Source organism: Streptomyces sp. NPDC058683, from assembly GCF_042716195.1.
Lineage (GTDB): Bacteria > Actinomycetota > Actinomycetes > Streptomycetales > Streptomycetaceae > Streptomyces.
Map to the genome: position 1 here is coordinate 1 of NZ_JBHXSK010000015.1, position 55,309 is coordinate 55,309.

53 protein-coding genes and 7 tRNA genes (1 of these 60 cut by a window edge) are annotated in these 55,309 nt (G+C 71.3%); 21 read left to right on the plus strand and 39 right to left on the minus strand.

Features of this window, described 5'->3' with window-relative positions; translation table 11 throughout:
• Positions 1-97 precede the first annotated feature (97 nt).
• The 10 genes from ACFWXC_RS17855 to ACFWXC_RS17900 form a co-directional block, all read right to left on the minus strand.
• Positions 98-514 carry an ester cyclase gene (locus tag ACFWXC_RS17855; RefSeq protein WP_384479687.1) on the minus strand — a complete coding sequence of 139 codons (417 nt, stop codon included), beginning with the start codon at positions 512-514 and terminating at the stop codon, positions 98-100.
• 229 nt (positions 515-743) lie between these two features.
• Positions 744-818: transfer RNA gene (locus ACFWXC_RS17860), tRNA-Val, on the minus strand.
• Positions 819-857: 39 nt separating this feature from the next.
• Positions 858-1,304 carry an SRPBCC family protein gene (locus tag ACFWXC_RS17865; protein ID WP_384479689.1) on the minus strand — a complete coding sequence of 149 codons (447 nt, stop codon included), beginning with the start codon at positions 1,302-1,304 and terminating at the stop codon, positions 858-860.
• Positions 1,305-1,425: 121 nt separating this feature from the next.
• On the minus strand, positions 1,426-4,164 hold the full coding sequence (locus tag ACFWXC_RS17870) for a Tat pathway signal sequence domain protein (RefSeq protein ID WP_384479691.1): 2,739 nt from the start codon (positions 4,162-4,164) through the stop codon (positions 1,426-1,428).
• A 109-nt stretch (positions 4,165-4,273) separates the two neighbouring features.
• Positions 4,274-4,861, minus strand: a complete 588-nt coding sequence (locus tag ACFWXC_RS17875) for a hypothetical protein (protein ID WP_384479693.1) — start codon at positions 4,859-4,861, stop codon at positions 4,274-4,276.
• 4 nt (positions 4,862-4,865) lie between these two features.
• Positions 4,866-5,750, minus strand: a complete 885-nt coding sequence (locus tag ACFWXC_RS17880; protein WP_384479695.1) for a carbohydrate ABC transporter permease — start codon at positions 5,748-5,750, stop codon at positions 4,866-4,868.
• On the minus strand, positions 5,720-6,682 hold the full coding sequence (locus ACFWXC_RS17885; RefSeq protein ID WP_384480020.1) for a carbohydrate ABC transporter permease: 963 nt from the start codon (positions 6,680-6,682) through the stop codon (positions 5,720-5,722). The genes ACFWXC_RS17880 and ACFWXC_RS17885 overlap by 31 nt, the downstream gene beginning before the upstream one ends.
• Before the next feature lie 11 nt (positions 6,683-6,693).
• Positions 6,694-7,980 carry an ABC transporter substrate-binding protein gene (locus ACFWXC_RS17890; RefSeq protein ID WP_384479697.1) on the minus strand — a complete coding sequence of 429 codons (1,287 nt, stop codon included), beginning with the start codon at positions 7,978-7,980 and terminating at the stop codon, positions 6,694-6,696.
• A gap of 1,264 nt (positions 7,981-9,244) precedes the next feature.
• A tRNA-Val gene (locus ACFWXC_RS17895) sits at positions 9,245-9,316 on the minus strand.
• Between the two features lie 76 nt (positions 9,317-9,392).
• Positions 9,393-9,857, minus strand: a complete 465-nt coding sequence (locus ACFWXC_RS17900; RefSeq protein WP_384479699.1) for a TIGR02611 family protein — start codon at positions 9,855-9,857, stop codon at positions 9,393-9,395.
• Between the two features lie 191 nt (positions 9,858-10,048).
• Between ACFWXC_RS17900 and ACFWXC_RS17905 the strand changes: the two genes are divergently transcribed.
• Together ACFWXC_RS17905 and ACFWXC_RS17910 are read left to right on the plus strand one after the other, a co-directional pair.
• Complete coding sequence (locus ACFWXC_RS17905; RefSeq protein ID WP_004002642.1) at positions 10,049-10,462, plus strand: SsgA family sporulation/cell division regulator; 414 nt, start codon at positions 10,049-10,051, stop codon at positions 10,460-10,462.
• A 270-nt stretch (positions 10,463-10,732) separates the two neighbouring features.
• Entirely contained in the window at positions 10,733-11,293 is a 561-nt protein-coding gene (locus ACFWXC_RS17910; RefSeq protein WP_384479701.1) for a CGNR zinc finger domain-containing protein, read from the plus strand.
• 130 nt (positions 11,294-11,423) lie between these two features.
• On the opposite strand, the gene ACFWXC_RS17915 is transcribed toward ACFWXC_RS17910, so the two are convergent.
• Together ACFWXC_RS17915 and ACFWXC_RS17920 are read right to left on the minus strand one after the other, a co-directional pair.
• A complete protein-coding gene (locus ACFWXC_RS17915; protein WP_352219917.1) occupies positions 11,424-11,576 on the minus strand; it encodes a hypothetical protein in 153 nt (50 codons plus the stop codon).
• Between the two features lie 258 nt (positions 11,577-11,834).
• On the minus strand, positions 11,835-12,281 hold the full coding sequence (locus ACFWXC_RS17920) for a hypothetical protein (protein WP_384479703.1): 447 nt from the start codon (positions 12,279-12,281) through the stop codon (positions 11,835-11,837).
• A gap of 237 nt (positions 12,282-12,518) precedes the next feature.
• On the opposite strand from ACFWXC_RS17920, the gene ACFWXC_RS17925 reads away from it, so the two are divergent.
• The gene (locus ACFWXC_RS17925) at positions 12,519-13,040 is read left to right on the plus strand and encodes a DsbA family protein (RefSeq protein ID WP_384479705.1); all 522 of its coding nucleotides are present in this window, start codon (positions 12,519-12,521) and stop codon (positions 13,038-13,040) included.
• Between the two features lie 64 nt (positions 13,041-13,104).
• Here ACFWXC_RS17925 and ACFWXC_RS17930 read toward each other — a convergent pair whose 3' ends face one another.
• Genes ACFWXC_RS17930 through ACFWXC_RS17940 form a run of 3 tightly spaced genes read right to left on the minus strand, consistent with a single transcriptional unit; the run spans position 13,105 to position 15,844 of the window.
• Complete coding sequence (locus tag ACFWXC_RS17930; RefSeq protein ID WP_384479707.1) at positions 13,105-13,929, minus strand: GNAT family N-acetyltransferase; 825 nt, start codon at positions 13,927-13,929, stop codon at positions 13,105-13,107.
• A gap of 53 nt (positions 13,930-13,982) precedes the next feature.
• Entirely contained in the window at positions 13,983-14,804 is an 822-nt protein-coding gene (locus ACFWXC_RS17935; RefSeq protein WP_384479708.1) for an aminotransferase class IV, read from the minus strand.
• The gene (locus tag ACFWXC_RS17940) at positions 14,801-15,844 is read right to left on the minus strand and encodes a chorismate-binding protein (protein ID WP_384479710.1); all 1,044 of its coding nucleotides are present in this window, start codon (positions 15,842-15,844) and stop codon (positions 14,801-14,803) included. The genes ACFWXC_RS17935 and ACFWXC_RS17940 overlap by 4 nt, the downstream gene beginning before the upstream one ends.
• Before the next feature lie 178 nt (positions 15,845-16,022).
• On the opposite strand from ACFWXC_RS17940, the gene ACFWXC_RS17945 reads away from it, so the two are divergent.
• The 5 genes from ACFWXC_RS17945 (at position 16,023) to ACFWXC_RS17965 (ending at position 16,511) form a co-directional block, all read left to right on the plus strand.
• Positions 16,023-16,095: transfer RNA gene (locus ACFWXC_RS17945), tRNA-Gly, on the plus strand.
• A gap of 38 nt (positions 16,096-16,133) precedes the next feature.
• Positions 16,134-16,207, plus strand: a tRNA-Cys gene (locus ACFWXC_RS17950).
• 1 nt (position 16,208) lies between these two features.
• Positions 16,209-16,280, plus strand: a tRNA-Val gene (locus tag ACFWXC_RS17955).
• 53 nt (positions 16,281-16,333) lie between these two features.
• Positions 16,334-16,405, plus strand: a tRNA-Val gene (locus ACFWXC_RS17960).
• A gap of 34 nt (positions 16,406-16,439) precedes the next feature.
• Positions 16,440-16,511: transfer RNA gene (locus ACFWXC_RS17965), tRNA-Val, on the plus strand.
• A 93-nt stretch (positions 16,512-16,604) separates the two neighbouring features.
• Here ACFWXC_RS17965 and ACFWXC_RS17970 read toward each other — a convergent pair.
• The 4 genes from ACFWXC_RS17970 to ACFWXC_RS17985 all read right to left on the minus strand — a co-directional run bounded on the left by ACFWXC_RS17970 (position 16,605) and on the right by ACFWXC_RS17985 (position 19,029).
• Positions 16,605-16,904 (minus strand): zf-TFIIB domain-containing protein, encoded by a 300-nt coding sequence (locus tag ACFWXC_RS17970; RefSeq protein ID WP_384479712.1) that lies wholly within the window; start codon positions 16,902-16,904, stop codon positions 16,605-16,607.
• Positions 16,905-17,046: 142 nt separating this feature from the next.
• Positions 17,047-17,970 (minus strand): phosphotransferase family protein, encoded by a 924-nt coding sequence (locus ACFWXC_RS17975; protein WP_384479713.1) that lies wholly within the window; start codon positions 17,968-17,970, stop codon positions 17,047-17,049.
• A 398-nt stretch (positions 17,971-18,368) separates the two neighbouring features.
• On the minus strand, positions 18,369-18,545 hold the full coding sequence (locus ACFWXC_RS17980) for a hypothetical protein (protein ID WP_046726640.1): 177 nt from the start codon (positions 18,543-18,545) through the stop codon (positions 18,369-18,371).
• Positions 18,546-18,741: 196 nt separating this feature from the next.
• On the minus strand, positions 18,742-19,029 hold the full coding sequence (locus tag ACFWXC_RS17985) for a hypothetical protein (RefSeq protein ID WP_384479715.1): 288 nt from the start codon (positions 19,027-19,029) through the stop codon (positions 18,742-18,744).
• Positions 19,030-19,225: 196 nt separating this feature from the next.
• Between ACFWXC_RS17985 and ACFWXC_RS17990 the strand changes: the two genes are divergently transcribed.
• Positions 19,226-20,551 carry a protein kinase gene (locus tag ACFWXC_RS17990; protein WP_384480022.1) on the plus strand — a complete coding sequence of 442 codons (1,326 nt, stop codon included), beginning with the start codon at positions 19,226-19,228 and terminating at the stop codon, positions 20,549-20,551.
• Between the two features lie 17 nt (positions 20,552-20,568).
• Here ACFWXC_RS17990 and ACFWXC_RS17995 read toward each other — a convergent pair whose 3' ends face one another.
• The 9 genes from ACFWXC_RS17995 to ACFWXC_RS18035 all read right to left on the minus strand — a co-directional run bounded on the left by ACFWXC_RS17995 (position 20,569) and on the right by ACFWXC_RS18035 (position 32,996).
• A complete protein-coding gene (locus ACFWXC_RS17995; protein ID WP_181807761.1) occupies positions 20,569-21,387 on the minus strand; it encodes an RNA methyltransferase in 819 nt (272 codons plus the stop codon).
• A gap of 64 nt (positions 21,388-21,451) precedes the next feature.
• Positions 21,452-22,699, minus strand: coding sequence for a uroporphyrinogen-III C-methyltransferase (gene cobA, locus ACFWXC_RS18000; protein ID WP_384479717.1), 1,248 nt, complete (start codon positions 22,697-22,699; stop codon positions 21,452-21,454).
• Between the two features lie 428 nt (positions 22,700-23,127).
• Positions 23,128-26,823 carry a nicotinate-nucleotide--dimethylbenzimidazole phosphoribosyltransferase gene (cobT, locus tag ACFWXC_RS18005; protein ID WP_384479719.1) on the minus strand — a complete coding sequence of 1,232 codons (3,696 nt, stop codon included), beginning with the start codon at positions 26,821-26,823 and terminating at the stop codon, positions 23,128-23,130.
• Between the two features lie 344 nt (positions 26,824-27,167).
• Complete coding sequence (cbiE, locus tag ACFWXC_RS18010) at positions 27,168-28,394, minus strand: precorrin-6y C5,15-methyltransferase (decarboxylating) subunit CbiE (protein WP_384479720.1); 1,227 nt, start codon at positions 28,392-28,394, stop codon at positions 27,168-27,170.
• 114 nt (positions 28,395-28,508) lie between these two features.
• On the minus strand, positions 28,509-29,138 hold the full coding sequence (locus tag ACFWXC_RS18015; protein WP_384479722.1) for a GNAT family N-acetyltransferase: 630 nt from the start codon (positions 29,136-29,138) through the stop codon (positions 28,509-28,511).
• Between the two features lie 223 nt (positions 29,139-29,361).
• Positions 29,362-30,195, minus strand: coding sequence for a MetQ/NlpA family ABC transporter substrate-binding protein (locus ACFWXC_RS18020; protein WP_384479724.1), 834 nt, complete (start codon positions 30,193-30,195; stop codon positions 29,362-29,364).
• 77 nt (positions 30,196-30,272) lie between these two features.
• On the minus strand, positions 30,273-30,998 hold the full coding sequence (locus tag ACFWXC_RS18025) for a methionine ABC transporter permease (protein ID WP_384479726.1): 726 nt from the start codon (positions 30,996-30,998) through the stop codon (positions 30,273-30,275).
• Positions 30,995-32,029, minus strand: coding sequence for a methionine ABC transporter ATP-binding protein (locus ACFWXC_RS18030; protein WP_384479728.1), 1,035 nt, complete (start codon positions 32,027-32,029; stop codon positions 30,995-30,997). Before ACFWXC_RS18030 ends, ACFWXC_RS18025 begins: the two co-directional genes overlap by 4 nt.
• A gap of 319 nt (positions 32,030-32,348) precedes the next feature.
• Positions 32,349-32,996 carry an HAD family hydrolase gene (locus ACFWXC_RS18035; RefSeq protein WP_384479730.1) on the minus strand — a complete coding sequence of 216 codons (648 nt, stop codon included), beginning with the start codon at positions 32,994-32,996 and terminating at the stop codon, positions 32,349-32,351.
• A gap of 69 nt (positions 32,997-33,065) precedes the next feature.
• Between ACFWXC_RS18035 and ACFWXC_RS18040 the strand changes: the two genes are divergently transcribed.
• On the plus strand, positions 33,066-33,425 hold the full coding sequence (locus ACFWXC_RS18040; protein WP_384479731.1) for a hypothetical protein: 360 nt from the start codon (positions 33,066-33,068) through the stop codon (positions 33,423-33,425).
• Positions 33,406-33,846, plus strand: coding sequence for a hypothetical protein (locus ACFWXC_RS18045; RefSeq protein WP_384479733.1), 441 nt, complete (start codon positions 33,406-33,408; stop codon positions 33,844-33,846). The genes ACFWXC_RS18040 and ACFWXC_RS18045 overlap by 20 nt, the downstream gene beginning before the upstream one ends.
• A 66-nt stretch (positions 33,847-33,912) precedes the next feature.
• On the opposite strand, the gene ACFWXC_RS18050 is transcribed toward ACFWXC_RS18045, so the two are convergent.
• The 3 genes from ACFWXC_RS18050 to ACFWXC_RS18060 form a co-directional block, all read right to left on the minus strand.
• A complete protein-coding gene (locus ACFWXC_RS18050) occupies positions 33,913-34,410 on the minus strand; it encodes a GNAT family N-acetyltransferase (protein WP_384479735.1) in 498 nt (165 codons plus the stop codon).
• Between the two features lie 44 nt (positions 34,411-34,454).
• Entirely contained in the window at positions 34,455-34,961 is a 507-nt protein-coding gene (locus ACFWXC_RS18055) for an RNA polymerase sigma factor (RefSeq protein ID WP_384479737.1), read from the minus strand.
• A gap of 74 nt (positions 34,962-35,035) precedes the next feature.
• Positions 35,036-36,220, minus strand: a complete 1,185-nt coding sequence (locus ACFWXC_RS18060) for a glycerophosphodiester phosphodiesterase (protein WP_384479739.1) — start codon at positions 36,218-36,220, stop codon at positions 35,036-35,038.
• A gap of 320 nt (positions 36,221-36,540) precedes the next feature.
• On the opposite strand from ACFWXC_RS18060, the gene ACFWXC_RS18065 reads away from it, so the two are divergent.
• Together ACFWXC_RS18065 and ACFWXC_RS18070 are read left to right on the plus strand one after the other, a co-directional pair.
• On the plus strand, positions 36,541-37,212 hold the full coding sequence (locus tag ACFWXC_RS18065) for a lysophospholipid acyltransferase family protein (protein ID WP_351700587.1): 672 nt from the start codon (positions 36,541-36,543) through the stop codon (positions 37,210-37,212).
• A gap of 162 nt (positions 37,213-37,374) precedes the next feature.
• Positions 37,375-39,003, plus strand: a complete 1,629-nt coding sequence (locus tag ACFWXC_RS18070; protein ID WP_384479741.1) for a multicopper oxidase family protein — start codon at positions 37,375-37,377, stop codon at positions 39,001-39,003.
• A 4-nt stretch (positions 39,004-39,007) separates the two neighbouring features.
• Here ACFWXC_RS18070 and ACFWXC_RS18075 read toward each other — a convergent pair whose 3' ends face one another.
• The 5 genes from ACFWXC_RS18075 to ACFWXC_RS18095 form a co-directional block, all read right to left on the minus strand.
• A complete protein-coding gene (locus tag ACFWXC_RS18075; RefSeq protein WP_384479743.1) occupies positions 39,008-40,540 on the minus strand; it encodes an MFS transporter in 1,533 nt (510 codons plus the stop codon).
• Positions 40,537-41,088: a helix-turn-helix domain-containing protein gene (locus ACFWXC_RS18080; protein WP_351700578.1), complete on the minus strand. Its 552-nt coding sequence runs from the start codon at positions 41,086-41,088 to the stop codon at positions 40,537-40,539. The genes ACFWXC_RS18075 and ACFWXC_RS18080 overlap by 4 nt, the downstream gene beginning before the upstream one ends.
• Before the next feature lie 85 nt (positions 41,089-41,173).
• A complete protein-coding gene (locus ACFWXC_RS18085) occupies positions 41,174-42,148 on the minus strand; it encodes an aldo/keto reductase (protein ID WP_384479745.1) in 975 nt (324 codons plus the stop codon).
• Positions 42,149-42,316: 168 nt separating this feature from the next.
• On the minus strand, positions 42,317-43,750 hold the full coding sequence (gene argH / locus ACFWXC_RS18090) for an argininosuccinate lyase (protein WP_384479746.1): 1,434 nt from the start codon (positions 43,748-43,750) through the stop codon (positions 42,317-42,319).
• 98 nt (positions 43,751-43,848) lie between these two features.
• Positions 43,849-45,045: an argininosuccinate synthase gene (locus ACFWXC_RS18095; RefSeq protein WP_384479748.1), complete on the minus strand. Its 1,197-nt coding sequence runs from the start codon at positions 45,043-45,045 to the stop codon at positions 43,849-43,851.
• A 213-nt stretch (positions 45,046-45,258) separates the two neighbouring features.
• On the opposite strand from ACFWXC_RS18095, the gene ACFWXC_RS18100 reads away from it, so the two are divergent.
• The 3 genes from ACFWXC_RS18100 (at position 45,259) to ACFWXC_RS18110 (ending at position 47,563) form a co-directional block, all read left to right on the plus strand.
• Positions 45,259-46,125, plus strand: coding sequence for a hypothetical protein (locus ACFWXC_RS18100; RefSeq protein WP_384479749.1), 867 nt, complete (start codon positions 45,259-45,261; stop codon positions 46,123-46,125).
• 142 nt (positions 46,126-46,267) lie between these two features.
• Positions 46,268-46,855: a pyridoxamine 5'-phosphate oxidase family protein gene (locus ACFWXC_RS18105; protein ID WP_384479751.1), complete on the plus strand. Its 588-nt coding sequence runs from the start codon at positions 46,268-46,270 to the stop codon at positions 46,853-46,855.
• Between the two features lie 3 nt (positions 46,856-46,858).
• A complete protein-coding gene (locus tag ACFWXC_RS18110; protein WP_384479753.1) occupies positions 46,859-47,563 on the plus strand; it encodes a L,D-transpeptidase in 705 nt (234 codons plus the stop codon).
• 104 nt (positions 47,564-47,667) lie between these two features.
• On the opposite strand, the gene ACFWXC_RS18115 is transcribed toward ACFWXC_RS18110, so the two are convergent.
• Positions 47,668-49,173, minus strand: coding sequence for a sensor histidine kinase (locus tag ACFWXC_RS18115; RefSeq protein WP_384479754.1), 1,506 nt, complete (start codon positions 49,171-49,173; stop codon positions 47,668-47,670).
• Entirely contained in the window at positions 49,170-49,910 is a 741-nt protein-coding gene (locus ACFWXC_RS18120; protein ID WP_384480024.1) for a response regulator transcription factor, read from the minus strand. Before ACFWXC_RS18120 ends, ACFWXC_RS18115 begins: the two co-directional genes overlap by 4 nt.
• A gap of 152 nt (positions 49,911-50,062) precedes the next feature.
• On the opposite strand from ACFWXC_RS18120, the gene ACFWXC_RS18125 reads away from it, so the two are divergent.
• Genes ACFWXC_RS18125 through ACFWXC_RS18145 form a run of 5 tightly spaced genes read left to right on the plus strand, consistent with a single transcriptional unit; the run spans position 50,063 to position 54,969 of the window.
• Positions 50,063-51,421 carry a ferric reductase-like transmembrane domain-containing protein gene (locus ACFWXC_RS18125; RefSeq protein ID WP_384479756.1) on the plus strand — a complete coding sequence of 453 codons (1,359 nt, stop codon included), beginning with the start codon at positions 50,063-50,065 and terminating at the stop codon, positions 51,419-51,421.
• 10 nt (positions 51,422-51,431) lie between these two features.
• Positions 51,432-51,902 (plus strand): FMN-binding protein, encoded by a 471-nt coding sequence (locus ACFWXC_RS18130; RefSeq protein ID WP_384479758.1) that lies wholly within the window; start codon positions 51,432-51,434, stop codon positions 51,900-51,902.
• Positions 51,903-51,961: 59 nt separating this feature from the next.
• The gene (locus ACFWXC_RS18135; RefSeq protein WP_384479760.1) at positions 51,962-53,344 is read left to right on the plus strand and encodes a ferric reductase-like transmembrane domain-containing protein; all 1,383 of its coding nucleotides are present in this window, start codon (positions 51,962-51,964) and stop codon (positions 53,342-53,344) included.
• A 46-nt stretch (positions 53,345-53,390) separates the two neighbouring features.
• Positions 53,391-54,176: an FMN-binding protein gene (locus tag ACFWXC_RS18140; protein WP_384479762.1), complete on the plus strand. Its 786-nt coding sequence runs from the start codon at positions 53,391-53,393 to the stop codon at positions 54,174-54,176.
• Positions 54,169-54,969, plus strand: coding sequence for an FAD:protein FMN transferase (locus ACFWXC_RS18145; RefSeq protein ID WP_384479764.1), 801 nt, complete (start codon positions 54,169-54,171; stop codon positions 54,967-54,969). Before ACFWXC_RS18140 ends, ACFWXC_RS18145 begins: the two co-directional genes overlap by 8 nt.
• 184 nt (positions 54,970-55,153) lie before the next feature.
• Here the strand turns inward: ACFWXC_RS18145 and ACFWXC_RS18150 are convergent, their stop codons facing one another.
• Positions 55,154-55,309, minus strand: the end of a protein-coding gene (locus tag ACFWXC_RS18150) for an arginine repressor (RefSeq protein ID WP_351735806.1). The gene runs 390 nt beyond the window's last position; only the last 156 of its 546 coding nucleotides appear in the window; the start codon falls outside the window, past its right edge; the stop codon is at positions 55,154-55,156.

A 55,309-nucleotide genomic window follows, 5' to 3' on the forward strand; every position in this document is an offset into this window, starting at 1 on the left:
GGCCGGCACCGCCCGCCGCCCCCCTCCGGGGGGGGGCCCCCCACCCCCGGCCCCCCCGCCACTTCACGGCCTCACTTCACGGCTTCACTTCACGGCCTCATAGCGCGGCGAGGCCGAGTTGCCGCAGCATGCCGAGTTCGTCGCTGCTGCCCCAGCGTTCGACGAGCTTGCCGTCGCTGTCGAAGCGGCTGATCTGCATGCCTCGGTAGCTCACCTTCCTGCCGGTCGCCGGTCGCCCCATGAGCGGTCCCAGATGCGTCCCGGAGATGACGTACGCGAAGGCCAACTCGTCGTCGGTGGCCAGCAGATGCTCCACCTGGACGTTCAAGTCGGGGAACGCCTCTCGCAACTCGCCGAACATGCCCTTGTACCCCTCGGGCCCCGGCCCCTGTCCCGGGGCGGGATCATGGTCGACCGAGTGGGAGGCGACGATCTCGTCGAGGGCGTCGAGGTTGCCGGAGACGACGGCCTCTCCGAAGGCGGTCTGCGCGGCGATGTTCGCTTGCTGAGCCATGGGTCCTCCCGGGCGTGTCTCGGACACCGGCCTGTTCGTCGGCTGAGCGGTCCGCATCCCTCCCGTCCCCCGACCGTACCTCCGCCGCCCGACCCCGGCATGCCCACACGACAGGCCCCGACGACGCCGGGCCCGTCCACGGGCACCGAGCACCGGGGGTCGAGCCGGCGCCATTCAGCCGGATCACACGCAAAAAGGCCGGTCCGCACAGGCGGACCGGCCTTCCCGGTGGTGGGCGATACTGGGTTCGAACCAGTGACCTCTTCGGTGTGAACGAAGCGCTCTCCCACTGAGCTAATCGCCCGGGAACGCAGTGAACGATACAGGGACCGGCGGGTTTCGTTCAAACCGCTTGCAGGTGCCCGAGCAGTCCGCGCCGCCCCGCCCGCATCATCAGCCGGTGGTTGGCACGGAAGAACGGCCGCCCGGGGACCGCAAGTCGGCGCAGCAGCGGCTTGCTGACGTCGACGACCTGGTCGTAGCGGGCCAGGGTTCCGGTGCCGTCGGCGGTGACCGTCCAGCGGGACCAGCCCTCGATGTCACCGCTCATCGCGATCTCCAGCACCCCGGCGGCCGGGTCGCGCCGGGTCTCGCGTGCGGTGAACGTCATGTCGTACGGCAGGACCGAGCGGATGGTGATGATGCCGGTGGTGTCGTTCAGTCGGCTGACCGCACGCACCTGCGGCCACCAGCGCGGGTACTCCTCGACCCGCTCGAGGGCCTGGTAGACGGCGGCGCACTCGGCGGGCAACGGCCACAGGCTGCGGAAGCGGTAGTGGGTCCAGTCCATGGGCGGAGTCTGCCCACCGGATCGATCTGAGTACGCGTACTCATGCCGTACGGAGTGACCGGGACCACACTCATGGGTGCGAGCGCCGCCGCCCGTGCGACGGCGCTCCCCCTCTCACCTGCTACGACGGCATCCTGTCGCCCAGCAGGGCGAGGTTCTCGATGGCCGCGAGCCCGTACAGCGCGGTGTCGTTGGAGGACACCCAGCTCGCCTCGCTGCCCGCCACCAGCGCGACCGGGCCGGAGAGCGGCTCGGTCTTCCACGGCGAGGACTCCGTATAGCCGTCGGAGCTGTAGAACTTCGTCCACGCGCGCTTGGCGAGCGTCTCGTCGCCGGTCTGCACGGCGGCGTAGGCGTCTAGCCGGGAGTGGCCCTGGAAGAGCAGCAGGGTGCCGAAGTTGGCGCCGTAGCGTGCCGCCTGTTCGGCCTTGGTGGCGTTGAAGTAGCGGCAGTAGTCGAAGTACACCTCGTTGAACTCCGGCATGTCGGTCAGGTAGATGAGTTCGGCGCAGAGTTCGTTGAGGCCGAAGACCGCCGAGAGGTGGGACACGGAGACCACCGGGGTGGCGGCGGTGGCGAACTTGCCGGTGTCGAGGTCGTACAGGCCGCTGCCCTGGACGAATCCGTTGGGCTGGGCGGCGATGCCCTCCATGGTCGACAGGACCCGCGCCTTGGCCTTCTCCCACTTGGGGCCCTTGCGTTCCCACTCGGTGAGCCAGGCCGAGACCAGACCGCTCCAGTCGGTGCCGAACCCGACGGAGAGGGCGTGCCGGTCGGGGGTGTAGGGGTCGGTACGGATCTTGCGGATCGGATCGAGGACGAGGAAGGTCTCGTCGGAGTCGACGTTGGCCGCCATGAGGTCGCCGACGCGTTCGTCGGCGGTGAGGAAGTAGTAGAAGCGCCGGTAGGTGGTGTTGGAGATGCGCTGCTGTTTGGCGCTGTCCGCGAAGTGCTGGATGCCGTGCCGGGTGCCGAGACCGGCCCACTGGCCGAGGTGGTAGACGTCGACCTCGCCGGTGTGCCGGGTGAGCGCCTCCGCGAACCGGAAGATGTCCGCGCGGCCGCTTCTGAGGTACGCATACCAGAGCCACAGGTCGGGCGAGAGCTCGGAGTTGTCCCAGGCGTACCCGCCGACGTCGTACCGCCACTGGTGGCGCACGGTGTCGTAGCTGTGCATGAAGTCGCCGTAGTCCCAGAAGCCGTACCAACGGCGTTGCTCCACCTGGTCCTTGTAGTAGGTGAAGAGGAAGTCGAGGTGATCCTCGATCTTCGCCTTGGCGGCGGTGGAGCGGTCGGGTTCGGAGTAGAGGCCGGGGCCGAAGACCTTGGCCTGGATGAGCTGCCTGGGCGGGGCGGTGAGCTGGGGCAGTACCCGGACGGCGTCGACCTGGTCGGCCAGCGTCTGCGGCGTCGGCGTCGACTCGTTGGCCCAGAAGAGGAGTTCGGAGGTGCGGGCGATGCCGTAGGGGGTGCCGAACTCCGGCTCGTAGTCCTCGTAGGTGATCTCAAGACCTTGGAGCTGCTCGGCGTACGTGTCCTGCCCCATGCCGTCGTGGTAGAAGCGCAGGTCCATCGGCTGGGCCTCGGGCGACCAGAGCCAGAGGGTGACCTCGGCCTCGTCGGTGTGGGCGTCCCGGATGTCCAGCTGGGCGGGGAACTTCTCCCAGAAGTCCCTGAGACCGAAGGAGAATCCGCCGCTCGCGCCACCGACGTAACCGAAACCGGAGGCCCGTCTGCCGCCGCCGGCCGCGATCCAGCCGTACCCCTTCTTCGTGCGCTTGCGCAGGGTGAAGCCGTCGGCGGAGAGCTGGGCGAGGGTGTAGTCGCCCCAGTGCGGGATGTACTGCAACCGGGTCGTCACCCGCTGGTCCCAGGTGGACGGGTCGGCCAGCTTCTCCCCCGCGTACTGGGCCGCCTGGACGGCCGCGCCCGGGTCGCGGCGCAGCCCGGTGACGCCCTGGACGGCCTCCCGCAGCAGGCCCGTTCCCTCACCGCCGATGCGGATGTGCCGGTCGTACGCCTCGTCGCGCATCGGCACGCTGAAGCGCACGCCCAGCCCGCGGATGAAGTCACCGCTCGCCCTGCCCGGCTCCTGGGTGCCGTCGTACGTGATCGTGTGGACCATCCGGAAGGAGTCGGCGCCCGCGTAGAAGTAGAGGCGGATCGAGAACGGCAGCCAGCTCCGGCCGCCCTTGCGGTGCTTGCCGTCGATCCGGACGACCGCGCGGACCGGCCCGTCCTGTTCGACGGTCACCGCGTCGATGGCGCCGTCGAAGCGCTCGGTCCTGACCGCGCCCTGGTCCTCGTCCTCGATCTCGGGCTGGCGGATGAGGACGAGCCGCCCGTTCCTGGCGATCTCCGTCGAGCCGCGGGTGACCGACTTGACGAGCGTCGAGCCGTTCTTGCCGATCTTCACGGAGATCACGCCGGTGGACACGTCGATGGTCCCGCCGCCCGTGGAGACGGTGACCTTCTGGTCGGGCGCCACCGCGTCGCCCGCCGCGAGCGTGAGCGTGCCGCTGCCGGAACTCACCGCGTGGGCGGTCCACTTGAGGGAGCCGTCCGGCCAGTAGGCGATCGGCCAGGACTGGACGGGTACGTCCTTGCCGTCCTCGTCCGTCAGCGCGAAGGTCTGGTCCTCCTGGAACGCGCCCATCGGCCAGGGCACCCCGACGGTCGAGCCGGGCGCGGCGCCGAGGCCGCCGTCCTCCAGCCAGTCCAGGGTCACCGGGTCCGCGTCGGCGGCCTCGGCTCCGGGCGCGGCCTGCGCGTCCTTGGCGCCCAGCGCCCAGCTGAACTGGGCTGCGGCACCGGCGACGGCGGCCGCCTTGAGAAGGGACCTGCGGGGGATGGGAGACATGGTCCGCCTTTCCTTTCCGTACGCGTGCGGGGTGGTCAGAGGCAGGTTGGTCAGGGGCATGACAGAGAGAGGTGCGACGCCGGAGGCGCCGCCCCTGGTGCGAGGCCGGTCAGCGGCGGCGCCGGTGGCGCTCCTCCACGGCGACGGCCGCCGCCGCGACGGCGCCCAGCACGGGCACCGCCAGCGGCGCGATGAGCAGGGCGGAACAGACCACCAGGACCGCTCCCCCGACGAGCAGGAAGGATCCGCCGGGGTCGAGGACGGTACGCCGGCCGGCCGCCGCGAGCAGGGTGCGCCAGCGGTCGCCGGGCGCCCAGACGGCCGCCGCGCGCAGCCCCGCGACGGCGAGGCCGATCACCGCGAACAGGCCGACGGCCCCGACGAACGGGCCGCCCGGCAGCCCGGCCCGCACGGCCTGGACGTCCACCCAGGCGACGGCGACCGCACCCCACCCGGCGAGCCCGACCAGCCGGCCGCCGCGCAGGGCGATCCGGAAGTCCTCGACGAACTCCCGCCAGCCGCCGCCCACCTGGCCGGTACGGCGGCGCAGGTGCCGGGCTCCGGCGGCGAAGGCGGCCGGGTAGGTGACGACCCCCAGGGACGCGACGGCGATCCACACGCCGGTGAGCAGACACTCGGCGAAGACGCCGAAACGGTCGGAGAAGGCGGTGGACTTCACCCGTACGTCGTCGGTCACGGCCTCAGCCCTTCAGTCCGGAGGTCGCCATTCCGTCGATCAGATAGCGCTGGAAGGCGAGGAAGAACAGCAGCACGGGCAGCAGCGCGACCAGGGACATGGCGATCATCCCGCCGTAGTTGGCGGCCACGCCGTCGGAGTCGCGGAACATCATCAGGCCCAGGGAGACCGTGTACTTGCCGGGCTCGTTGAGGTAGATCAGCGGGCCCATGAAGTCGTTCCAGGCGTTGATGAAGGTGAAGATCGCGCTGGTGATCAGGGCGGGCCGGCACAGCGGCAGCACGATCGACCAGTAGATGCGGAAGTGCCCGCAGCCGTCGAGCCGGGCCGCCTCGTCCAGTTCCCGGGGCAGGTTCCGCATGAACTGCACCATCAGGAAGACGAAGAAGGCCTCGGTGGCGAGGTACTTCCCGATCAGCAGGGGGGTGTAGGTGTTGATCCAGCCCAGTTTCTGGAACATCACGTACTGCGGGATCAGCAGTACGTGGTACGGCAGCAGCAGGGTGCCGATCATCAGGGAGAAGAGCAGATTGCGGCCGGCGAAGCGGATCCGGGCGAAGGCGTAGGCGGTGAGCGAGCAGGAGATCAGCACGCCGGCGACGGCGCCGAGCGCGTAGAAGAGCGAGTTCTGGAAGAAGGTCCAGATCGAGATGTCCGCGATGCCGTCGGCGAGGCCCTTGAAGTTGGACAGGATCGGGTGGGACGGCAACAGCTGGAGGCTGTTGATGATGTCCTTGCTGGGTTTGAACGAGGCGCCGATCACCCAGACCACCGGGTAGAGGATGACCGCGAGGATCAGCAGGGCCCCGAGGTGCCAGGCGAGCGAGCCGGTGTGCTTCCGGGAGAGAGCGGGAGAACTCATCGGGCGGCCTCCTCGTAGTGCACCCATTTCTTCTGGGACCAGAAGAGGACGGCCGTCACCAGGGCGACGGCGAGCAGCAGCATCCAGGCCATGGCGGCGGCGAAGCCCATCCGGGCGTTCTGGAAGCCCTGCTGGTAGAGGTAACAGGTGTAGACGAGCGTGGCGTCGGCCGGACCGCAGTACGTGTTGGAGACGACGTAGGCCGAGCCGAATATCTGGAAGGAGTGGATGGTCTCCAGGAGCACGTTGAAGAACAGCACCGGCGAGATCATCGGCAGGGTGACGTTCCAGAACTTCCGGAACGGCCCGGCGCCGTCCATCTCGGCCGCCTCGTACAGCTCCTTCGGCACCTGCTTCAGGCCCGCAAGGAAGATGACCATGGGGGCGCCGAACTGCCACACGGTCAGCGCGACCAGGCAGTACAGCACCCAGTCGGCGTTGCCGACCCAGCCGCCGACGTGCCAGCCGAAGAAGGACTGGGTACGGTCCACGATCGCGTCGTCGGAGAACAGCGACCGCCAGACGAAGCCGACGGAGACGCTCGCGCCGATCAGCGAGGGGGCGTAGAAAGCGGCCCGGTAGAAGGCCTGGCCCCGCCGGCTCTGGGCGAGGAGCAGGGCCACCCCGAGGGCGAGCAGCAGCTTCAGCGGGGTGCCGATGACCACGTACTTCGCGGTCACCTCCACCGACTTCTGCCAGCGGGGATCGTCGAACATCTTGGTGAAGTTGTCGAACCCGACCCACTTCGGGGTGTTGAAGAGGTTGTAGTCGGTGAACGCGAAGTACAGCGAGGCGACCATCGGGCCCGCGGTCAGCAGCAGGAAGCCGGCGATCCACGGGGACATGAAGAGGTATCCGGCGAGGTTCTCGCGCCGGCGGCCCGGCCGCCGCCCCGTTGCGGCGGAGGCGGCCGAACGCGTCCCGCGCGCCGCGGGCAGGGAGTCCTTGACGAGCGTCACGGCACGTCCCATCAGGCCTGGAAGGCGGCCTCGGACTCGGTGAAGAACTGCTTCACCGCGTCCGCGACCTTCGTCTTGCCCTGTCCGAGGTCGCCGCCGATCCGCAGGAAGGCGGCCTCGATGGTGTCGGCACCGGAAGGGTGCGGGGTGATCGTGCCGAGGACGCCCGCCTTGGCGGTGTCGTCCTCGTACTGCGCGATCTCCTTGTTCACCGCGTCGGTCGGCTTGAACGCCGCGTACTGCTCGGTGCTCGCGAGGATGCCCCGGTCGTAGCCCATGATCTTGCCGACCTCGGGGTCGTGGACCATGAAGGCGATGAACTGCGCGACCTCCTTGGGGTGAGCGGTACGGGCGGAGGCGCTCAGCATCAGGGAGGCGAGGTACTGCCCGGTGTGCTTGCCGTCCATGGTCGGGATCGGGGCGAGGCCGTAGGTGCTGTCGCCCTCCGACGAGTAGCGCACGGTGAAGTTGTCCCAGGTGAACTCGGAGGCGCCGTGACCGGCCGAGAGGGACGACTTGGGGGCGTCCTGGGCGACGACCTTCGGGTCCGTGACGATGCCGGCCTTGACGCGGCTGTAGCCGTCGGTCCACCACTCCGTCAGGTCGGTCTTGTCGAAGCCGAGTCCGTCGGCCGTGTAGAACGCCTTGCCGTTCTGGCGGAGGTAGAGGTCGTAGAGGTACATGATGGCGAAGTAGCCGGTGTCCCCCGCGACCCCGGTCTTGTCATGGATGGTTTTCAGGGCCTTGAAGTAGTCGTCCCAGGTCCAGCCCGCGTGCGGTTCGACGCCGGCCTTCTCGAAGACCTTCCTGTCGATGACGAGCGCCATGGTGTTGGAACCGACGGGGATTCCGAGTTGCTTGCCGTCGACCTCGCCGACCTTCGTGACGTCGGCCCGGAAGTGATCCAGGCTCAGATTGCCTGCCTGAACCTGAGACTTGAGGTCGAGGAGAATTCCTCGCTTGTCGTACTTCCGAAGAAAGGTGACGGCATTCTGGAAAACGTCCGGGGGATTTCCGCCGGCGGCCTGGGTCTGGAACTTCTCCCAGAACGATTGATATGTCTGGAAGTCCGTCTTGACCTTGATCTTCGGGTACTTCTTCTCGAAGAGCTTGATGGTCTGGTTGATCTTCGTGGCGCGTTCCTCGGCACCCCACCACGAGTAACGGATCGTCACCGTCCCGTCCCCGGAACCGCTTCCGCCGCCACACCCGGTCGTCGCGGCGAGCCCGAGCGCGGCCGCCGAGGCCCCAGCCGCCTTCAGGACGGTCCGCCTCTCCACTTTCCTGCTCGTTCCCACAGTCGGGCCCCTCCCCGCAGCGTCGCCGACGCTTGCATGAATCGTTTCAAGTAAGCGCTTGCTGGCACAAGGTACGGAGGGGCCGGTGAGGCGTCAATGATTCGGACAGGAATTTCTTGTGACCGGGGGTGGCGGTGAGGCGCGGCGGGGCGCGGGCGCGGCGACCGGAGGGTGGGTGACGTCGCAGGTAAGGGGCGTGCGGTCGGGGTGCCGAACGTGAAGTGGCCTGCGGTGGCCGGGGGTTACGGGTTGACTTCCATGCGCGGTCCGGGGTGAGGGCGGGGTTGGAGACCGGGCCGGAGACCAGGCCGGCGGCCGAGCCGGGACGAGGATGCGCTGCAGGGTCCGCGAGGGGGTGGGTGGGCGCCGTGGATCTCCTTCCGCGCGGAGGCTCGGAGCGGTCGGCATGGAGAAGGGGAGGCGGTGAAGGGCGCACGGATCGTGCGGGTGCGAGTCGAGGGTGGGACGCGGTGCGGGCTCGCGGGACTGTGCGGGTCCGGGTCGGGCGACAGGGCCGACTCCTCCGACGACTCCGGCCCCGGTGCGACTTGTCATGCCCCGACCCGGCGGGCTTGCCCTGAAGATCACCGTCCGCCGTTGACGGTGCCCACCTGGTGCCATCAGCCTCCGACCGGTCCGGCGAGGGACCGTGCACCGACCGTGTTCGTCCGCGTCACACGGACGGACGGGAACCTCTCCGCATCGCCCGGAGAATGACGGAGCGCGACGGCGTCGACACCGACCGACACACCTCACCTGCGTCGACCGGCACCGTCAGGCGCGGGGGCGACCGTCAGACGCGGGGGCGACCGTCAGACGCGGGGGGGGGCGCCGTCAGGCGCGGGGGGGCGCCGTCAGGCGCGGGGGGGGGCGCCGCCAGACGCGGGGAGGCACCGTCAGACGCGGGGGCGCGCCGCAAGGCAGACAGGTGCCGCGGAGGGCGGTCAGGGCGTCGCACAGCTCTTCGCACCGCCACGCGGGAGCACCGCCGGGCGGGAGCACCGCCGGGCGGGAGCACGCCGCGCTGGAGCACCGCCGGGCGGGAGCACGCCGCGCTGGAGCACTACCGCCCAGCAGCCCGACCGCGCGATGGACAGGACACGCACGGAGAACGCCCGCCCGGAGCCGCACCGCCCGCACACCAGCCGGCCGCAGGCATGCCGCACGGGGTGGGCGGCGCCGCCAGAGCCGCACCCACACCTCTCCCCGGCCCTGAAACCACCGCGGCCCACCTGCTCTCTCGCCGGGGGGCCGCGGTTCCGGGTGGGCGATACTGGGTTCGAACCAGTGACCTCTTCGGTGTGAACGAAGCGCTCTCCCACTGAGCTAATCGCCCGGACGCAGGAAGAACATTACCCCATGTCAGGGGGTGCCCCCGACCAGTCGCCGGGGGCCCTCGGCCGTCGGCCGGATCACTCCTCGATCTTCCAGGGCATCACTATGCCGAACTTGGAGAGGTAGATCCCGACCAGGCCGGCCACGATCACCAGGCCGATCACCGTCAGCGTGATGTTGCGGCGGCGCACCTTGGGGTCGAGGGCCTTCTGGGCCGCCTCCGTGACCTTGCGTTTCGTCCAGCGGAGCACCAGCTGGGCCCAGACGAACTCGGTCGCCCAGATCGCCATGCCACCGAAGATGATCACCCAGCCCGGTCCCGGCAACGGCAGCAGGACGATACCCACGCCCACCACCGCGAGGCCGACCGCGAAGACCCCGACCTGCCAGCTCAGGTGCAGCATCCGGCGTGCCTTGATGAACTCGGGCGCCCGCGATCCGAGCCCCCGCTCGTCGCGCGCCCCGTCCGGCTCCGTTCCGTCCACCTCGCTCCCGTCCGAGGCCACGGCGACCTCGCCCGGTTCGTTACTCCCCGTATTCATACGACCAAACACTACCTGACCGATTCCGGTCACCGGAATGGTCGTAGATCGCGCCGAGGTTCTCGGCCGGAAGAGTTACGTAAACACACGCAAAACACTCAGAGGGGTTTACAACGGCACCGTAGGTGGCATGTCGATTTCGCCGACGTGCGAATCCCCGAGCGCACACTGAGCGAAAGGCCCTGGCGCTTATGAACACCACGGTCAGCTGCGAGCTGCACCTGCGCCTCGTTGTGTCGAGCGAGTCCTCCCTGCCTGTCCCCGCAGGCCTGCGGTACGACACGGCCGACCCCTACGCCGTGCACGCCACCTTCCACACCGGAGCCGAGGAGACCGTCGAGTGGGTGTTCGCCCGCGACCTCCTCGCCGAGGGGCTGCACCGCCCCACCGGCACCGGCGACGTCCGCGTCTGGCCGTCCCGCAGTCACGGTCAGGGCGTCGTGTGCATCGCCCTGAGCTCTCCGGAGGGCGAAGCCCTGCTCGAAGCCCCGGCGCGGGCCCTGGAATCCTTCCTGAAGCGAACTGACGCCGCCGTGCCGCCCGGCACGGAACACCGGCACTTCGATCTCGATCAGGAGCTCTCGCACATTCTGGCGGAGAGCTAGGGCAACGCCCCTGCAAGCCGCCCGGCGCCGTCCACTCGGGGAGACGGCTCGGGCCTAGACAACCGCATACGGCAGCACCGGCGCCGCCACCGTGATCGGTCACGGGGGCGGCGCCGGTGTGTCCGTGCGCCCTGGGAACCCCCGCCGGGCGGTGCGCGTTCTACAGGGCAGCGACGAGTGGGGCAGAGCACGATGCGCCGGAGCCGTATGTCGCTACGATCGGCCACCATCGGCGGGCGCCCGCCCGACCCTCAGGCCAGGGAGCGAAACGTGCTGATCACCCACGACACCCGGTGTTCCCTCGACGCCGTGGTGGATCTGGTGAACACCGCGCCGGAGGACGACTCGGCGCCGGACGGGCTGTCCGATGTCGCGGCGCTCCAGGTTTTCGTACGGAACCACGACATGAGCGATGTGGGCGTGCTCTCGGAGTTCGACCTGTCGGCGGTGCGCAAGGTCCGCGGCCGGTTCGCGGGGATCTTCGCCGCCCCGGACGCCCGGATCGCCGCCGGGATGATCAACGAACTGGTCGCGGCCGCGGGCACCACGCCCCAGCTCACGGACCACGACGGCTACAACTGGCATGTGCACTATTTCGCGCCCGGCGCCTCGGTGGCCGACCACCTCGCCGCCGACTGCGGGATGGCGCTCGCGTTCTTCGTCGTCGCCGGAGAGCAGGAGCGGCTGCGGCGCTGCGAGGCCCCGGACTGCCGGCGCGCCTTCGTCGACCTCTCCCGCAACCGCTCGCGCCGCTACTGCGACAGCCGGACCTGCGGAAACCGGCTGCATGTCGCCGCCTACCGGGCACGCCGCAAGGAGGCGGCGGGCTGATCCCCGAAAGGCGGATCTCACCGAGCCGCCGGCCCGGTCCGCCGTCGGGGTTCATCGGCAGGTTCGTCGTCGGGGTTCGTCGATGCCGACGCCTGTCCCGGCGGGTGGCGCCGGGACGGGCGGGTACGGCTCACAGCCACAGCAGGTCGTGCAGCGCAGCCATGAGGAGCAGACACCCGATCACCGCAAGGAAGATCATCAGCGGTGGCTGGGAAAGGGCGAAGAGGCACCCGCGCGGCTCGTCCTTCGGCGGCACGGCCTCGCTCTGTTTCGTGTCCAGCATCTCGCGGCGATGATGACCTAGCGGGCACCCTCTGCGCGATCAACACGCCCGGAATGGGCGGGAGTTCGCCGAATTCCGTGATGTCCGGTTCGCTTCCGCTCGCCCGGTGAACGCTTCCGCGCACGCCGTAGGCGCACTGTGTCGTTTCAATGCCTCATGTGACTGTCATATGCATCCGCCGCGACCCGTCTGAACAGCGCCGGGCCCGCGCGACGGGGGCGCCGCCGTCTCCCGCACGCCCCCGCCGCCGCGGGTGGGTCATATCCCGTGCTTCTTCAGGATGGCCTCGATGTCGCTGAAGTCCTCACCCGACCCGGTACCTCGGGGCGACCCCGCGGGCTTGGCCGCCGGGCGGGTGGCGGGACCCAGCGAGGGTGCCGAGGCGGCAGGAGCGACGGCGTCCCGCTTCGTGTCCCGGGCGGCCGCCTTGCGCTCGGCGCGGGTGCCACCGCGTCGGCGCTCCACAGCACGCGATGACGCGAACAGGGCCCAGGCCGCGCCGAGCACCCCGAAGCCCGCCCAGGCGGTGGGGCTGAACGCCGTGTCGGCGAGCCAGCCGACCACTCCCGTCATGACCAGGCCGACGGGCACGAGTGAGTAGGCGGCTATACGGGCCGCCGACAGGTACCGCTTGCGGTAGGCGGTCACCACGGCGATGCCCAGGCCGGCCGCGGACGCGGCGGAACAGACTGTCTCGGCGATCATCCGGTCCTCCTGGCGGGCTCGGTCGGGCGGGGCGACGGACACACGCTGCGTCGTGCCCCCTCCATCGTGCACCGCCCGGCCCGTGCGATCCATGCCCGGGCCTGACAATCAGGGGCATCTCGGGGTCCCCTCCGGGTCGTCTCCACCCCAGGTACGAACGGTGATCACAGCCGGCCACCGGCCGCCGCCCAGCGTCACGATTGGGTCGACGGAGCCCGGCCTGGAAGACTGGTCGCCATGAACGACTCCCCCGCGCCCACCGACGCCCCGGTCCTCGACGTCTGGTGCGATCTCCAGTGTCCCGACTGCCGCAGCGCCCTGGACGACCTCCGCGCCCTGCGCGCCCGGTACGGCGACCGGCTGGAGCTGCGGCTGCGGCACTTCCCGCTGGAGAAGAACAAGCACGCCTTCGCCGCCGCGCAGGCCGCCGAGGAGGCGCTGGAGCAGGGCAAGGGCTGGGAGTACGTCGAGGCGGTCCTCGGCCGGGTCGAGGAGCTGGACCGCAAGGGCGAGCCGTTCCTGGTCGAGGTGGCCCGTGAACTGGGCCTGGACGCGGAGGAGTTCGACACCGCGCTGGTCGACGGCCGGCACATCCTGATCGTCGACGCCGACCAGGCCGAGGGGCAGGCCATCGGCGTGACGGGCACCCCGACCTACGTCATCGGGGGCGAACGCCTCGACGGCGGCAAGAGCCAGGAGGGCCTGCGCGAGCGGGTGACGGAGATCGCGGACCGGCTGCTGGCCGAGCGGGAGCAGTGATCCACAGCCGGACCCCACAGCCCGGCCCCGCAGCCCGACCGCACAGCCGGTTCCGGAGCGGCTTTCAGAGCAGGTTCTTGTACAGGTGGTAGGTGATCGTCTCGTAGCCGAGTGACTCGTAGAGCCGCTCGGCGGGGGTATTGCCCGCGAAGACGTTCAACAGGATGGCCGGCCGGCCGGCCGCGACGCCCTGCGCCTCCGCCAGGAGCATCAGCGTGCGGCCGTGTCCCCTGCCCCGGTGGCGCGCGTCGGTCTCGACCTTGTAGACGAAAGCCCTGTCCTCCCGGGTGCCCGTCCAGAGTGTGCCGACCGCGGTTCCTTCGTGGTCCAGGACGCTCAAGACCATTCCGGGGGTGGCCAGGCCGTCGGGCAGAAAGCCGACGGTGTCCCGCAGAGCCTTGGCCTTGGCCTCGGCCTCGGGCACTCCGCGCTCGAACCAGCTCTGCGCGTAGCTCTCCTGGAGCTCTTCCCGCCAAGGGCCGAACTCCGCCGGGGTCATGGACCGCCCCCGGCTCCCGGCGGGCAGACCGGGCGGGGTGTCGCCGAGCGGCTTCTCCATGTGGCGGTTGCGTACGAGGTAGCCGAGAGCGGTCGCCGCCTTGAGTGCCGCTTCCGCCTCCCCCGGCACCGATGTCTCGATCCGCGTACACCCCCACCCGCGCAGCACTTCCTCCGCGGCGAGCGCGGCGACCGTGCCCCGGCCTCGGCGGCGGTCCGGCTCCTCGATGCGCAGGTCCAGAATCCGGCCCACCGAGTCGCCGAACTGGGGACTCACGCCGAGATGTATCGCGCCGACGGGACGGCTGTTCACACACACCTGGTACCGGCGTGAACGCGTCCCGTCGGCTTCGTGCTGAAGCGGCTCGGTCGGCCGCAGGGTCGTGGTCATCAGAGGTGTTCTACCCGCCACGGACGCCCACGTCAGCCCATTAAAAGCGGCTCTTACGGATCCAGGTCCTGCCCGGACCGCTCGTCGAAGATCCGCATCGCCTTGGCGGTGACCGGGCCGGGGGCGCCGGGGAGTTCGCGGTCGTCGACCCGATGCACGGCCTGGACATCACGCAGGGTGGAGGTCAGGAAGACCTCGTCGGCCCGCTCCAGGACGTCCAGGGGCAGGTCGGTCTCCTTGGCGCCGGTCCACTCGACGGTCAGGGCGCGGGTGATGCCGGCCAGACAGCCGGACGCGACCGGCGGGGTGTGGATCTCGCCGTCGAGGACGACGAAGACGTTGGAGCCGGTGCCCTCGCAGAGCTGCCCGACGGTGTTGGCGAACAGGGCCTCGGTGGCGCCGTGTTGGTGGGCACGGGCCAGGGCCACGACGTTCTCGGCGTACGAGGTGGTCTTCAGGCCGGTGAGCGCGCCGCGCTCGTTGCGGGTCCAGGGGACCGTGACGACGGCGGTGGAGTCGGCGCGGCGGCCGGTCTCCCCGAGGGCGACCACGAGGGTGGGGCCGCGGTCACCGCGGTCGGAGCCGAGCGGCCCGTGGCCGCCGGTGTAGGTGATGCGCAGCCGGCCCAGCGGCATCGGGTTGGCCGCCAGCACCGCCTCGCACGCCCGGCGCACCTCGTCGTGGTCGGGGTCGGGCAGACCGAGACCCCGGGCCGAGCGGGTCAGCCGGTCGAGATGCCGGGTGAGCGCGAAGGGCCTGCCCTCGGTCGCCTTCACCGTCTCGAAGATGCCGTCCCCCACGGTCAGCCCGTGGTCGAACACGGAGACACGCGCGGACTCGACGTCCTGCAGCCCGCCGTCCAGCCAGATCTTCACCCGAGGTCCCCTTCGTTCATGTCGTACCTACCCGACGCTACCGCGAGGAGCCGGGCGGCCTTCAGCTCGGTCTCCCGCCATTCACCCTCCGGGTCGGATCCCCAGGTGATCCCCGCCCCGGTACCGAACCGCAGCGCGCCCGCTCCCCGGTCGATCCAGAAGGTGCGGATGCCCACCGCCAGCTCGCCGACGCCCCGGTCCGCGTCGACCCAGCCGATGCCGCCGCAGTACGGGCCGCGCGGCGCGGTCTCCAGCTCCTCGATGATCCGCAGGGCGCTCGACTTCGGCGCGCCGGTGACGGAGCCGGGCGGGAAGGCCGCGGCGAGCAGCTCGGCCCAGCCCGCCCCCACGCGCAGCTCGCCCCGGACCGTGGAGACCAGGTGGACGAGCCCGGGATGCTTCTCGACGGCGCACAGGTCGGGGACGGTCACCGTGCCGGTGGCGCAGACCCGCCCGATGTCGTTGCGGACCAGGTCCACGATCATCACGTTCTCGGCGTAGTCCTTCTCCAGGAGGTCCGCCTCGGTGCGGCCGGTGCCCTTGATGGGTCCGCTCTCGACGGTCCGCCCCGTCCGGCGCAGGAACAGCTCGGGCGAGGCGGTGGCTATCTCGACACCGTGTTCCGGGAGCCGAATCGTTCCGGCGTACGGCGCCGGGTTGCCGCGGGCCAGCAGTGCGGTCAAGGCGTCCACGTCGGAGTCCGGGGCGGCCGGCGCGGACAGCACACGGCACAGATTGGCCTGGTAGACCTCGCCGGCCGCGATATACGTACGGATCCGCCGCACGGCGGTCGTGTACGCGGCGCGGTCGAGGGACGACGTCCAGTCACCGGCGGCCGGGCCCCGCCACTGCCCCGGCACCGGCGCGGGCACCGGTTCCTCCCGTACGTCGCCGAACCGGGCACAGGTCAGCCGGCCCTCGAAGTCCGCGCAGACGGCCCAGAATCCGGTGGAGTCGAGGGCCGCGGGATCGCTGGTGACATCGAGGAGACCGGTGGCGAGACGTGCGCCGAACCGGGCGAGAGGAGGGTGATGGAGCACGTCGTCGAGTCTATGGCGGGTGTCCTGGGGGTGACCCGGGCGTGTCGTCAAGGGGGCCCTGACCACGTCGTCTGCCGGGTCAGGCGCAGCACGCTGCGCAAACGCGTTTTTGTGCTGGCCCGGGAATCCGCTAGAGTTCAACACGTCGCCGGGCCGCGAGAGCGGACCGAAACGACAGGCGGACGTAGCTCAGTTGGTAGAGCGCAACCTTGCCAAGGTTGAGGTCGCGAGTTCGAGCCTCGTCGTCCGCTCGAAGGAACTAGGGGTCTTCCCGATCCCCTACACTCCTGGTGGAGTGGCCGAGAGGCGAGGCAACGGCCTGCAAAGCCGTCTACACGGGTTCAAATCCCGTCTCCACCTCCAAGGACGATTAGCTCAGCGGGAGAGCGCTTCCCTGACACGGAAGAGGTCACTGGTTCAATCCCAGTATCGTCCACTGGATCTTCGCAGTTTTCGGCGTTCTCGCCGAAGGATCGAGGATCTGATCCCGCGCGATTAGCTCAGCGGGAGAGCGCTTCCCTGACACGGAAGAGGTCACTGGTTCAATCCCAGTATCGCGCACGCAGTGCCCGTGATCTTCGGATCGCGGTCCCGAGGACGATTAGCTCAGCGGGAGAGCGCTTCCCTGACACGGAAGAGGTCACTGGTTCAATCCCAGTATCGTCCACACGCAAAGAGCCCCGGCCGTCGTGACGGCCGGGGCTTCTTCGTGCGCCAGAGTCTGCGCGGGCGCCCGGCGGAGGTGCCGGGCGCACCGGGCTCAGCTGGAGAAGAGCATGTGGGCCCAGCTCTTCTGGCCATGGTGACCGCCGTGGTGCCCACCATGGCCGCCGTAGTGACCCCCGTGGTGCTGCTGCGGGGCGCCCCAGGCCGGCGCGGGCGGCGCCGGGTAGGCCTGCGGGGCCGGCGGGGCCGGCTTCGACCACTGGGCCTCCATCTGGGTCAGCGCCTCCAGCTCGCCGTAGTCGAGGAAGATGCCCCGGCAGCCGCTGCACTGCTCGATCTGGACGCCGTTGCGGTTGTAGGTGTGCATCGGCGCATGGCACTTCGGACACTGCATGGTCGGCTCAACTCCTCGCCGGTAAAAACTGCTTCACGTTCTCCCAGGACAGACTCCGTCCGACCCCGGTCGGTTGCACCCTACTTCGGGAAATCGACGGCCAACCGGGCGGGGACCGGGGTCGTTCGGGAGCGGCGCGGGATCATTCCGGGGCCATACGGGCACAAGCGTCGATCAAGGACTGCTCCACCTCGTCCAGGCCACGGTCCGCCGCGAGCGCCTTCGCGAGATAGCGGGCGGCGGTCTGGACGGTGAGGGCGCGGGCCGGCACGTCCAGGGCCGGCCAGGGGTCGCCGTCCTCCGGTACGGCCGGGCCGCCGGCTGCGCGGTAGGCGGTCAGGAAGCGGGTCCAGTCCTCGGGCGGGAGGAGGCCGCAGGCGTACCAGGAGGCGGGGCGGGCGAGGTCCCAGGCCGGGTCGCCGACGCCGAGGTCGTCGACGTCGATGAGCCGCCACGGGCCGTCCGGCGCCGGGTGCCGGACCAGCTGGCCGAGGTGCAGATCGCCGTGGCAGAGGGTGCGGGCGCCGGACATCGGGGCCTCGGCGCGGGCCCAGGCGGGCAGCGCGGACCAGGCGCGGAGGACGGGCGGGGCGGCGGGGTGCACCGGCGAGGCGGCCAGCGCCCGGCGGAGGCGGGCGATCGCATCGGCGGCCTTGGCCGGGCCGCGCATCGGGGGTGTGGCGGGGAGCGGCGGGGTGCGATGAAGACGGGCGAGGAGGGTGGCGGCGGCTTCCCAGGGGGCGGCGTCCGGGGCGTCGGGGTCCACGGGACGGCCGTACGGCCAGAGGGTGACCGGGCGGGTGCCGAGCACAGTCGCCGGGGTGGCCGCGAGCGGAGCGAGGAAGACGTCGGGGAGGTGGGCGGCGGTCGCCAGGCGGAGCGCGAGGGCGGTGGGGTCGGTGCCGGGGGCGTGGGCCTTGGCGACGGTTTCCGCGTGCCGGAGGACCGTGGTGTCGGGGCGGTGGGCGAGGGTGGTGGTGGCGCCGCAGTGGCAGGGGGCCGCGCCGGGGTGTGCGGCGGCTCTGACCTTGGCGGTCAGCTGGGGTATTACGTCTGCGGTCGTCAAGGGTCCCCCGGGGTGTGCGGATGTATGCGGCACCGAGCGTACGTGGGTGCACTTGGCCGGGGTTCACGGTCGGGCGGCGTGGGTGCTGGGGTACCGGAGTTTCACTCGCCCGCGCTTGCGGGGTGCCGCCGCGCCCACCCGTGCCGCCCTGCGGCACGATTGCCCGCAGCTGTGTAAGACGCGGCTGGGACGCGCCCCCTGAAGGGGCGCGGGGAACTGCGCGGTCAGCCCCCGCCGGGCCGCAGATGTACTTCGGCCGTGCGCACCGCAAAAAAAGCAATGCCGGCGCAGCTCCCCAGCTGCGCCGGCATTTTGCCGTCCGCCGCACCCCCGTCCCCACGGGGTTTCATGGGTGGATGTCCCCGCCCGGACCGCTCTTCCGGGCCTGGGGTCGCCGCTCAGCGCCCCAGCATCACTCCCACGGACGACGCCTGTGTGGCCACCGTCTCCCAGCCGTCGAAGACGAGCAGGAGCAGGGCCGCCAGGGGAAGGGCCATCAGCGTCGCCACCAGCGGGTGGCGGCGGCCCTGCCGGCGGGGGCGGGTGGTATGTGTCCGCTGTGCCGTAAGAGCCATGGTCCCTCTCCTGACCGTTCAGTTGTCGTTGGCAGCGGCGGGTGTCTGACCTCGGGGGACGAGTGCTGCACCCGCCGCTTGACCTCAAATCTAGGCGCGGGCCGCCTCGGGGACGTCATGCCCTCGTACCGAATCGCTGGCCTCCGAGAGGATGAGCCGTGACCTGCGGTCTACTCCCCTGGGTGGAGACCGGGTCCTACACCTCGTCCTGGGCCTCGGGGTCTTCCCGGAGGGGGTGCCCGGTCCTTCCCGGTTTCTCCGAGCTGTCCTCGCGGGGCACCGGCTGCTCGACGAGGGCCAGGACCCGGGTCGCCATGAAACGGGCGGTACGGACAACACTGCCGTTTCGCGTGACTTCGCTCACTTCCACCACCCCTCGTCGTACCGCCGTCTCCACCCGGCGGCCCGCCCTGCTGGCCACCACCTCGTATGTACGGGTCGTGTCGCCCGCGTCGACGACTATCTCCACTCGGTCACCCTTCACAGCCTCAATCCCCCTTCTGTGACGGCTTGTTGGCGCAGACGGATGCTCAAAGGAGCCGATACCGGCGCCTTCCTGACCACTCCTCAAGTCTCGCACCCGGCACTGACAATCCGTCGGGCCGAGAGGGCGCGGCCTCTGCGCGCGGGCGGCCGTGGAAACGTAAGCTGTGCCACGTCACACGGACCGGGCAGCGGGGATGAACATGGCGATGATGCGCCTGAGGCGCGAGGACCCGCGCGTCGTCGGCTCGTTCAGGCTTCACCGGAGGCTCGGCGCCGGCGGGATGGGCGTGGTCTATCTCGGCTCCGACAAGAAGGGGCAGCGGGTCGCGCTGAAGGTGATCCGGCCCGATCTGGCGGAGGACCAGGAGTTCCGGTCGCGTTTCGCCCGTGAGGTCTCGGCGGCCCGGCGGATCCGGGGCGGTTGCACGGCACGGCTGGTCGCCGCGGACCTGGAGGCCGAGCGGCCGTGGTTCGCCACCCAGTACGTGCCCGGTCCCTCGCTGCACGACAAGGTCGCCGACGACGGCCCGCTGGGCGCGGCGGACGCGGCCGCGGTCGGCGCGGCGCTGTCCGAGGGCCTGGTCGCCGTGCACGAGGCCGGGGTCGTCCACCGGGACCTGAAGCCGTCCAACATCCTGCTGTCCCCGAAGGGGCCGCGGATCATCGACTTCGGCATCGCCTGGGCCACCGGGGCCTCCACGCTCACCCACGTCGGTACGGCGGTGGGCTCCCCCGGGTTCCTCGCGCCCGAGCAGGTGCGCGGCGCGGCCGTCACCCCGGCCACCGACGTGTTCTCGCTCGGCGCGACCCTGGCGTACGCGTCGACCGGCGACTCGCCCTTCGGGCACGGCAGTTCCGAGGTGATGCTCTACCGCGTGGTCCACGAGGAGCCGCAGCTGTACGGGGTGCCGGACGCGCTGGCCCCGCTGGTGCGGGCCTGTCTGGCGAAGGACCCGGAGGACCGGCCGAGCACGCTCCAGCTGTCGCTCCGGCTGAAGGAGATCGCCGCGCGCGAGGCGCAGGGGCTGCCCGACGTACGGCCGCCGGCGCCGCGTGCCGCGGAGGCGGACCGGCCCACCGGCCGGCTCACCGAGACCTACCCGGAGCCGCAGCGCGCCCAGCGGCGGCCGCCGCCGCAGTCCTCGGCGGGCACGCCGGTGCGGGGCAACGCGCCCTCGCGCGGCGGCAGCGGTCCACGGCCGAACGGCGGTGTGCCGTCCCGGCCGAGCGGCGTGCGCCCCATGCCCGCTCCGCGCGGCAACGGCAGCCGGCCCGGGAACACCAACGGGAACCGCCCCGGCCCGCGCAGCGGTACGGGACGACCGGCGCCGCGCCCCACGGGCACCGGACGGCGCCCGGCCAACCCCCGGCTGCTGCGCCAGCGGCTCTTCGTGTTCGTCGTGGTGACCCTGCTGGTGGCGCTGGGGATCGCGCTGGCCCAGGGCTGTTCCGGCCCGGCGCACGGGATGGGCGTGCCCGGTGGGGCCGTACCCGCGAAGGCGGCCGCCCTCAGGGAGTAGCAGGTCCTACGCAGGTCCTACGCCTCGGGGCGGCCGGTGGTCACCGCGTAGAAGGCGACCGCGGCCGCCGCGCCGACGTTGAGGGAGTCGACGCCGTGGGACATCGGGATGCGGACCCATTCGTCGGCGGCGACCAGGGCCTGGGTGGAGAGGCCGTCGCCCTCCGCTCCGAGCATCAGGGCGACCCTGTCCATCCGGTGCGGGGCGGCCTCGTCGAGGCTGCGGGCCTTCTCGTCCGGGGTGAGGGCGAGGAGCGTGAACCCGGCCTCGCGGACCGAGTCCAGTCCCTTGGGCCAGGTGTCGAGGCGGGCGTACGGCACGGAGAAGACCGCGCCCATCGAGACCTTCACGCTGCGGCGGTAGAGGGGGTCGGCGCAGTCGGGGGACAACAGCACCGCGTCCATGCCGAGGGCCGCCGCCGAGCGGAAGATCGCGCCGATGTTGGTGTGGTCGTTGACCGACTCCATGACGACGACCCGGCGGGTGGTGCGCAGCAGTTCGGTCGCCGTCGGCAGCGGCTTGCGCTGCATGGAGGCGAGCGCGCCGCGGTGCACGTGGTAGCCGGTGACCTTCTCGGCGAGCTCCGGGCTGACCGCGTAGACGGGGGCCGGGAGTTCGTCTATGACATCGCGCATGACGTCGACCCATTTGGCGGACAGCAGCATCGAACGCATCTCGTAGCCCGCGTCCTTCGCCCTGCGGATGACCTTCTCGCCCTCGGCGATGAACAGGCCCTCGGCCGGTTCGCGCTTGCGGCGCAACTCGACGTCGGTCAGGCCCGTGTAGTCGCGCAGGCGCGGGTCGTCGGGGTCCTCAACGGTGATGAGATCGGCCACAGGGTGATACTGCCTTGTCCTGGGTGTGGTGCCAACGGGCTGGAACGGGTTGTGTTACCCGGGGTTACGCCGGTGCCTCTCCGGCGGACGGGTGCGGGCCGACGTTCACGACCTCGCCGACGACGATGACCGCCGGGGGCTTCACGTCCTCCGTGCGGACGACCTCCGCCACCGTGGCGAGAGTCGCGTCGACCCGGCGCTGGGCGGCCGTCGTGCCCTCCTGGACCAGGGCGACCGGGGTGTCCGGGGACTTGCCGTGGGCCACCAGGGTCTCGGCGATCTGCCCGATCTTGTCGACGCCCATCAGGATCACCAGGGTCCCGGTGAGCTTCGCGAGGGACGGCCAGTCGGCGAGCGACCGCGCGTCGTCCGGCGCCACATGGCCGCTGACCACGGTGAACTCGTGCGCGACCCCCCGGTGGGTGACCGGGATACCTGCCGCGCTCGGCACCGAGATCGAGCTGGAGATGCCGGGCACGACCGTGCAGGGGATGCCGGCCTCGGCGAGCGCCTGGACCTCCTCCATGCCCCGGCCGAAGACATAGGGGTCGCCGCCCTTGAGCCGTACGACCGACTTGCCCTGCTTGGCGTGCTCGATCAGGGCGTTGTTGATGGCCTCCTGGGCCATGTAGCGGCCGTACGGGATCTTCGCCGCGTCGATCACCTCGACGTGCGGCGGGAGTTCGGCGAGCAGGTCGCGGGGGCCGAGGCGGTCGGCGATCACCACGTCGGCTTCGGCGAGCAGGCGGCGGCCGCGCACCGTGATCAGGTCGGGGTCGCCGGGACCGCCGCCGACCAGGGCGACGCCCGCGTGGCGGCTGCGGTGGTGCGGGGCGACGAGGGTGCCGTCGCGCAGGCCCTCGACGACCGCGTCCCGGATGGCGGCGGTGTGGCGGGGGTCGCGGCCCCGGGCGTCGGTGGTGAGCACGGCGACCGTGACGCCCTCGCTGTGGCCGGTGGCCGGGGTCCAGGCGGTGGCCTGGTCCGCGTCGTCGGAGCGGACGCACCAGACGCGGTGGCGCTCGGCCTCGGCGGAGGCGGCGGTGTTGGCGTCGGGGTCGCTGGTGGCGATGAGGGCGTACCAGGCCTCGGTGAGGTCGCCGTCCTGGTAGGGGCGCCGTACCCAGGTGATCTCGCCGGCGTCCGCCATGGCCTCGACGGAGGGGGTGGCCTCGGGAGATACGAGGGTGACGGCGGCGCCGGCCGCGATGAGCGCGGGAAGTCGGCGCTGGGCGACCTGGCCGGCGCCGAGGACGACCACCTTGCGGCCGGCGAGGCGGAGGCCTACGGGGTAGGCGGGGTGTTCGGCCATGAGGGTGCGGCTCCCTGGTGTGGCGGCGGTGCGATGCCGGCAGCGATGCGATGCCCTGACGTGCGGATTTTACGTGGCGCGGGGGTGCGGTGGCTCAGGTGCCCGAGTGCTGGGCGGGGTGGCCGGGTGCGGGTGCGCGGTCCGTGCCCAGCCGTTCCGCCCGGGGGCGCCTCCCGGGCCCTTGAGGCACTGAGGGAGGAACGCCTGCCCACGGACCGGAATGCGGTTGGCGCCCTCACAGGACGAACCACCCCGACCGCCCTCCGGCCGGCGCCCGCGGAGGACGAACCGCGCCGGCCGCGACGGCCCGCCAGCGGTGCGGAGCGAACCGTGCGGGCTGCGGGCAGCCGCCCGGACCAGGGGCGGGTCCTGCCCGCGCGGAACTGCACAGGCCACGGTCCGCTCCCTGGTCGCGCAGGACGCCCCCGCTACTTCTCGGTCACCCCCGCCGAGTCGAACGTCGCCACCTCGTGCATGGCCCTCGCCGTGCTCTGCACCAGGGGAAGGGCCAGCAGCGCGCCCGTGCCCTCGCCCAGGCGCAGGTCCAGGTCGACCAGGGGGCGCAGGCCCAGCTTGTTGAGGGCGGCGACGTGGCCGGGCTCGGCGCTGCGGTGGCCCGCGATGCAGGCGGCCAGGACCTCGGGGGCGATCGCGCGGGCCACCAGGGCCGCGGCGCCTGCGCTGACACCGTCCAGGATCACCGGTGTGCGCAGGGACGCGCCGCCGAGCAACAGGCCCACCATCGCCGCGTGTTCGAAGCCGCCGACAGCGGCGAGGACGCCGATGGGGTCGGCCGGGTCCGGCTGGTGGAGGTCCAGGGCGCGGCGGACGACCTCGGTCTTGCGGGCGAGGGTCTCGTCGTTGATGCCGGTGCCGCGGCCGGTGACCTCGGCGGGGTCGGCCCCGGTGTAGACGGAGATGAGCGCGGCGGACGCCGTGGTGTTGGCGATGCCCATCTCACCCGTGAGCAGGGCCTTGTTGCCGGCCGCCACCAGATCGCGGGCGGTCTCGATGCCCACCTCGATGGCCTGCTTGGCCTCCTCGCGGGTCATGGCCGGGCCGGTCGTCATGTCGGACGTACCCGCGCGGACCTTGCGGGGCAGCAGGCCGGGCGTCGCCGGGAGTTCGGAGGCGACGCCGACGTCCACCACGCACACCTCGGCGCCCACCTGGGACGCGAACGCGTTGCAGACCGCTCCCCCGCCGAGGAAGTTGGCCACCATCTGGGCGGTGACCTCCTGCGGCCAGGGGGTGACGCCCTGAGCGTGCACTCCGTGGTCACCGGCGAAGATCGCGACGGCCGCGGGCTCCGGGATCGGCGGCGGGCACTGCCGGGACAGACCGGACAGCTGGGCGGAGATGATCTCCAGCATGCCGAGCGAGCCCGGCGGCTTCGTCATCCGCTTCTGCCGCTCCCATGCCTCGCCGAGCGCCTTGGCATCCAGCGGGCGGATCCCGGCGACGGTCTCGGCGAGCAGGTCGTGCGGGTCCTCCCCGGGCAGGGCGCGACGGCCGTACGTCTCCTCGTGCACGACCCAGGACAACGGGCGCCGCTTGGACCAGCCGGCCTGCATCAGCTCGGGCTCGTCCGGGAACTCGTCGACGTAGCCCACGCACAGGTAGGCGATGACCTCGAGGTGCTCGGGCAGCCCCAGTGCGCGGACCATCTCGCGCTCGTCGAAGAAGCTGACCCAGCCGACGCCGAGGCCCTCGGCGCGGGCGGCGAGCCAGAGGTTCTCGACGGCGAGGGCCGCGGAGTACGGCGCCATCTGCGGCTGGGTGTGCCGGCCGAGGGTGTGGCGGCCGCCCCGGGTCGGGTCGGCGGTGACGACGATGTTGACCGGGGTGTCGAGGATGGCCTCGATCTTCAGTTCCTTGAACTGCTTCGCGCGGCCCTTGGGGAGGGACTTGGCGTAGGCGTCGCGCTGGCGCATGGCCAGTTCGTGCATGCTGCGCCGGGTGTCGGCGGACCGGATGACGACGAAGTCCCAGGGCTGGGAGTGGCCGACGGAGGGCGCGGTGTGGGCGGCCTCCAGGACGCGCAGCAGCACCTCGTGCGGGATGGGGTCGGCGCGGAAGCCGTTGCGGATGTCACGGCGTTCGCGCATGACCTTGAGGACGGCCTCGCGCTCGGCGTCGTCGTAGGCGGGCGCGGCCGGGCCGGTGGACTGACGTGCTTCTGCCACGGGGGCCGTGCTCTCTTCCTGGTCGGCGGCCCTGGTGTCCAGGTCCTCCGCGTGCTGTACGACATCGGGGTGGTGCTCCGCGACCGGGCCGGGCTCGGCCACACGGGGCGCGGGGACGGTGGCGGCCTGCTCCGGCACGGTCTCGCCCTGGTCCTGGGCGGGGAGGACCAGCGGGTGCGGCGGGGTCGGGGCGAGATGCGGGGTGGTCGGCACCAGGCCGTCGACGGCGACGAACTCGCCGAGCGGCCGGTCGGGCGCGGGCTCCGCCGGAACGGCCGCGTCCAGGGGCTCCTGGGCCGCCGGGGTCTCCTCCGGCCGGGCCTCGGGGGCGGGCGGGGTGCCCTGGGTCTGGGGGCCGGCGAGGGGCTGGACGTGCAGCGGCTCAGGGGCGGCAGCGGTCTCCGCCGGCGGTACGACAGCGGCCGCGGGGAACTCGGCGGGGGCCACGGCGTCCGGCGTGGGCTGCTCGGTCTCGGGGGCGGCGAAGGACTCCGGCGGCTGCGGGGCCTCGGCGACGGCCGCGGGGGCTGCCGGGGCGGGCGCCTCGACGACGGCCTCCTCGGGCTGCACCGGCACGGGCGGCGCGAGCGGCGCGGTGGCCACCGGCTGAACGGGCTCGGCCAGGACGGCTTCCGGGGTGGGAACGGGCTCGTACGCGGCCGCTTCCGGCACCGGAACGGACTCGGGTGCGACGGTCTCCGCGGCCTGCTCGAAGACGGCCGGTTCCACGGCCTGGGGCTCCGGCGCGACCGGCGGCACGGACTGCACCGGCACGGGCTGCACCGGCTCGGCCGCCATGGCCTGGGCGGCCTGCTCCGGAACCACCGGTTCCATGAGCTGACCCGCGGCCTCCGTCACAGGCACGGCCTCGGGCTCGGCCACCGCGCCAGGAGCCACCACGGCAACGGGCGCCGGCAGCACGTCCTGGCTCTGCAGAACCTCGGGAACCTCCGGGACCTCCGAAACCTGCGGAATCCCAGGAACCTGCGCGGCCTCCGGAACCTCCGGGACCACCGGAGCGGCCTCCGGCACCGCGCCCGGCATCACACCCGGCACCGGCCCCTGCGCACCTTCCGGGGCCTCGGCGGCCTGCGGCACCACCTGCCCGGCCACGGGCACCGGACCACCCCCGTCGACCGGCTGGGCCGCACCCTCCGGACCGTACGCGTTCTCGGGCCACACCACGCCGAAGCCCGCCGGTGCCTGCTCCGCAGGCACACCCGCGACGTCCGCCGCCGCGGACTCCTGCGCGAAAGCCGCGGGATCCACAACGGCCACGGGAGCGACGGGAGCAGCCGTCTCCGTTGCCGGAACAACCGTTTCCGCAGCCGGGGCCTGTGCGGCCACCTGTGCCACCGGAGTGGCCTGCGCGACGGTCCCCGGCACCGCGGTCCCCGGCACCGCCGTCTGCGGCACTCCCCAGGGCCCTGCGGCCTGCGGCACGGCATCGCCCAACGGCTGGGCGTCGAGGTACTCGGGCCCGGCCGTCGGCAGGCCCGGCTGCCGGGCCGACGTGCCGGCCGGGCCGCGGTCGGCGAGCGAGCGGACCGGGCTGGCGGAGGTGTCGGGGATCGGCGGACCGAGGTGCAGCGGACGGCGCGGGGCCGGGGCGGCCGTCGGGTCGTGGGGCACGGAGAGGATCGGGGACGCCGGTACCGAGCTGGGCAGCCGGACGGCGGTGAGGTCGACCGAGCCGCTGTCCCGGCCGTCCGTCTCGTGCGGGCCGGGCTCGTGGACGGTCTCGACGACCGGTTCCGGGGCCGGCGGCGGCACTTCGTTGCCCCAGGCGCCCTGGGCGCCCGGGAGCAGCAGGTCTTCGTCCTCGGCGGGCGACTCGGAGAGGTAGGTGTACGCGCCGTGCGCGGGAACGCCCGGCTGTTCCACCATGCCTGCGCTCTCCGGCAGTCCCTCGCCCGGGACCTGGCCGGTGTCCGTCATGCGTACCCCTCGCCCATCGGTTAGTGCCTTCTACGACCAGCTCACTCGGGACGGCGCACCGACCGCCCCGCAGTGAAGAACGAGCGTGCGTGCCCAGCGGCACGAACGACCCGCCGGAAAAGGCGACAAAGCCATTCAGTGGCATTGTCCCGGCCGTTCGACCGTCGCGACAGCGTGATCCGCGACAGCCCGCTGTGGACTGCGCCACGTTGCGCGTCCCCGGTTCTGCCGTACCACACCCGCCCCAAAAGGGGCGCGTTTTCCGGATATTGACGAACGAATTTCCGGGCCACCGGTGCGGTGCAGCGATCGGCCAGCCTACCGCGCGCAGTATGACAACCGGATCACGGGGCTCGCTCGGGCAGGACGCCGCTGAGCAGGAAAACGACGTTCCGCTCGGTCTCCGTCCAGGCCCTGGTGTCGAGTTCGACGGACTGCAGCAGGGCGCACTCGACCTGATATCCGTGCTCGGTCAGGCCGCGTCCGATGAGTTCGGCCGCGTCGCGGGTGGCGGCGTGGGTGACGATGCGCTGCGGGCGGCGATCGGCAACCGCGCCGACCACGGCCGCTCCCCCGCCGCCGACCCGGACGACGTCGGGTTCGGGCAGGTTCTCCAGCACATGAGGGGCGCCGCCGTGCACGATCTGGAGCTGGACCCCGAACTTGCGGGCGGCTGCGTCGCTGCGGACACAGGCCGCGAGGTCCCGGTCGACGGCGATGACGGCGGCCCCGGCCCGCGCGGCCTCGGTGGCGAACGCGCCGCTGCCGCAGCCGATGTCCCAGACGAGGTCTCCGACCCGGGGCCCCAGCCGGGCGAGTTGGGCGGCCCTGAGCAGATCCGTTTCCCCTTCGCCGAGCGCCGCTCCCTCGCCGTACTCCGCGTCGGGCTGCACCCAGCCGCGCGGGCCGGCCGAGGGGTCCCGGCCGGCGATCCAGCCGCCGCCCTCGCCCGCCGGCGCCGGCCCGGAAGGCCCGCCGATGACGATGACGACGTTGGGGTCGCGCCAGGTGTGGTCGGCGGCCTTGTCGGAGGTGACGACGCTGACCTGCTCGCGGTCGGTGCCGAGTTCCTCGCAGATGACGAAGGTGCGGTGGACGCCCTCCATCAGCAGGCCGAGTTCGGCGGGGCCGGCGCCGGGTGAGGTGAGGACGGCGACCTTGGGGTGGGCGCGGCACACGTTCACCGCGCGTCGCAGGGTGCGCCGGTGTGCGACGACCACCTCGGCGTCGTCCCAGGGCATGCCGGCGCGGGCGAAGGCGGCGGCCACCGAGGAGACGGCGGGGACGACCTCGACCTCCAGGCCGAACTCGGGTGCGCGCAGGGTCCGTACGACGCCGAAGAAGCCGGGGTCGCCGTCGGCGAGCACCACCGCGGTGCCGCGGTGGCCGGTGATGCGGCGGGCGGCGAGGGCGACGCTGCCGAGGCGGATGCGTTCGGCGGTCCCCGGCACCTCGGGGAGGGCCAGATGGTGGGCCGCGCCCGCGACGAGCGTGGCGGCGCCGAGCGCGCCGCGTGCCGCGGCGGTCAGGGGCGAGCCGTCCCAGCCGATCACCGTGACCCGGTCGGCCATCGTCGTCAGTCTCCAGGGTTTTCGCAGGTCGTCAGGGTCCGGGGCCCATGGGCGGGCTCCGTGAGAGTACCTGGTGGAGCTGTCCGGCGCGCGACGGGGCGAATCCCGTCGGCGTCAGTTCCAGGAGGTGAAGCCACCGCTCTCGGCGAGTTCCTCGCCCGCGCCTTCCAGGTCCTCCGGGAGCAGGCTCCACACGATGAAGTCGGTGCGCACGTCCGCCCAGGTGCCGTCCTCGGTGCGGACGTGGACTATGCAGGCGTTGCGCAGCACGCCCTCGCTGATACCGCCGATCTTCTGGGCCACCTGCTGGGAGGCGGTGTTGTCGGCGGCGGTGCGGATCTCGATGCGTTCGAGCTTCTGGTCGCCCAGGAGCCAGTGTGCGGTGGCGAGCGCGGCCTCGGAGGCATAGCCCTCACCGCGGGCCCAGGGGGCGATGATGTACGACAACTCGGTCGACCTGATGTGCCAGTTGGTCTTGGTGAGCTGGATGACGCCGACCAGGCGCTGGGTGAGGAACTCGGTGACCGCGAAGTCGAGGCCCCGGCCGTCGGTGCGTTCGGCGGGGGCGTACTCGGTGATCCAGTGCCGGGCCGCGTCCTCGGTGAACGGCTGGGGCACGTCGGTCCAGGCCGCGACCTGCTCGTCGTTCATCATCTCGGCCAGGGCAGGCACGTCGTCCTCGTCGAGGGGACGCAGCACCAACCGCTCCGTGCTGATGGAGATGTTGGGGAAGGTGCTAGTCATGCGCCACTCCGTAACCTTCGGAAATCCTTCAGGGCGTGCGAACTGCCCAGCATGCAGCATGAAACCACTGAACCGCACGACGGGGTCCACCCGCGGTGAGCGAGCGGACCCCGTGCGTGGCGATACGCCGTATACGTGCCGTCGGAAAGACGTACACCAGCCGTCGGAAAGCCGACCGGAAAGCCGATCAGAAGGAAGATCGGAAGGAAGATCGGAAGGACGATCAGAAGGACGGGATGACCGAGCCCTGGTACTTGTCCTCGATGAACTTCTTGACCTCGGGCGAGGTGAGGAGCTTGGCGAGCTTCTTCACCCGCGGGTCCTTCTCGTTGCCCTTCTTCACGGCGAGGAAGTTGCCGTACGGGCTGTTCTTCGCGGACTCCAGGACGAGGGCGTCCTTGGCGGGCTTGATACCGGCCGAGATGGCGTAGTTGCCGTTGATCACCGCGGCGTCCACGTCGTCCAGGGAGCGCGCGGTCTGGGCCGCCTCGACCTCCTTGAACTGGAGGTTCTTCGGGTTCTTGGCGATGTCCTGCGGGGTCGCCTCGCTGCCGGCGCCGTCCTTGAGGGTGATGAGCCCGTTGGCGGCCAGCAGCTTGAGGGCACGTGCCTCGTTCACCGCGTCGTTCGGGACGGCGACGGTCGCACCGCTCTTCAGCGCGTCGACGCTCTTGACCTTGTGGGAGTAGAGGCCGAGCGGCTCCAGGTGCACCGTGACGACGGGCACGATGTGGGTGCCGCGCTTCTTGTTGAAGTCGTCGAGGTACGGCTGGTTCTGGAAGTAGTTGGCGTCCACCGAGCCGTCCTCGGTCGCCGTGTTCGGCACGATGTAGTCCTGGAACTCCTTGACCTCCAGGTCGAGTCCGGCCTTCTTCGCCAGGTTGTCCTTGACGTAGTTCAGGATCTCGGCGTGCGGGGTCGGGCTCGCGGCGACGACCAGCGGTCCGCTGTAGTCGGAGGAGGACGCGGAGTCCTTGTCCGAGCCGCAGGCGGTGAGCCCGAAGGTGAGGGCTCCGGCGGCGAGGACGGCGGCGGTGAGCTTGGCGGTGTTACGCACGAAAAGTGCCTTTCCTTAAGGGTGGAGCGGCCCCGCGATGGGTGGTGCGGGGAAACCTGGGGGAGGGTGCCGGGGGCTCAGACGGTCTTGCCGGCGGCCGTGGAGGCCTTCAGCAGCCGCAGCTTCGGCACCGGGCCGGACTGGCCGCCACGGCGGTGCAGGGAGCGGGCCGTGTAGTCGCCGGCGAACTGGATGAGCGAGATGACGACGGCGAGGATCGCCACGGTGATCCACATCAGCTCGGTCTCGAAGCGCTGGTAGCCGTAGCGGATGGCGATGTCGCCGAGGCCGCCGGCGCCGACCGTGCCGGCCATGGCCGAGTAGCCGATGAGCGCGACGATCGTGGTCGTGGTGGAGGAGATGAGCGAGGGCAGCGACTCCGGTACGAGGACCTTGCGTACGACGGTCCAGGTGTTGCCGCCCATCGACTGCACGGCCTCGACGAGCCCGCCGTCCACTTCGCGGACCGCCGTCTCGACCAGCCGCGCGAAGAACGGGATCGCGCCGATGGCGAGCGGCACGATGGCGGCCTCGCGGCCGATGGTCGTCCCGGTGATCGAGCGCGTGAAGTTCATCAGCGCGACCATGAGGATGATGAACGGCATCGAGCGGGCGACGTTCACGATCTGCCCGATGACCTTGTTGGCCAGCACGTTCTGGAGGAGTCCGCCGCGGTCGGTGAGGACGAGCAGGACGCCGAGCGGGAGTCCGCCGACGACGGCGATCAGCGTGGACCAGCCGACCATGTAGAGCGTGTCCCAACACGCCTGGGACAGCAGCGGCTGCATCTCGGACCAGGTCACTTGGCACCATCCTTCACCAGCGCGGGCTCCTGGCCCAGTACGTCGATCTGCAGGCCCTGTTCGCGCAGGAAGCCGATGGGGACCACGTTGTCCTCGTAGCGGCCGGGCAGTTCGATGCGCATCCGGCCGATCTGGAGGCCGCCGACGGTGTCGATGGCCGCACCGAGGATCGATATGTCGATGTTGTAGGTGCGGGAGAGCTGGGAGATGACCGGCTGGGTGGCGGCCTCGCCGTGGAAGGTGACGTCGAGGACGGTGCGGTCGTCGCCGGAGGCCTCGCCGCCGACCGGGAACAGCGCGGCGGCCAGCTCGGAACCGGGGGTGCCGAGCAGCTCGCTGACGGTCCCGGACTCGACGATGCGCCCCTTCTCCATGAGGGCGGCCGAGTCGCAGATCGACTTCACCACGTCCATCTCGTGCGTGATGAGCAGGACGGTCAGGCCCAGCTGCCGGTTCAGGTCGCGCAGCAGCTGGAGGATGGAGCGGGTGGTCTCCGGGTCGAGGGCGCTGGTGGCCTCGTCGGAGAGCAGCACCTTGGGGTCGCCGGCGAGTGCGCGGGCGATGCCGACACGCTGCTTCTGTCCGCCGGAGAGCTGGGCCGGGTAGGCCTTCGCCTTGTCGTCGAGCCCGACCAGGTCGAGCAGCTCCAGCGCCTTGCGGGAACGTTCCTTCCCTGAGATGCCGAGGATTTCGAGCGGCAGCTCGACGTTGTCCTGGACGGTCCGGGAGGAGAGCAGGTTGAAGTGCTGGAAGACCATGCCGATACGGCTGCGCGCCTGCCGCAGCTCCTTGCCGGCCCGGGGGCCGCGCCCGGCGAGGGCGGTGAGGTCCTGGCCGGCGACCGTCACGGTGCCGGCGGTGGGACGCTCCAGGAGGTTGACGCAGCGGATGAGCGAGGACTTGCCGGCGCCGGACTGGCCGATGACGCCGTACACCTCGCCCTCGCGGACGTGCAGATCGACACCGTCGAGGGCGGTGATCTCGCGGCCGCGGGAGCGGTAGACCTTGGTCAGGCCCGTTGTGGTGATCACTGGGATTCCATCACTGTTGAGTACCCGGGCATGGGTGGGCCCTGGTACGGGAGGGAAAATGTGCGCGGGGCAGCCGGGTCACATACGGCTCACGGCGTACGGACAGGCCACGGCGGCGACTCGCTTCGGGGCGCGAGGCTCTGGGTGGTGCGAGGGCCCTCTAGAAGGCGCACATTCGACACATACAACGAGCACCGGGCGTCATGGTCGCCTCGGTCGCAAGGGTGCGTTCGCTCGTCGTGGTCATGCGATCAGTAAACCAGACCTACGGTCCTGACAGCCCGCCGCTGTCCGCATGCTGGACAGCGGCGGACGTCCGTCAGCGGCGCGCGGAGATCTCGACGACGTGGTCGGTGACCAGCGCCGACAGGGCCGAGAGGTCCTGCACCACGAGGTCCGCGTCCAGCTCGTGCGCCTGGTGGGTTGTGGCCAACGCCACGGTGGTCATCCCGGCGGCGCGACCCGCCTGGAGTCCGGCCGGGGCGTCCTCGAAGACCACGCAGCGGGCCGGGTCGACGCCCAGCCGGCGGGCGGCGAGGAGGTAGGGCTCGGGGTCGGGCTTGCCGCGGGTGATGTCGTCCGCGGCTATCAGCGTCTTCGGCCGTATCCCGACCGCGTCCAGGCGGGCCTCGGCGAGCCGGCGGGTGGCCGAGGTGACGACGGCCCAGCGGTCGGCGGGGAGGGAGTCGAGGAAGGCGGTGGTGCCGGGCAGCAGCCGGACACCACCATGGGGGACGTCCTCCACCTCCAGCTGCTCGACCCGGGCGACGGCCTCCGGGACGAGGTGGGCGGGGACCAGGTCGGCGACGATGTCCGCGGCGGTCCGGCCGTGCAGTTCGACTCGGGCGAACTCCTCGGTGACGCCGTACTCCGCCGCCCAGCGGGTCCAGCAGCGCTCCACGGAGTCGAGGGAGGAGACCAGGGTGCCGTCGTTGTCGAAGAGCAGGGCTTGTGCGTGGATCGTCATGGTCTAGACCCTACGGTGTACGGCAGGGGCGACGGCGTGGGGCCGTTTCGGCCGTAATAAGGTCACCGCATGCTCAATGCCCTGTTGCTGGTGACCGGAGTCGCCGCACTGCTGCTCGCCGCGTGGTGCGGCTGGGCCGCGTACCGGGACCAGCCGACGAAGGACTGGCACTTCATCGGGATGGCCGTGGTGTCGGTGCTGGCGGTGATCCAGCTGGTGGCCGGGATCGTGCTGCTGGCCCGGGGCGACGAGCCGGCGCAGGGTACGACGATCTTCGTGGCGTATCTGGTGGGCGCCTTCGCGTGCGTCCCGGCGGCGGGGTTCATGTCGCTGGCCGAGCGGACCCGGTGGGGCTCCGTGACGGTCGCCGCGGGCGGTGTGGTGCTGGCCGTGCTGGAGGTGCGGCTCTATGACATCTGGGGAGGGTGAGATGACGACCGTGGAGCAGGGGCCGAAGCGGCTCACCAGTGGGCCGGGCACGCTTCTCGTGTGGTTCTACGGCGTGATGGTCGTCGGAGCGGTGTCGCGATCCGCGTACCAGATCGCGACCGAGTTCGACCGGGCGCCGCTCGCGTACTCGCTGTCGGCGGTCGCGGGGGTGGTGTACGGGTTCATCACGTACACGCTGGTGCGGGGCGGTGAGACGGCCCGCAGGGTGGCGCAGGTGTGCTGCGCCGCCGAACTTGCGGGGGTGTTGATCGTGGGTACGTGGACCCTTGTCGACTCGTCCGCGTTCCCGGATGCGACCGTGTGGTCGGACTACGGGATGGGGTACGTGTTCATTCCCGTGCTGTTGCCGATCTCCGCGTTGTACTGGTTGCGGAAGGCGCCCAGGCAGCAGGAAGGCTGAGCAACAGGGCGACTGCGGGACCGTCGTGGCTGGTCGCGCAGTTCCCCGCGCCCCTTGGGTCAGTTGTCAGGCCGTTGTTGCATAGGTGCCGGCCGGCTTTTCCAGGACGATCATCGGGACGCCGTCCTCGCCCTTGGACGTGCCTACCGTTTCGTAGCCGACCCGCCGGTACAGCCTCAGGTTGCCCTCGCTGCGGTGGCCGGTGAAGAGGCGGAACCTCTTGGCGCCGCGCTCCTCCTCCAACGCGCCCTCGGCCGCGCGCAGCAGCCGCGCGCCGATGCCGTGGCCCTGGAGGCGGGGGTGGACGCAGAGTTTGCCGATGGCGGCGGCGCCGTCCTCGGTGACCGAGCCGCGGACCGAGCCGACGACCTCCTCGCCGAGTCGGGCGACGAAGACGCAGTCGGTGGCGAGCTCCTGGCGGACCGAGTCGAGGCTCTGGACGAGCGGGTCGATGCGGTAGTTGCCGTACAGCGCCGCCTCGCTCTGGAAGCACAGGTACTGGAGCCTGAAGATCTGCTCTGCATCCTGCTCGGTCGCCACCGAGATGGTCACGCTCATGCCCATGTGCGCACGCCTCCCGCTCACCTGATCGCCTGTTGTTCTCACTCCTATCCCCGCGCTCCGCGGGACGCAACCTCCGGCGTCAACAATCGGCGCAGACATCCCAGACATCTGGAACGTTCCGGCCCCAGACTGCCCTGTGAGATACCCAACTCCCCCGCGATCTCCCGGTATGTCAGGTCCTTCGGGGAGAGCAGGGCCTGGAGGAGCCGGGGGCAGCGGCCGGGAAGACGGGCGACCGCCTCGCGCACGGCACGGCGGTGGGCGGCGGTGAGGACGCGCTGTTCGGGCGTGGGGGTGGCGTGGTCCGCGGGTTCGGTGCCGTAGGGGCGTTCGTTGCGTGTCGTACGGCGGGTGCGGCGGGACTCGGCGCGGACGGCTCTGCGCAGCCAGTCCTCGGGGGCCCGGGGCGGGCCGTGAGTCTCCAGTCGCTCCAGGAGGCGGAGCCAGACGGTCTGTTCCAGGTCGCCGGGGTCGCTTCCGCAGGCATACGCCTCGGCCGAGGCCTCGGCGGTGAGCAGGGGGCCCAGGGCGGCAACCAGGTCGTGCGTCATGTGCGGAACGACGCGGCCGCCCCGGGACAGGTTGCCGGGGCGGCCGGGAGACACCCCGAACGGGGTGCGGGGGCTCAGCCGTTGACGAAGGCGTCGCGGGCCAGGATCGCGGTGTCGGCGTTGTCCGAGAAGACGCCGTCGATGCCGGTCTCGAAGTAGGCCTGGAAGACCGGGAAGACATCGCCGTACGCGGTGACGTCGCTGCCCTTGCGGTAGGCCGGCGGCAGGAAGGGGTTCTCGTTGCGCATGGTGTAGGGGTGCAGGATCAGACCCACCTTGTGCGCGTCCGCGACCAGCGTGCTCGGCGTGGTGAAGTCGCCGTTGGCGTTCTTCGGGATGACCAGGTCGAGGGTGGGACCGATGCCCTGCGCGTAGCCGGCGATCTCCCGCAGGCCCTTCGGCGTGATCAGGTCGGCGACGGTGCGCGGGTCGCCGGTCGCGACGAAGTCGTAGGGCTGGGTGTTCGCCGCGGAGAGCAGGACGACCAGCGGGTTGTCGACCAGCGTGTTCAGGCGCTGGATGCTGGTCGGCTCGAAGGACTGCAGGATGACCGGCGAGTTCCGCTTGTCCTTGCCGTACTTGCGCAGCAGCTTGGCGACCCGCTCCTCAAGACCGAGGCCCAGCTTGCGGAAGTAGGTGGGGTGCTTGGTCTCAGGGTAGATCCAGACCTGCTTGCCGCGCTTGCGGGTCTGCTCGTCCTGCCACTTGAGGACCTCCTCGAAGGTGGGGATCTCCCAGTGGCCGTTGTAGAGCGTGTTGTGCGGGCGGTTGGCCGGTATGCGCTCGATCGCGCGCAGCGTCTTCAGCTCGGCGAGCGTGAAGTCCTCGGTGAACCAGCCGGTGGTGGGGATGCCGTCCAGGACCTTGGTGGTCTTGCGGTCGGCGAACTCCTTGTGGTCGGCGACGTCCGTGGTGCCGCCGATCTCCGGCTCGTGGCGGCAGACCAGGTGGCCGTCCTTGGTGGGGCACAGGTCGCCGGCCTCGACGACGTCGGCGCCGAGGTCGAGGGCCAGGTTGTAGGAGCCGAAGGTGTGCTCCGGCCGGTAGCCGCTGGCGCCGCGGTGGCCGATGATCGTCGGCTTCGGCAGGCTCTTCAGGCCGCCGTGGCCGTGGCCGGACCGCTTCGCCTCGGCCGCTCTGGCGGTACCGGGCAGTCCGAGGACCGCTCCGCCGGCGCCGAGCATCGCCGCCCCGAGCAGCGCCCGCCGTCCGGTCGTGCCGTTCACCTGTGCCCGCTCGTTCGAGTCGTTCGTGTTCATGAGCGCCCTCCTGACCTTCACCCTTGGATGCGGGCTGATCGTAGGGCTGCCGACGTGACCGCCGGGAGACCGCCGGCCCAACGCCCGGGTGACGCCGTATGGCTGATGGACGGCGTGTCGTGACGGTCCGTCGGCGACTTCCGTCACATCGCCGCGGCCTCGCCGCAAGCTGTCTCCCGGGCGGCACCGCAGGTAAACCAGCGTCAACAGTGCGTAAGACCTCGGTGAACCGACCGTCCTCGATGTGCGCTCCCCCTGGGGCCGCGAGTAATGTCCTCACCTGCACAGACTCATACCGCCCCTCGACATCGGAGGACCCGTTGTCCCGCTTCGCGCTCATCAAGGCAGTGCTCGGACCGATCATGCGCCTGATGTTCCGCCCCCAGGTGGAGGGCGTGGAGCGCATCCCGGGAGACGGTCCGGTCATCCTCGCCGGGAACCACCTCACCTTCATCGACTCGATGATCCTGCCGCTGGTCAGCAAGCGGCAGGTGTTCTTCATCGGCAAGGACGAGTACGTCACCGGGAAGGGCTTCAAGGGCCGGCTGATGGCCTGGTTCTTCACCGGCGTCGGCATGATCCCGGTGGACCGGGACGGCGCGAGCGGCGGTGTCGCCGCGCTGATGACCGGCAAGCGGGTCCTGGACGAGGGCAGGATCTTCGGGATCTACCCGGAGGGCACCCGCTCCCCCGACGGCCGGCTGTACCGGGGCCGTACCGGGATCGCGCGGCTGACGCTGATGACCGGCGCGCCGGTGGTGCCGTTCGCCATGATCGGCACGGACAAGCTGCAGCCGGGCGGCGCGGGCATCCCGCGGCCGGGCAAGGTCACCGTCCGGTTCGGCGAGGCCATGGAGTTCTCCCGGTACGAGGGGATGGACCGGGACCGCTATGTGCTGCGGGCCGTGACCGACTCGGTGATGGCCGAGGTCATGCGGCTGTCCGGGCAGGAGTACGTGGACATGTACGCCACGAAGGCGAAGGCCGCCTGACACTCTTTCGGCGCAAGGGCACGGACCGGTGGTCCGTGCCCTTCTGTCTGCCATCCGCCTGACATCCGTCGACGTCCGCCTGGCGGTGGAATCTGGCCCGACACTTGGGTCATTCATGCGTATTTACCGCCCATATGAGCAGACAGCATGTCTTATTCAGATATGCAGACACCTTCTCGGCGTACCCTGCTCAGTGCCCCGTTCGCTGCCGCCGGCGCGGGGCTCCTGGCCGCTTGTTCCGACTCCGACTCCCCCTCACGCTCCGGCCCGCGGCACACGGCCGGGACCGCGGCGTTCGTCCCGCAGGGGCCCAAGGGGTTCGTCAACCCGTCGGATCCAGAGGTGCTCGCGGCCGAGCGGAAACGCGGCTCCGGCCCCGTTCGCATGGTCACGTTCACGGCCGCCGAGAGCATGCTGGACCTGGGCGGGCGGTCGGTGCACAGCTGGGCCTACAACGAGTCGGTCCCGGGCCCGCTGGTGCGCGTCACCGCCGGTGACGTCCTCAGCCTGACCGTCAGCAACCGGCTGACCGAGAAGACCACGCTGCACGCGCACGGGGTGCGGCTGCGCTGCGACATGGACGGCGCTCCGGATCTGACCCAGCCGCCCATCGAGGCGGGGACGGACTTCGTCTACCGCTTCGTCGCCGCCCACCCGGGCACCTACCTGTTCCACTCGCACGTCGGCATGCAGCCCGACCGTGCCCTGTACGCGCCGTTCATCGTCGACGACCCGAAGGAGCCCCTCGCCTACGACAAGGAGTGGATCGTCGTCCTGGACGACTGGGTGGACGACATCGACGGCTCCGACCCCGAGCAGGTGCTCGACCAGCTCAAGCCGGGCGGCTCCATGGGGATGAGCATGGGCATGGGCCCCGGGCACGGCGGCCCGAGCCCGCACCGGTCGGCGAACACCTCCGCGGCACCGTCCAGATCCAGGAAACGGATGGGTCCCGACCGGGTGCTGCGCGACTCCCACAGCCAGATGCTGCACGGCGAGGGGGGCAACGTCTCCTATCCGCACTACCTGGCCAACGGGCGGCTGCGCACCGACCCCTCCGTCTTCCGCTGCAACCCCGGCGACCGCGTCCGGATCCGCCTCATCAACGCGGGCTCCGAGACGGCCTTCCGGGTCGCGCTGGGCGACCACGCCATGACCGTCACCCACACCGACGGCTATCCCGTGCAGCACAAGAGGACCGACGCCCTGCTCATCGGCATGGCCGAGCGGTACGACGTCCTCGTCACCGCCAAGGACGGCGTCTTCCCGCTGGTCGCACTCGCCGAGGGCAAGAAGGGCAAGGCGCTCGCGATCCTCCGGACCGACAAGGGAAGAAACCTTCCGGCGGCGGATGCCCGCCCGGCCGAGCTGGACCGCGAGGTCGTGCCGGCCCGCCGGCTGCTGCCGGCCGAGTCCGTCCGCATGGACGACCGGGTACCCGACCGCGACCTGCGCATCAGGATCACGGGCACGATGCAGAAGTACGACTGGGGGTTCGACCACAAGCCGTACGACGTGCGGCAGCGGCATGCGGTGCGGGCCGGCGAGCGGGTGCGGCTGACGCTCATCAACGCGACCGACATGTGGCACCCGATGCATCTGCACGGGCACACGTTCTCGGTCACCGGGCTGAACTCGGCGGGAGCCCGGAAGGACACGACGATCGTGCTGCCGCACCGCAAGCTGGTGCTCGACTTCGACGCCGACAACCCCGGGTTGTGGATGCTGCACTGCCACAACCAGTACCACTCGGAGAGCGGGATGATGACGGTGCTCGGCTACCAGAGGTGAGGCGTCACACCGACAGGCCGCCTTCCAGTTTCTGCCCCTTCAGCAGGAACCAGGCCACCGCTGCCGTCGCCAGGAGGACCGCGGCGCCCGCGCCCGAGGCCAGGTGCAGGCCGTGGACGAAGGAGTCCCGGGCCGCCGCCAGCATCTCGGTGGACGTGCGCGGGGGCATGGTCGCCGCTGCCTGCACCGCCGCGCCCAGGGATTCGTGAGCGGCGGCCGGGGTGCCCGCCGGGGCCGGGAATCCGCGGTAGACGCCCATCACGATCGAGCCGAGCAGGGCGATGCCCAGGGCCGCGCCCAGTTCGTACGCCGTCTCGGAGACCGCCGAGGCGGCACCGGCCTGGTCCTTGGGGACGCTGGAGAGGATCACGTCCGCCGTGACCGTGAAGGAGAAGCCGGCGCCGACGCCGACCACCAGGAGGGCCGCGCCGAGGATCGGGTAGCCGGTGGACTGCGAGAGCGTGGTCAGGGCCGCGAGGGCCACGCCGACGGCCGCCAGGCCGCCGGAGACCACCGCGCGTACCGAGTGGCGGCGGGCCGTCCGGCCGGCCACCAGGCCCGCCGCCACCGCGCCCACGGCGGCCGGCAGTTCGGCCAGGCCCGCCTCGAACGGGGGCCTGCCCTGGACCAGTTGCAGGTACTGGGAGAGGAAGAACACCAGGCCCGACATGCCGAGCACGGTCAGCAGGTCGGCGAGGACCGCGCCGCTGAAGCCGCGCCGGCGGAACAGCCGCATGTCCAGCAGGGGTTTCGGCATGGTGAGCTGACGGCGGACGAAGCCGCAGAGGGCCGCGGCGCCGAGGAGGGCGGTGGCCGCGGTGACCCCGGTCAGGCCGTGGGTCGCGGCCTCCTTCACCGCGTACACGACCGCGATCATGCCGACCAGCGACAGCACGACGCTGATCAGGTCCCAGGGGCCGGGGTCGGGGTTGCGGGACTCGGGGAGCGTCCTGATACCGACGAGGACCAGGACCACCATCACCGGCAGGTTGATCAGGAAGACCGACCCCCACCAGAAGTGTTCGAGCAGGAGGCCGCCCACGATCGGGCCGACGGCCGTGCCGGCGGAGGCGGTGGCGCCCCAGATGCCGACGGCGAGGCTGCGCTCGCGCGGGTCGTGGAAGAGGTTGCGGATCAGGGCGAGGGTGGCGGGCATCAGGGTCGCGCCGGCGACGCCCAGCAGGGCGCGGGCCGCGATCATCGTCCCCGGGGTCGTCGCGTACGCGTTCAGGACGGATATCGCGCCGAACGCCGTCGCACCGCAGAGCAGGATCCGCTTGCGGCCGATGCGGTCGCCGAGGCTGCCCATGGAGACCAGCAGTCCCGCGATGACGAACGAGTAGACGTCACCGATCCAGAGCAGCTGGGTGCCGGTGGGCTCGAGGTCCTCGCTGATGTAGGGGGTCGCGAGGCCGAGGACGGTCGCGTCGACGGCCACCAGCAGCACGGCGAGCACCAGGACGGAGAGCGCGAGCCAGCGGCCCGGGCGCTTCTCCTCCGTCTCCGTGGCGAACGCCGGCCGCACGGTGCTGGTCATGATTCCTCTCTTCGTCGTGCACCGCCGAGCAGCAGCTCGACGATCATGTGGGTGAAGTCCTTGGGGGCGACCCTGCCCTCCGACACCGCCCAGGCGGCGGAGGCGAGCAGGCCGTACAGCGCCTCGGTGAGCCAGGCGGGGGTGAGGTCGATACGGAACTCGCCGTTCTGCTGGCCGCGCCGGAAGAGGGCCGCGATGCGGTCGTCGATGCGGGTCCAGCCCTGGTTCTGCTGCTCGCCCTCGAACAGCTGGTTCTCGGTGTAGAGGAAGGCCAGCAGGCCGGCGGCCGGTTCGATCTCGCGGACCAGGCGGTGGACGGCGTCGGCCGCCGGGCCCTCGTCCAGGCGGGCCGCGTCCAGGGCCGCCTCGCACTCCTCGATGCCGAGCGCCTCCAGTGCGCGGACGAGCGCGTCCCGGCCCGCGAAGTGCCGGTGCAGGGTGGCCCGGCTGATCCCGGCGGCCTTGGCGACCTCGTCCATGGTCGCGGTGGATTTGCGGGTCAGCAGGGCGGCCGCGCTGCGCAGCACCTGCTCACGATCGAGAGCCATGAGACAAGGGTAACCCATCTGAGACATCTTTGTCTCACGGTGGGCATGCGTGAGTCACAGAGGGCTGGTGAGGGGTGGTTCCGTGTCAGTGCCAGGGCAGGCTGCCGCGGCGCTCCCAGTAGGCGTTCGGCTCCTCGACCAGGGTGGCGAGGCGGGTCAGCTGGTCGTCGTCGAGGTCGACCGCGGCCGCGTGGAGGTTGGAGTCGAGCTGGGTGAGCGTCGCCGCACCGGAGAGGACGACTCCGGCCCAGGGCTGCCGCAGGACGGCGGCGAGGGCCACGGCGTCGCAGCCGAGACCGGTCTCCTCGGCCACGACCCGCAGCGCGTCGGGGGCGTGCGGGGCGGCCAGGCGGCCGTTGGCCATGCCCTCCTTCACGATCACCGTCAGTCCGGCGTCGTGCGCCTCGGCGAGGGCGGGTCCTGCCGAGGTCTCCAGGGCGTTGTACGTCGACTGGACGGTACGGAAGAGGGGCTCGCCGTCGACCGTGACGGCGAGGGCGGCACGAATGGCGTCGGCCTGGGCGGGGCCGCTCGTGGAGAAGCCGACGGTGAGGCCGGTGGCGGCCGCTTCGGCGAGGCGGGCGTGCAGCTCCTTGTCGGTGAGGGCCGGGCTGTCCGGGGTCACCGAGTGGATCTGGTAGAGGTCGAGGTGGTCGCCGAGGAGTTCGGCGGTCTCGGCGCGCTGGCGGTCGTAGGTCCGGACGCTGTGGTCCTTGACCTCGTGGGTCTCGGCGTCCGCCGACCAGCCGGCGGTGTAGGTGTAGCCCCATTTGCTGCCGACGACCACGTCGGCGGCGGCTTCGGGGCGGGCGTTCAGCCAGTCGGCGAGGAACTCCTCGGAGCGGCCGTAGGAGCGGGCCACGTCGAAGTAGCGGACGCCCTGGGCGTAGGCGGCGTCGAGGAGTTCGTGCGTGCGGGTGCGCAGCGCGGCTGCGCTGCGATCGGTGCCCAGGTCCTCTTCGCGACCGAGGTTGATGTAGCCGGGGCGACCGACTGCGGCGAGGCCGAGGCCGATGTGGCAGGTGGGGGTTGTCGCTGTTGCCAGTCGGGCGAAGGGCATCGCGGGCTCCGTCGGGTCGGCTCCGGTTCGGTTCCTGACCAACGTAACCCGCGATGACCTTCGCCTCGGAGCTCGGGTGGCGCGGTGTGTTGGCGGGTGCGGGCGCGTAGTGGCCGGTCGCGCAGTTCCCCGCGCCCCTGACGGGGCGCCCCGGTGCGGGACGCCTGATCAGCCCTGCTTCTTGGCGTTTGCCCACGCGTGCTGCTGGGCCACGTTCGCCTTGACCTCCGCCAGTTGCACCGCCACCGCGCTCGGGGCCGTGCCGCCCCGGCCGTTGCGGGAGGCGAGGGCGCCGGGGACGTTGAGGACCGAGCGGACCTCGGGGGTCAGGTGGGCGCTGATCTTCGCGAACTGGTCGTCGGTCAGTTCGTCCAGCTCCTTGCCCTCGGCCTCCGCCGCCTTGACGCACTCGCCGGCCACCTCGTGGGCCACACGGAACGGGACGCCCTGCTTGACCAGCCACTCCGCGATGTCGGTGGCGAGGGAGAAGCCGGCCGGGGCCAGTTCCTCCATGCGCTCGCGGTTGACGGTGAGGGTGGCCATCATGCCGGTGAAGGCGGGGAGCAGGACCTCCAGCTGGTCGCAGGAGTCGAAGACCGGCTCCTTGTCCTCCTGGAGGTCGCGGTTGTAGGCGAGGGGCAGGGCCTTGAGGGTGGCCATGAGGCCGGTCAGGTTGCCGATCAGGCGGCCGCTCTTGCCGCGCGCCAGCTCCGCGATGTCCGGGTTCTTCTTCTGGGGCATGATCGACGAGCCCGTGGAGAACGCGTCGTGCAGGGTGACGAAGGAGAACTCCTTCGTGTTCCAGATGATGATCTCCTCGGCGATCCGGGAGAGGTTCACCCCGATCATCGCGGTGATGAAGGCGAACTCGGCGACGAAGTCGCGGGAGGCCGTGCCGTCGATGGAGTTGCCGACACTGCCGTGCTCGAAGCCGAGGTCCGCGGCCACCGCCTCCGGGTCCAGGCCGAGCGAGGAGCCGGCGAGGGCGCCGGAGCCGTACGGGGAGACGGCCGTGCGCTCGTCCCACTGGCGCAGCCGCTCCGCGTCCCGGGACAGGGACTGGACGTGGGCCAGGACATGGTGGGCGAAGAGCACCGGCTGAGCGTGCTGGAGATGGGTGCGGCCCGGCATGGCCACGTCCGGGTGGGCCTCCGCGAGACCGGTCAGGGCGTCCTGGAGGTCGGCGATCAGGCCGCCGATCACCCGGGCGTGGTCCCGGAGGTACATCCGGAAGAGGGTGGCCACCTGGTCGTTGCGGGAGCGGCCGGCGCGGAGCTTGCCGCCGAGGTCGGGACCGAGGCGCTCCAGCAGGCCGCGCTCCAGAGCCGTGTGGACGTCCTCGTCGGCGATGGTGCCCACGAAGGAGCCGTCGGCGACATCGGCCTCCAGCAGGTCGAGGCCGGCGATCATGCGCTGGAGTTCGTCCTCGGTGAGCAGGCCCGCCTTGTGCAGCACGCGCGCGTGGGCACGCGAACCGGCGATGTCGTAGGACGCGAGCCGCCAGTCGAAGTGGACGGACGCGGACAGCTTCGCCAGGGCCTCGGCGGGACCGTCGGCGAAACGGCCGCCCCAGAGCCGAACGTCACCGCTGTTGCTGCTCACTTGCGTTGCTCCTAGAGAGATACGGATGTGGCGCCGCCTCCCCGGCCATGAACGGGGAGGCGGTTGTCACGCTACTGCTCGGGACAGGTCGCGCCGGGCTACGCCCGCAGTTGACGCTGCGCCGCGATCTTCGACGACAGGCTGTAGATGTCGATGAAGCCCTTGGCCGCGGCCTGGTCGAAGGTGTCGCCGGTGTCGTAGGTGGCGAGGTGGAAGTCGTAGAGGGAGGAGCCGGAGCGGCGGCCGGTGACCACCGCACGGCCGCCGTGCAGGGTCAACCGGATGTCGCCGGTGACATGCTGGTTGGCCTCGTCGACGAAGCCGTCCAGGGCGCGCTTGAGCGGGGAGAACCACTGGCCGTCGTAGACGAGTTCGCCCCAGCGCTGCTCCACCTGCCGCTTGTAGCGGGCGAGTTCGCGCTCGACGGTGACGTTCTCCAGTTCCTGGTGGGCCGTGATGAGCGCGATGGCGCCCGGGGCCTCGTACACCTCGCGGGACTTGATGCCGACCAGCCGGTCCTCGACCATGTCGATCCGGCCGACGCCCTGGGCGCCGGCGCGCTCGTTCAGCTCCTGGATCGCCTGGAGCACCGTGACGGGCCTGCCGTCGATCGCGACCGGGGCGCCCTGCTCGAAGGTGATGACCACCTCGTCGGCCTCGCGCGGGGTGGCCGGGTTCTGCGTGTACTCGTAGATGTCCTCGATCGGGCCGTTCCAGATGTCTTCCAGGAAGCCGGTCTCGACGGCGCGGCCGAAGACGTTCTGGTCGATGGAGTACGGGGACTTCTTGGTGGTCGCGATCGGGAGGCGCTTCGCCTCGCAGAAGGCGATGGCCTTGTCGCGGGTCATCGCGTAGTCGCGGACCGGTGCGATGCAGGTGAGGTCGGGGGCGAGGGCGACGATGCCGGCCTCGAAGCGGACCTGGTCGTTGCCCTTGCCGGTGCAGCCGTGGGCGACCGTGGTGGCGCCGTGCTTGCGGGCGGCGGCGACCAGGTGCTTGACGATCGCCGGCCGGGAGAGGGCGGAGACCAGCGGGTAGCGGTCCATGTAGAGGGCGTTGGCCTTGACCGCCGGGAGGCAGTACTCCTCGGCGAACTCGTCCCTGGCGTCGGCGACCTCGGCCTCGACCGCGCCGCACGCGAGGGCGCGCTTGCGGATGACGTCCAGGTCCTCGCCGCCCTGGCCGACGTCCACCGCGACGGCGATGACCTCGGCGCCCGTCTCCTCGGCGATCCAGCCGATGGCGACGGAGGTGTCCAGCCCGCCCGAGTAGGCGAGTACGACGCGCTCGGTCATGGGTTCCTCCTCCCGTACATCCACTTGCTATGCATGAGTATGCAGAGCTCTGCATGATTCGTCAATCCGGCTCGCTCCGGTCACGGAGACCTTGCGAGCCGTGTCAGGGATTCGTGAAAGAGGTTTGAACAAATGAAACCGCTTTCTCGTACCCATGCCTGAACGCCGGCGCCGCATTTGTAAACCCACCTCTGACCCAAGTGAGGCATCCGCATGTCCAGGGCTCTTCCGAAGTACAACAAGCGTCGCGTCGTGCTGATCGGCGGCGCTGCCGCCGTGGCGCTCTCCGGTGCGGTCATCGCCGGTTCGGCCCTCGCCGGTACGCCCGACAAGAGCAGTGGCACGAGCAACGCGCGCACCCTCGCCGCCTCACCCGGCACGATCACCTGCCCGGACGTCGCCTCGCAGCTGCCCGCGATCCCGGCCTCCGCGCAGGCCGAGGTCGAGCGCAACCTCACCCTCCTGCAGACGCAGATCCAGGAGGCCAACAAGCGGCTGGTCGACACGGTGGGCCAGGGCGGGCCGAACTTCGTGAACAACGCGATCCTCGGCCCCCTCAAGGACAAGCGCGTGGCGACCGTCAACCGGATCGCGACGGCGATCGGCCGTACGGCCGCCAAGCCGACCGGCCTGGACGCGCTGGCGCCGTGCACCCTGAACGCGAGCGGGACCGGCACGAACACGGGCAGCGGTACGGCGACGGGCGCGGCCTCGGCCACGCCGAGCACGGCGGCCACCCAGCAGCAGTCGACCGGCAGCACCGGCACGAGCACCGGCAGCTCCGCGGCGGGCACGATCACCTGCCCCGACGTCGCCTCGCAGCTGCCGGCGATCCCCGCGTCCGCGCAGGCGGAGGTCGACCGGAACCTCGCCCTGCTCCAGACTCAGATCGGCGAGGCCAACAACCGGCTTCAGACCACGGTCGGCCAGGGCGGCCCGAACTTCGTGAACAACGCGATCCTCGGCCCCCTGGCGGACAAGCGGAAGTCGACCATCGACCGGATCGCGATCGCGATCGGCCGTACGTCGGCCAAGCCGACCGGCCTCGACTCCCTGGCCGCCTGCACGCTCACCAAGTGACGTGACAGGCAGCTGTGGCCGCCCCGTGTACAGCGCCGGCCGGGGCGGCCACAGTGGTGTCCGCGGGCCCGGGGCACCGGGGGTCGTCCGGATGCCGGAATTACTCAGACGTGCGAAGTACACGCGCCGATAATTCCCCGGTATGGGAAAGACCTATGAGCGCATCGACGGCAGGCTCCGCACGTTCATCGAGGAACAGCCCCTGTTCTTCACCGCGACCGCCCCGCTCGCGGGCGACGGCACGGTCAACCTCTCCCCCAAGGGCCTCCAGGGCTCCTTCGTGGTGCTCGACGAACACACCCTCGCGTACCTGGACTTCGCCGGCTCCAACGCCGAGACCATCGCCCATCTGCGGGAGAACGGCCGCATCACCCTGATGTGGTGCGCCTTTCAGGGCCCGCCGAACATCGTGCGGGTGCACGGGCACGGCGAGGCGGTCCTCCGCGACGACCCCCGCTTCCGGGAACTCCTCACCCGTTTCCCGGACATCGACCCGACCCGGCACGGCCTGCGCGCGATCATCGTCGTGCACGCCGAACTCGTCCGGGACAGCTGCGGTTACGCGGTCCCCCACATGGCGTACGAGGCCGACCGCGACCTGCACGGGAAGCGGTTCGCGCGCGAGGACGACGCCTCGCTGAGCGCGTACTTCGAGAAGAAGGACCACATCGCGGTGAGCCTGGACGGCCTACCCGGGCTGCCGTTGCCGCTGCCGCCGTCTACCGTCTGAGCCATGCGTCCAGGCGTCGTCGTCACCCTTGTCTCCGCGTCCCTGCTGCTGCTCGGCGCGGCACCGGGGGCCGGGGATCCGCAACCGCTGCCCGCCCGGATGGCCGACACGGGCGGCGGCACCCAGCTGATCACCGCGGAGGCGTCCGCGCTGAGCTCGACCTCGGGGACCTTGACCTGGTGGGAGCGCCGGGACGGACAGTGGGTGCAGGTGGGGTCGGCCGCCGCCCGGTTCGGCGCGAAGGGGCTGGTCGAGGGGGCCGCGCGGCAGCAGGGTACGAACACCACCCCGACGGGGCTGTACGACCTTCCCTTCGGGTTCGGCCTCCAGGCGGCGCCGACGGGTACCTCCGTCAAGTACCAACCGGTGACGGCGACTTCGTGGTGGTGCCAGGACAACGACTCGACCTCCTACAACCGTTGGGTGGAGCCGCTGCCGGCCGACTGCCGGGCCACCGAGGCGGAGCAGCTGTCGTCGTACGGGACGCAGTACGCGTATGCGCTGGTGATCGGGTTCAACTACGAGCGTCCGGTCCGGGGGCGCGGAGCCGGGATCTTCCTGCATGTCAACGGGAGCGGGGCCACCGCAGGGTGTGTGTCCGTGCCGGTGGACGCGATGCGGGAGATCGTGCGGTGGGCGGATCCGAAGAAGGGGCCGCACATGGCGATCGGGACGGTGGACGGGGATACGGCTCTTACCCGGTATTGAGGTGCGGTTGCGCCGTAAGAGGTGCGGTGCGTTGGCGGGTGCAGGCCGTCTTGGGCCGGTCGCGCCCACGCGGCGGAGCCGCAAATTGAGACAGCCCCGCGCCCCTAGGGAGTGGCCGTTGCCGGCAGCTTCACGGTGAACGTCGTCGAGCCGGGGCGGCTCTCCAAGGTCACCGTCCCCCCGTGCGCCTCCACCACCGCCGCCACGATCGACAGGCCCAGGCCCGCTCCCCCGCCGGAGGCGTCCGCGCGGCGGCGGTGTTCCGCTCTCGTGAAGCGTTCGAAGACGCCGGACCGGATGTCCTGCGGGATGCCCGGGCCGTCGTCGAGGACGTGGAGGACCGCCGTCCCGCCGTCCGTCTCCAGCGTCACCGTCACCTTCGTGCCCGCAGGGGTGTGCAGACGGGCGTTGGCCAACAGGTTGGCCAGCACCTGTTGCAGGCGGTGCGTGTCGCCGGTCACCGTCACCGGTTCCTCGGGGAGGTCCAGGGTCCAGCGGTGGTCCGGACCCGAGGCGCGGGCGTCCGTGACCGCGTCCAGGGTCAGCCGGGTGAGGTCGACCGGGTGGCTCTCCAGCGGGCGGCCCGCGTCCAGGCGGGCCAGCAGGAGGAGGTCGTCGACCATCTCGCCCATCCGGGCGGACTCGGCGGCGATGCGCTCCAGGGCCCGGGTGATCTCGGGAGGCAGCGGCCCCGGGTGGAGCAGCGCCAGTTCCGCGTGCCCGCGGACCGAGGCGACCGGGGTGCGCAGCTCGTGGCTGGCGTCGGCGGCGAAGGAGCGGAGGCGTTCCTCGCTGGCGTGGCGTTTGGTCAGCGCGTCCTCGACGTGGCCCAGCATGCGGTTGAAGGCGGTGGCCATCCGGCCGACCTCACTGCGGGGGTCCGACTCGGGGGCGCGGGGTGGCAGGGCCACCTCCCCGCTGGCGAGCGGGAGTTCGCTGACCCGGGTGGCCGTCGCCGCGACCCGGCTCAGGGGGCGCAGGGACCAGCGGACCCAGAGCGCTCCGGCCACCCCGGCCGCGGCGAGGGCGAGGCCGAAGACGCCGGCCGCCACCAGTTCCAGGCGGTGGACGGTGGCCCGTACCGGCTCCAGGGGCAGGCCGGTGACCAGGACGTCGCCGTCCCGGCCCGTCCAGGCCAGCAACCGGTAGTCGCCGATCGAGGAGAGGTGAACCGTGTGGCCGCGTCCGTCCACCGGCAGTTCGGCGAGGGCCGTGCGATCGCGGGCGGTGAGGCCGACGGTCAGGTCCGGGTCGGCTCCGGAGGGGATGACGGCCGCGTTGGTGACCCGGCCCTTCAGCAGGCGGGCGCCGAAGGTGCCGGCGGCCTGACGGCGGGTGTCGCCGTGCTCGTCGCCGTCCCGGTCGCTGGGCTTGTAGTCGCCGTGTTCGAGGGACTGCGGGAAGCTCGGCCCCGTCTGCTGGAGCTGCTGGTCCAGGCGCCCGGTGAGGAAGCCGTCCAGCTCGACCACCGCCGCGATGCCCACGGCCGCGCAGCTCACCGCCAGCAGCACGACCAGGCCCGCGGTGAGGCGGGCGCGGAGGGTGCGGGGGCCGGGCAGGTGCCGTAGCCGTAGCCGTAGCCGTAGCCGTAGCCGTCGGAGGAACTTCACCGGGTCACCGGCTTGAGGACGTACCCGGCACCACGGACCGTGTGGATCATGGGCTCGCGGCCCGCGTCCACCTTCTTGCGCAGGTAGGAGATGTACAGCTCGACGACATGGGCGCGGCCGCCGAAGTCGTAGGACCACACCCGGTCCAGGATCTGTGCCTTGCTGAGGACGCGGCGCGGGTTGCGCATCAGGAAGCGGAGGAGTTCGAACTCGGTCGGGGAGAGCTCGATCAGCTCGCCGGCCCGGGTCACCTCGCGGGCTTCCTCGTCCATGGTCAGGTCGCCGACGACCAGCCGGGGGCCGTCCTCCTGCTGGCGGGCCATGCCGGCCCGGCGCAGCAGGCCGCGCAGCCGGGCGACCACCTCCTCCAGGCTGAAGGGCTTGGTCACGTAGTCGTCGCCGCCCGCGGTGATGCCGGCGATACGGTCCTCGACGGCGTCCCGGGCGGTGAGGAAGAGCACGCAGACGTCCGGCTTGACCCGGTGCAGCGAGCGGAGCACGGCGAAGCCGTCGGTGTCCGGGAGCATCACGTCGAGGATCACCGCGTCCGGCAGCAGCTCACGGGCCGCGGCCAGCGCGGACGCGCCGTCGCCGGCCGCGCGGACCTGCCAGCCCTCGTAGCGCAGGACGCCGGTGAGCACCTCCGCCAGGTCGGGGTCGTCGTCGACGACGAGGACGCGGAGCGGGGTGCCGTCGGGTCGGGTGAGGGCGGGGCGGCCGGAGCGGGTCGTGTTCATGGCGTCTACCAGCATCGCCCCTCCGGGTGGAGAGCGGTGACCCGCGGCCCTCTGAGTTTGCTCTGAGTCGGCTGAGCCCGGTGGTCACTGAGAGGTCGCTCAGAGGTTCGGACTGCACAGTGGCGGCACCGAACGGAGAAAGGACCCCGCTCATGACGACCGTGGACGACCGGCGTACGGCCTCGGCCGTGCCCGCCGTGGCCACGCGCCGCTCCCCCGCCGCCGCCGTGCTCGCCGTGCTGTGGGCCGGGGCGGCGGCCGTGTTCGTGCTGTGGTGGTCGGACACCGGCTCGGTCGTCGGAGCGGCCGGCTGGCTGACCGGGGCCGGGCGGATGGCCGGGCTGCTGTGCGGGTACGCCTGCGCGGTGCTCGTCGGCCTGATGGCCCGGGTGCCGCTGCTGGAGGTGCGGGTCGGCTCGGACCGGGTCGCCCGCTGGCATGCGACGGCCGGCCGGTACACGGTCTGTCTGCTGACCGCGCACATCGTGCTGATCCTCACCGGGTACGCGGCCCAGGACCACGCCTCGCTCGTCCACGAGGCGGTCGATGTCGTCCTCCACTACCCGGAGATGCTCAAGGCCACCGCCGGCACGCTGATCCTCTTCGCGGTCGGCGTCACCTCGGTGCGGGCGATGCGCCGCCGTACCCGTTACGAGTTCTGGTACTACGTCCATCTCCTCACCTACGCGGCCGTCTTCCTCGCCTTCGGCCACCAGCTGGCGCTGGGCAACGACTTCAACGGCAAGCCGGTCGCCACCGCCTTCTGGTACGCGCTGTATCTGGGGGTCGCGGCCCTGGTGGTGTGGTTCCGGGTGCTGGCGCCGGTGCGGCTCAATCTCCGGCACCGGCTGCGGGTGGAGTCCGTACGGCAGGAGGCGCCCGGCGTGTACTCGGTCGTGGTGCGGGGCCGGCGGATCGGTGAACTGGGCGCTCAGGCAGGGCAGTTCTTCCGCTGGCGGTTCTTCGGCGGCGACGGCATGGGCTGGACGTCGACTCCGTACTCGCTCTCGGCGCCGCCGCGCGGCGACCTGCTGCGGATCACCGTCAAGGCGCTCGGCGACCACAGCGCGGCCGTGTCGCTGCTGCGCCCCGGCACCCGCGTGTGGGCGGAGGGACCGTACGGTTCCCTCACCGCCGACCGGGCCATCGGTCACCGGTCCCTGCTGATCGCGGCGGGCGTCGGGGTCACCCCGCTGCGGGCGCTCTTCGAGACGCTGCCCGGCGAGGTCACGCTGCTCTACCGGGCGCGGACGGCCGAGGATCTGGCGCTGGGCGGCGAACTGGAGGCGATCGCGCGGTGGCGCGGGGCCCGGGTGCTCTATGCCCTCAACGGTCCGCACGGCGAACGCCCCGCCCTCACCGCGGAGTCGCTGCGGACTGCCTTCCCCGGCCTCGCCACGCACGACGTGTACATCTGCGGCCCGCACGGCTTCGCCCAGGAGCTGTACGGCGCGCTGCGCGCCGCCGGTGTGCCCGATCGCCGTATCCACCACGAGTCCTTCGAGCTGTGAGGCCCCTGCCGTGCACCCACTGAACAAGAACCGGCCCCTGCGGCGCATCACGCTGGCGAGCGCCGCCACCGTCTCCGGGATGGTGATGCTGCTGGCGCTGAAGCCGCACACCGCCCCGACCGTGGTCACCGACTCGGCGGCCCCCGCGCCGTCGTCCAGCGCGAGCGCCGCATCCGGCGGGTCGGGCAGCGGTACCGGTACCGGTACCAAGACCGTCACCGGGGACACCGCGCAGACCCGTTGGGGCCCCGTCCAGGTGCGGGTGACCGTCAGGAGCGGGAAGATCACCGACGTCACGGCGCTCCAGTACCCACAGGACAACCCCCGGGACCAGCAGATCAACAGCTACGCCCTGCCGCAGCTGCGCAGCGAGGCGCTGGCGGCACAGAGCGCCCAGATCGACACCGTCTCCGGGGCCACGTACACCAGCGAGGGCTACCAGCAGTCGCTCCAGTCCGCGCTGGACTCCGCGGGTCTCTGAACACTCAGGCAGTAAGGCACGTATCTGTGGGCCAAGGGTCAAGTCCCTACGGAGGAACCGTGACCACCACGCTCGCAGGCGGACGTGCCGCCCGCCGCCAGACGATGCGCCGCATCCGCCCGCGCCGCTCCCCGGCCGTACCGCTGCTGCTCGCCGTATGGGCGGGGGCGGTGGCCGTGCTGTGGCTGTGGTGGCACAACACCCCGTCCATCGCCGACCAGAACGGCAAGATCCTCAACGCCGGCCGGATCACCGGTCTGCTGGCCGGATACCTGATGGCACTCGTCGTGCTGCAGATGGCCCGGGTGCCGGCGCTGGAGCGGCGGGTCGGCTCCGACCGGGTCGCCCGCTGGCACGCGATGAGCGGCCGCTACACGCTCTGCCTGGTCTTCGCGCACGTCTTCCTCATCATGTGGGGCTATGCCCTGCAGGCCGGCAAGACGCTGAACGACATCGTCCAGCAGACCATCGACTCCGTGAACCAGCTTCCCGACATGGGCAAGGCGGCCATCGGCACCGGTCTGTTCGTGGTCATCGGCCTCACGTCGATCGGCCCGGTCCGGCGCAGGATGCCGTACGACACCTGGTACCACGTGCACCTGCTCACGTACGCGGCGGTGTTCCTGACGTTCTGGCACCAGATCACCACCGGCAACGACTTCGCCCTCACGCCGATGGCCAAGACCTTCTGGTACGGCCTGTACGGCGCTGTCACCGCGCTGGTCGTGTGGTACCGGATCTTCACCCCGATCCGGCTCAACCTGCGGCACCGGATGCGGGTCGAGGCGGTCATCGAGGAGACGCCGGGCATCGTGTCGGTGCTGATCGGCGGGCGCAAGCTGCACCGGATGGGCGCGGAGGCCGGGCAGTTCTTCCGCTGGCGCTTCATGGCTCCGGGGATGCGGTTCAGCTCGCACCCGTACTCGCTGTCGGCGGCGCCCCGCCCCGACATGCTGCGGATCACCGTCAAGGCGATCGGCGACCACAGCGCGCGGCTGCGCGAACTACGGCCCGGAACCAAGGTGTGGGCCGAAGGGCCGTACGGGGCGATGACCGCGTCCCGGCGCAGCCGCGGCAAGGTCCTGCTGGTGGCGGGCGGTGTCGGGATCACGCCCATGCGGGCGCTGTTCGAGACGCTGCCCGGAGCCGCCGGCGACCTGACCCTGCTCTACCGGGCCAACACCACGCAGGACCTGGCGCTCTGGGACGAACTCGCCAAGATCGCCAACGAGCGCGGGGCCCGGCTGATGTACGCGGTCAACAGCCCGGAGGGCGAACGGCCGGACATCTCCGCGGAGAACCTCCAGCGGAAGATCCCGGACATCGACAACCACGACGTCTTCATGTGCGGCCCGCCCGGGTTCGCGCAGGGCGTGTACGAAGCACTGCGCGGCGCGGGAGTTCCCGCCCGCCGCATCCATCACGAGTCGTTCGAGATGTGAGCGACGGGACCACACGGGAATCCAGGGAATCGGGAGTTCGTAAGCGATGAGGAAGAGTCACCCCATCAGGCGTGTGGTGCTGGCCACCGCGGCAACCGTGTCCGGTGTCGTGCTGCTGCTGTCGCTGAAGCCGTCGTCGGACCCGGCGTCCGCGGCGGCGGGCGCGGCCCCGTCGGCCGCGGCGGCGGGGCAGGAGTCGCCGCAGGGTGGCACCGGCGCCGCCGGCGCCACCACCGTCACCGGTGACGCGACCCAGACCCAGTACGGGGTCGTGCAGGTGCGGCTGACCGTCGCAGGCGGCAAGATCACCCAGGCCGAGGCGATCCAGGCGCCCAAGGGCGGCACCAGCGACCAGAAGACCGCGCTGTCGGTGCCGCAGCTGAACAAGGAGACGGTGGCGGCGCAGAGCGCGAACATCGACTCGGTCTCCGGCGCGACCTACACCAGCACCGGCTACAAGCAGTCCCTGCAGTCGGCGCTGGACAAGATGAAGGAGACGGCGGGCGCGACCGGCTCCTCGTCTGGTTCTTCGGGCTCCTCCGGCTCCGCCCAGGCACAGGCCAAGACGGTGACCGGGCAGGTCGCGCAGACCCAGTACGGGCCGGTCCAGGTCCGGATCACCGTGGCCGGCGGAAAGATCACCAAGGCGGAGGCCGTGCAGGCGCCCAGCGGCGGCACCAGCGACCAGAAGACCGCGCTGTCCGTACCGAAGCTCAACCAGGAGGCGGTGGCGGCCGGGAACGCGAACATCGACTCCGTCTCCGGGGCCACCTACACCAGCACCGGCTACAAGCAGTCCCTGCAGTCGGCGCTGGACCAGGCCGGTGGCTGAGGCGGTGGCCGACGCGGAGGCACCCGCCTCGGTACGTCACGCGGAGGAGGTCATGGGGACCGTCTTCTCCTTCGACGTCCGCGGCGGGGATCCGGACGCCGTACGGGCGGCCCTCGACGAGGCGGTCGCCGGGCTGCACCGGGTCGACGAGGTGTTCAGCACCTACCGCGAGAGCAGCCAGGTGTCCCGGCTGGCCCGGGAGGAGATCGGCCTCGCGGAGTGCGACCCCGAGGTGGCCGAGGTGCTGGACCTCGCGGCCGAGGCGGAACGGGTGAGCGACGGCTGGTTCAGCACGCGCTACCGGGGGCGCCTCGACCCCACCGGCATCGTCAAGGGCTGGTCCGTCGAGCGGGCGGCGCGGGCGCTGGCGCGGGTCGCCGGGGTGACCGGGGTGAGTGTGAACGGCGGGGGCGACGTCCAGATGTTCGGCGCGCCCGAGCCGACCCGGGCGTGGCGGGTGGGGATCGCCGATCCGTTGCGGCCGGGCGGGCTGGCGGCGGTGATCACAGCGGCGGGGGTGGACGAGCTGGCGGTGGCCACGTCCGGTACGGCGGAGCGGGGCGCCCATATCGTCGACCCGCGGACCGGGAAGTCGGCGGTGACGGACCTGGTGGCGGTGACGGTGGTGGGACCGCGGCTGACGTGGGCGGACTGCTGGGCCACGGCGGCGTTCGCGATGGGGTCGCGGGAGGGGCTGGCGTGGCTGGAGTCCCTGCCGGATGTCGAGGCTCTGCTGATCACGGCTGGTGACGAGGTGCGGTGCACCGGGGGGCTGGCCGCGCGTCTGGGCTGAGGTAGAGGGTGGGGACGCTTACCGGCGCTTGCAGGGTGCCGCCCGCGCCCACCCGTGCCGCCCAGCGGCACGACTGCCCGCGGCTGAGGAGAAACGGCGGGCGAAGCGGCCCCGTCAGGGGCGCGGGGAACTGCGCGACCAGCCCCCACCGGCCCGCACGCGGGCGACCACCGGCCCACAACCCTCAATGGCCGTTCTGAGCCAGCCTCAGCAGATGGTCGGCCAGGGCCTGACCCCCCGTCGGCTCACGACTGATGAGCAGCAGCGTGTCGTCCCCCGCGATCGTCCCCAGGATGTCGTGCAGCTCCGCCTGGTCGATCGCCGACGCGAGGAACTGCGC

Coding starts and splice junctions, on each gene's coding strand:
- ACFWXC_RS17855 (WP_384479687.1), bottom strand. CDS start 514: ATGGCTCAGCAAGCGAACATCGCCGCGCAGACCGCCTTCGGAGAGGCC.
- ACFWXC_RS17865 (WP_384479689.1), bottom strand. CDS start 1,304: ATGGACTGGACCCACTACCGCTTCCGCAGCCTGTGGCCGTTGCCCGCC.
- ACFWXC_RS17870 (WP_384479691.1), bottom strand. CDS start 4,164: ATGTCTCCCATCCCCCGCAGGTCCCTTCTCAAGGCGGCCGCCGTCGCC.
- ACFWXC_RS17880 (WP_384479695.1), bottom strand. CDS start 5,750: ATGGGTGCACTACGAGGAGGCCGCCCGATGAGTTCTCCCGCTCTCTCC.
- ACFWXC_RS17900 (WP_384479699.1), bottom strand. CDS start 9,857: ATGAATACGGGGAGTAACGAACCGGGCGAGGTCGCCGTGGCCTCGGAC.
- ACFWXC_RS17905 (WP_004002642.1), top strand. CDS start 10,049: ATGAACACCACGGTCAGCTGCGAGCTGCACCTGCGCCTCGTTGTGTCG.
- ACFWXC_RS17915 (WP_352219917.1), bottom strand. CDS start 11,576: ATGCTGGACACGAAACAGAGCGAGGCCGTGCCGCCGAAGGACGAGCCG.
- ACFWXC_RS17920 (WP_384479703.1), bottom strand. CDS start 12,281: ATGATCGCCGAGACAGTCTGTTCCGCCGCGTCCGCGGCCGGCCTGGGC.
- ACFWXC_RS17925 (WP_384479705.1), top strand. CDS start 12,519: ATGAACGACTCCCCCGCGCCCACCGACGCCCCGGTCCTCGACGTCTGG.
- ACFWXC_RS17930 (WP_384479707.1), bottom strand. CDS start 13,929: ATGACCACGACCCTGCGGCCGACCGAGCCGCTTCAGCACGAAGCCGAC.
- ACFWXC_RS17970 (WP_384479712.1), bottom strand. CDS start 16,904: ATGCAGTGTCCGAAGTGCCATGCGCCGATGCACACCTACAACCGCAAC.
- ACFWXC_RS17980 (WP_046726640.1), bottom strand. CDS start 18,545: ATGGCTCTTACGGCACAGCGGACACATACCACCCGCCCCCGCCGGCAG.
- ACFWXC_RS17990 (WP_384480022.1), top strand. CDS start 19,226: ATGAACATGGCGATGATGCGCCTGAGGCGCGAGGACCCGCGCGTCGTC.
- cobA (WP_384479717.1), bottom strand. CDS start 22,699: ATGGCCGAACACCCCGCCTACCCCGTAGGCCTCCGCCTCGCCGGCCGC.
- cobT (WP_384479719.1), bottom strand. CDS start 26,823: ATGACGGACACCGGCCAGGTCCCGGGCGAGGGACTGCCGGAGAGCGCA.
- cbiE (WP_384479720.1), bottom strand. CDS start 28,394: ATGGCCGACCGGGTCACGGTGATCGGCTGGGACGGCTCGCCCCTGACC.
- ACFWXC_RS18015 (WP_384479722.1), bottom strand. CDS start 29,138: ATGACTAGCACCTTCCCCAACATCTCCATCAGCACGGAGCGGTTGGTG.
- ACFWXC_RS18035 (WP_384479730.1), bottom strand. CDS start 32,996: ATGACGATCCACGCACAAGCCCTGCTCTTCGACAACGACGGCACCCTG.
- ACFWXC_RS18040 (WP_384479731.1), top strand. CDS start 33,066: ATGCTCAATGCCCTGTTGCTGGTGACCGGAGTCGCCGCACTGCTGCTC.
- ACFWXC_RS18045 (WP_384479733.1), top strand. CDS start 33,406: ATGACATCTGGGGAGGGTGAGATGACGACCGTGGAGCAGGGGCCGAAG.
- ACFWXC_RS18050 (WP_384479735.1), bottom strand. CDS start 34,410: ATGGGCATGAGCGTGACCATCTCGGTGGCGACCGAGCAGGATGCAGAG.
- ACFWXC_RS18055 (WP_384479737.1), bottom strand. CDS start 34,961: ATGACGCACGACCTGGTTGCCGCCCTGGGCCCCCTGCTCACCGCCGAG.
- ACFWXC_RS18060 (WP_384479739.1), bottom strand. CDS start 36,220: ATGAACACGAACGACTCGAACGAGCGGGCACAGGTGAACGGCACGACC.
- ACFWXC_RS18070 (WP_384479741.1), top strand. CDS start 37,375: ATGCAGACACCTTCTCGGCGTACCCTGCTCAGTGCCCCGTTCGCTGCC.
- ACFWXC_RS18075 (WP_384479743.1), bottom strand. CDS start 40,540: ATGACCAGCACCGTGCGGCCGGCGTTCGCCACGGAGACGGAGGAGAAG.
- ACFWXC_RS18080 (WP_351700578.1), bottom strand. CDS start 41,088: ATGGCTCTCGATCGTGAGCAGGTGCTGCGCAGCGCGGCCGCCCTGCTG.
- ACFWXC_RS18085 (WP_384479745.1), bottom strand. CDS start 42,148: ATGCCCTTCGCCCGACTGGCAACAGCGACAACCCCCACCTGCCACATC.
- ACFWXC_RS18095 (WP_384479748.1), bottom strand. CDS start 45,045: ATGACCGAGCGCGTCGTACTCGCCTACTCGGGCGGGCTGGACACCTCC.
- ACFWXC_RS18100 (WP_384479749.1), top strand. CDS start 45,259: ATGTCCAGGGCTCTTCCGAAGTACAACAAGCGTCGCGTCGTGCTGATC.
- ACFWXC_RS18105 (WP_384479751.1), top strand. CDS start 46,268: ATGGGAAAGACCTATGAGCGCATCGACGGCAGGCTCCGCACGTTCATC.
- ACFWXC_RS18110 (WP_384479753.1), top strand. CDS start 46,859: ATGCGTCCAGGCGTCGTCGTCACCCTTGTCTCCGCGTCCCTGCTGCTG.
- ACFWXC_RS18120 (WP_384480024.1), bottom strand. CDS start 49,910: ATGAACACGACCCGCTCCGGCCGCCCCGCCCTCACCCGACCCGACGGC.
- ACFWXC_RS18125 (WP_384479756.1), top strand. CDS start 50,063: ATGACGACCGTGGACGACCGGCGTACGGCCTCGGCCGTGCCCGCCGTG.
- ACFWXC_RS18140 (WP_384479762.1), top strand. CDS start 53,391: ATGAGGAAGAGTCACCCCATCAGGCGTGTGGTGCTGGCCACCGCGGCA.